Origin of the sequence: Kitasatospora sp. NPDC127060, assembly GCF_042724935.1 — a bacterium.
Lineage (GTDB): Bacteria > Actinomycetota > Actinomycetes > Streptomycetales > Streptomycetaceae > Kitasatospora.
This window is the reverse complement of record NZ_JBHXEG010000003.1, coordinates 128315-185985: the sequence shown is the minus strand read 5'-3', so window position 1 is coordinate 185985 and position 57671 is coordinate 128315. Positions and strand designations below refer to the sequence as shown.

Sequence of the window (57671 nt, the reverse complement as noted above, 5' to 3'; positions counted from 1 at the left end):
ACCCCGCCGCCGAGCGCCGTGACCTCGGCCAGGACGCAGATCCCGAAGATGTCCATGTTCTTGCGGACGGCGAGCAGCGCTCCGGAGAGCGCGAAGACGAAGATGCCGACGAGGTCCAGCGACTGCTGCACGTCGGAGGGGAAGATCTGCGAGGTCACCACACAACTATGACCTGCGCGGAACCTCCCCTCCGCCCACCGTCCGCTCAGTCCTTGTTCTCCGGGATCTCCAGGTTCTCCGGGCTGTGCCTAACCGTTCCCCTCGCTCCGCTCCGGGCTGTGCCTAACCGTTCCCCTCGCTCCGCTCCGGGCTGTGCCTAACCGTTCCCCTCGCTCCGCTCCGGGAAGTGACAAGCCACCTGGTGCCCGGTCTTCAGCGCCGCCAGCGGCGGCTCCTGCGAGGCGCAGACGTCCTGCGCCTTCCAGCACCTGGTCCGGAACCGGCAACCGCTGGGCGGGTTGATCGGCGAGGGCACGTCGCCCTTGAGCAGGATCCGCTCGCGCCCGCCCTGCTGGCGCCGGCGCGGGTCGGGCACCGGGACGGCCGACATCAGGGCGTTGGTGTACGGGTGCATCGGGCTGCGGTAGAGCGAGTCGCGGTCGGCGATCTCGACGATCTTGCCGAGGTACATCACCGCCACCCGGTCGGAGACGTGCCGGACCACCGAGAGGTCGTGCGCGATGATCAGGTAGGTCAGGCCCAGCTCCTGCTGGAGGTCGTCCAGCAGGTTGACCACCTGCGCCTGGATCGACACGTCCAGGGCCGAGACCGGCTCGTCCGCGATGATCATCTTCGGCTTGAGCGCGAGCGCCCGGGCGATGCCGATGCGCTGGCGCTGGCCGCCGGAGAACTCGTGCGGGTAGCGGTTGTAGTGCTCGGGGCTGAGCCCGCACAGCTCCAGCAGTTCCTGGACGGCCTTCTTGACGCCGCCCTCCGGCTGGACGCCCTGGAGCTTGAACGGCGCGCTGACGATGGTGCCGACGGTGTGCCGGGGGTTCAGCGAGGAGTACGGGTCCTGGAAGATCATCTGGATGTCGCGGCGCAGCGGCCGCATCGCGCCGGCCCCCAGGTGGCTGATGTCGATGCCCTCGAACTCGATCGTCCCGCCGGTGGGTTCGTCGAGCCGGGTGACCAGCCGCCCCATGGTGGACTTGCCGCAGCCGGACTCGCCGACGACACCCAGCGTCTCGCCGGCGTTGACGGTGAAGTCGATGCCGTCGACGGCCCGCACCGCGCCGGTCTGGCGCCGCAGCAGTCCGCCGCGGATCGGGAAGTGCCGGGTCAGGCCGGTCACCTTCAGCAGCGGCTCGCGGTCGGGGGCGGGCGCCGGCGAAGGGATCGTGGCCCCCTGAGTGTCCGTCATCGGTTCTCTCCAGAAAGGTGGTACGAGGCCGGGCTCACAGCCTGGGCGCGATCTCTTCGGCGAAGATGCGGTGCCGTTCGCCGACCGGCAGGTGGCAGGCCGCGACGTGCCCGGGCACGGCCTCGGTCAGCACCGGGACCTCGCTCGCGGAGCGCCCTCCGGTGAGGGCGGCGTACGGGCAGCGCGGGTGGAAGGCGCAGCCGGACGGCACGTTGATCAGGCTGGGCGGGGTGCCCTTGACCGGCACGAGCCGTTCCTGCAGTTCCCGGTCCAGGCGCGGCATCGAGCCCAACAGGCCCCAGGTGTAGGGGTGTTCCGGCGCGTCGAAGAGGCTCTCGGCGGGACCGCGCTCGATGCACTTGCCGCCGTACATGACCAGGATGTCGTCGGCGAGCTCGGCGACCACCCCGAGGTCGTGGGTGATGATGATGACGGCGGAGCCGAACTCCTGCTGGAGGTCACGGATGAGGTCCAGGATCTGCGCCTGGACGGTGACGTCCAGGGCGGTGGTGGGCTCGTCGGCGATCAGCAGCGAGGGGTCGTTGACCAGGGCCATGGCGATCATCGCGCGCTGGCGCATGCCGCCGGAGAACTGGTGCGGGTAGTCGTCCAGCCGGCGGTCGGGCTGCGGGATGCCGACCCGGTCGAGCATCTCGATCGCGCGGGTCCTGGCCTGCTTCTTGGTGGCCCGCGGGTGGTGCACCCGGTACGCCTCGACGATCTGCGCGCCGACGGTGTAGTAGGGGTGCATCGCGGTCAACGGGTCCTGGAAGATCATCGCCAGTTCGCGGCCGCGCAGTTGGCGCACCCGGTCCGGTCCGGCCGCGATCAGGTCCTCGCCGTCCAGCCGGATCTCGCCGCTGATCCGGGCCCGCTTCGAGCGGTGCAGGCCCATGATGCCGAGTGAGGTGACGGACTTGCCGGAGCCGGACTCGCCGACGATGCCCAGGGTGCGGCCCTTGTGCAGGTCGAAGCTGACCCCGTCCACCGAGCGGACCAGGCCGTCGTCGGTGTCGAAGTGGATCCGCAGGTCGCGGACGGACAGGAAGGGGTCTCCCAGAGGAGCGGGAGCTGCGTCCGCCGGGGTCTTCTGGAGGTCGGTCACGAGAGCCTCACGCGGGGGTCGACGAGCGCGTACAGGAGGTCGACCACGAGGTTGCAGACGACGATGAAGAAGGCGGCGAGCAGGGTGACGCCGAGGATCTTGGGCAGGTCGTTGTCGGAGATCGCCTGGACGGCGAACTGGCCGATGCCCTTGAGCGAGAAGACCTGCTCGGTGATCAGCGCACCGCCGAGCAGCAGGCCGAGGTCCATGCCGAAGATGGTGACGATCGGGGTGAGCGCGGAGCGCAGCCCGTGCTTGACCACCACCTTGCGCTCGACCAGGCCCTTAGCCCGGGCGGTGCGGATGTAGTCCTCGCTCATCGTCTCCAGCATCCCGGCGCGGGTGAGCCGGGCGTAGAGCGCGGAGTAGAGGAAGGCCAGCGAGATCCACGGGAGGATCAGGTTGCGGGCCCACATCAGCGGGTCGGCGGTGAAGTCGACGTACTCCAGGTTGTCCAGGATCGGCCACTCGTAGCTGAACAGGGTCAGCAGCAGGGCGCCGGTGAAGAAGACCGGCAGCGAGACGCCGGCCAGGGCGATGCCCATGGACAGCCGGTCGAAGATCGACCGCGGCTTGAGGGCGGAGATCACGCCGGTGGTGACGCCGGAGATCAGCCAGAGCACGGCCGCGCCGATGGCGAGCGAGATGGTGACCGGGATCCGGCTGGTCATCTCCGGCCAGACCTCCAGGTGGTTCTTGAAGGAGTAGCCGAAGCAGGGCACGTGGCAGGTGGCCGGTTCCGGGCCGAACTTGTACTCGGCGCCGCTGACCAGCGCCTTCAGGAAGTTCCAGTACTGGGTGTACAGCGGCTGGTCGAAGCCGAGGTTCTGCTTGACCGCCTGGATCGCCTCGGGCGAGGGGTTCTTCCCGATGTACTGCGCGGCCAGCTGGTCGGTGGTCTCGCCGGCGATGCGCGGGAGCAGGAAGAAGATCGCGAAGGTGACCGCGCTGACGACGACCAGCAGCGCCGCGGCCGCGAGGATCCTGCGGATGATGTAGGCAAACACAGTTGGGCGGCTCCGGCGGCCCGCCGCCGTCCGGGATCTGCCGGACGGCGGCGGGCGCCGCTGCCTTCACCTGCCTTCAGGGATGCGGAGCCAGGCTCTTTACTTGGTGGTGCCGATGTTCAGGTAGTCGTACTCACCCGAGAAGGCCGGGGTGGAGGCGATGTTGGTCGCGCTGTCCGGGCGGTACAGGAAGACCTTGAAGTCGGTCAGCGGGACGTACACCGCGGACTCCATGACCTTCTTGTCGATGTCGCCGTAGAGCTTCTCGCGGCCGGCCCGGTCCGGGTTGACCGCGGCGTCGTCGATCATCTTGTTGACGGCCGGGTCGTTCAGCTGGGCCAGGTTGCTGTTGCCGGAGGCCTTGATCGCGCGGCCGTCGACGATCTGCTGCAGGAAGCCGTAGCCGGTCGGCCAGTCGGCGCCCCACTGCATCATCATCAGACCGATGTTGTGGTCCTCGGTGTACTGCGGGGCACCGGCCGAGTCCGTCAGGTACTTGCCCTGCGGGAACTGCTGGATCTCCGCGTCGATGCCGATGTTCTTCAGCTGCGCCTGGATCGCGGTGGCCGCGGCGACCTCGGTCGCGCGCTCGGTGCGGGCGGACAGCACGGTCTTGAAGCCGCCGTCCTTGCCGCAGGCCTTCAGGGCGTCCTTGGCCTTGGCCTGGTCACCCTTGTTGCCCGGGGTCTCGTACAGGTTGAAGTCCTGGTGGCCCGGGATGTCCGGCGGGAGCACGGTGCTGGCCACCTGGCCGCGGATCGGGCCGCCGAGCGCGGTCTGCACCGCGACCTTGTCGATCGCGAACTGGACGGCCTTGCGGCAGTCGATGTTGTCGAACGGCGCGACCTTGCTGTTGATCGCCATGTAGACCAGGCGGCCGCCGTAGGCGTTGTCGGTCTTGGCCTTGAGCTTCGGGTCGCGCAGGATCTGCGCCTGGGTCTGCGGGTCGACGCCGCCGCCCACCAGGTCGACCTGGGCGTTGCCGGCGATCAGGTCCTTGTCGATGGTGGCCTGGTCGATGTTCATCTTGAGCACGATCTTGTCCGCGAGCTGCTTGCGGATCGGGTCGGTGCTCGGGTCCCAGTTGGGGTTCGGGACCAGCACGGCCCCCTTGCCGTCGTCGTAGGACTCGAACTTGTAGCTGCCCGAGGCCGCGATGTGCTTCACGTAGTCGGCACCGGTGTCCTTGGCCTGCGGGACCGGCACGGTCTGCGGGGCGCTGACCAGGTAGTCGAAGTCGGCGAAGGGGTGCTGCAGGTGGAAGACGATCGTGGTGTCGTCCGGCGTCTCGATCGACTTGAGGTCGCCGGTCTTGTCCTTGTACGGGCCCTGGTACTTGTCCGGGTTGTCGACCAGGTTGTCGTGGAAGTACGTCGGGCCGTTGGAGTTCACCTCGGGCGCGTAGTTCGAGCGCTCCACGGCGTACTTGACGTCCTTGGAGGAGATCGGGGTGCCGTCGTCGTACTTGAGGCCCTTGCGCAGCTTGTACGTCCAGGTCAGGCCGTCCGGGCTGACCTGGCCCAGCGACTCGGCGAGGTCCGGGACCAGCTTGTTGCCGTCGGCGCCGGCCGCCGGGTTGAAGGTGGTCAGCGGACGGCCGTACAGGCGCGAGAAGTTGTAGATGTACGCGTAGTACGTGTTGCCCGGGTCGAGGGAGTCCGGGGTGCCCTTCATCTCGTAGGTGACCGTCCCGCCCTTCTTGTCCGAGGCGTTGACGATCTGCTTGGTGGCCGCGTCGGCGCCGCCGCCGCTGCTGTCGTTGGAGCCGGCCGAGGAGGAACTGCCACCGCTGCTCTTCGAGCTGGAGGAGCAGCCGGTGACGACCAGGACCGCGGCGGCAGCCACGGCGGTCAGCACGGCGGTACGGGACCTACGCATGGGTGAGATCAACCCCTTGAGGATGTGGAGGAGGGAGGGCCTGACGCTCGGGTCAGTTGCTCTCGGGTCAGTTGCTCTTGGGATCGAGGGCGTCACGCAGCCCGTCGCCGAGCAGGTTGAACGCGAGCACGGTGATGAAGATCGCGACACCGGGGACCACCATGTACTGGGGGTCCACCTGGTAGTAGTTCTTCGCGTCGGCGAGCATGCCGCCCCAGGAGGACTGCGGGGGCTGGATACCGACGCCGAGGAAGCTCAGCCCGGCCTCGAAGAGGATGTTGGTCGGGATCAGCAGGGTCGAGTAGACCAGGATCGGGCCGACCAGGTTGGGCAGCAGCTCCTTGAACAGGATGAAGGGGCCGCGGGCACCGAGGCTGCGGGCCGCGTGCACGAACTCCCGCTCGCGCAGCGAGAGGGTCTGTCCGCGCACGATCCGGCCCATGTAGGGCCAGTTGAAGAAGCCGATCACGAAGATCAGCACCAGGATGTGCAGCGGGAGGCCGTGCAGGCCGAACGCGCCGCCCTGGAGCGAGGCCGAGATCGCGATGGCGAACAGCAGCAGCGGGAACGCCAGGAAGACGTCCATCAGCCGGCTGATCAGGGTGTCCACCCAGCCGCCGTAGTAACCGGCCATCACGCCGAGCACGGTGCCGATGGTGTTGGACAGCAGGGTCGCGCCGAAGGCGACCAGCAGGGAGACCCAGGAGCCGTCGACCACGCGGGCGAGAAGGTCACGGCCCTGCAGGGGGTCGACGCCGAGCAGGTGGTCCCCGCTCATCCCTCCCCAGTCCCCGAGCGGGAGTCCGCCGAGGTTGGCGTCCAGCAGGTCCGGGTTGGGCTGGTCCGGGTCGAGCCCGAACAGCGACTTCAACGGCCCGGACAGGACGGCCAGGAGGATCAGCAGGATCACCACGATGCCGCCGGCGACAGCGGCCTTGTCCCGCTTGAAGCGGGTCCAGGCGATCCGACCGAGGGAGCGGCCCTCGATCGTCTTGGCCGGGCTCGGGGAGGCGGGTGCCTCGGGTTCGTTCCCGGCGGTAGTGATGGGTGCGGTCATGGTCAGTTGGTCCCCTCGCCGACGGTGGCCGGCCCACGGGTGCCGGGCGCCGGTTCGGCGGTACGGCTGCGGACGTGCGGAGGTGCTAGGAGCAGGTGGTCGCGGCAGTGCGTCGTGCACGGGCACTGCCTCCATGCGGGATGGGCTTCGCATGGATCGAGCGGTCGGCTTGCGCGTTCACCTTCGTGGGGTTCCCAGTACGCGCGTTGCGTTGCGCAGAACTCTCTGCCATCCGAACTGGCTTGCGCCAGCCCTGACAACCGACAGATGCCCAAATGTGATCTGCCCGCATGCACCTCCCCGGCCTTCGGCATATACCTCTTCACACGGGTGCGCGAGCCATGTCAAGATGCGTCATCGGCGACGGTGGAAGATTCGTCCGGAAAGCACCGAAGCCGACCTGATTGCTAATCAAGTCGGCTTTGTGTCGGAGATTTCGGCAACCGGTTCGGCAACCGGTCGGCAATCGGTTTCGGCGATCAGCGGCCCGGGTAGCCGGGCCACTGCCGCTGGGACTGGTGACCCCAACCCGGCGCGGACTGTTGGGCGCCGTGCGCCCACCCCGGGGTCGGCTGCCCCGGCATCGACTGCCCCGGGTACGGCGGCGGAACCGGCGGGTACGGGCCGGTCGGCGGCCGGCCCGCCTCCCGGTCGAAGAACGGCCGGGCGTTCGCGCGCATCCACAGCGCCACCGGGTCGTACTCGTCCGCCATCGCCACCGTGGACACCGCGAGCCCCTCCGGAGCCACCGCGATCGCCCGCTGCATCAGCGCCCGCACCGCCTCCACGGCCGGCGGCGAACTCTCGTACAGGTCCAGGCCGATCGCCAGGTACGGCTCCCCCACGGCCGGCTGCACCCAGGCCCGGCGCAGCGCCCGCACCGCGCGCACCTCGCCGGCCTGGCGCTCCAGCAGCGCGAAGAACTGCTGGGCGTTCACCTGCGGCTCGCTCAGCTTCAACGGCCCGGCCGGCAGCCGGTCCAGTCCCGCGGCGACCCGCCGCAGGTCCGCCCACGGCACCCCCACCCCGCCGCCCGGCGCGTGCGGGTTGAGCCACAGGCCCCAGCGGGTGCGGTACAGCGAGGCGGCGATCTCCCGCCCGGAGACGACCTCGTGGGCCCGCGCCCAGCCGGAGGCCGTCAGCTGCTCGGGCGAGGTGACGGCCGGCGCGTAACCGTGGCCGCTGATCTCCATGTTCCCGTACTGCGCGTCCGGGCTGCCCGGCGTGCCGTGCCAGAGCAGCATCCAGACCCGGCCCTCGGCCAGCGCGTGCAGCAGCCGCTCGTACGCGTCGTAGCGCTCCGGCGCGACCTCGCGCAGAGCCTGCTCCAACACGCCCGGATCCGCTGCCGGGTGCCCGGCCGGTGCCTGGCCCCAGGGCCCCGGCACCCCGCCCGCTCCCGTTCCCGCACTCATGCGCCCACCTCGCCGCGCCTCTTTCCTGAACCCGCCGGCCCGTCAGCCGCCTGCACGCACCCTATGGCGCCGCACCGGCCGCCGCCACGGCGACGTGCCTGTGAACGGTCCCCGCTCACACCCGCGAGTAGAAGGGCATGACCCGGGTCAGCAGCCACTCGACCACCGGGTCGTCGGCGAGGTCGAGCAGCACGAGGTGGACGCCCCCCGGCAGCGGCGCGGTTCCCAGCGCCCGCCCGAGCGCCTCGTTCACCGCTCCCGGGTCGGCCGGGGCCGCCGGATCCAGCTGGATCCCCACGAACATCACCGTCGGCTCGCCCTCGATGCTGGCCAGTGCCCGGCGCGCGGTCAACACTCCGGGCAGGGCCGACAGTTCGGCCCGGCACGCGGCCAGGAAGTACTCCGGGTCCTCGCCCGGCACCGGCTCGCGCAGCGCCACCCGGCCGCCGGTCGGCCCCTCCGGCGCGTTCTCGGCGTGCTCCCAGCGGTCCCCGCGCGGGCCGCGGCGCAGCTCGGCCACCCCCTGCGGCGGCACCGGGATGCCCACCGCCGCCTCCGGGTTGACAGCGATGCCCACGCCCAGCGGCAGCCCGCGGGCGAACTCCCAGGCCGGCGCGACCGCGAAGGCCATCCCCGGCGCCTGCTGCAGGAACACCTCCTGGGAGGAGAACACCGGCACGTACGGTGCCCCGGCCAGCTCGATGGTCGGCAGGTCCAGCCCCTGCCCGGTCGGGTCGCCCCCGGCCGGCAGCGGGATCCACACCTGGCTGCGGGCCAGCACCTCGACCACCCGCGGGGTCGCCCCCGGGTCGCCCAGCGCGGCCGTCAGCACCTGCTCCAGCTCGTTCGCCGGCCACGCGCCGCCCGACGGCGCCGCCTCCGGCCCGCCCCACCCCTGCTGCTGCTCCACCGGGTACTCCATGCGCCGCCGATCCGGCCTGCCGCCGGGTCGGCCGCCCACTGCTGCGCCGACGCGCAAGAGTTTAGGGCCCGTGTCCGCCCTGGCGTCGTGTGACCGGGTCCCCTCTCCCCTCCTCCGCGAGGACGTGCCATGATGTGCGCGTCCGACGGCATGCGCCGCGGGCCCCCACAACTCCACACCGGCCGCTCGAACCCGCGCGGGAGAGCCCGGAGTGCCCCTCATCGGGGCACGGCCGGCGCCGAAGGAGCAAGTCCTCCCCGGAATCTCTCAGGCCCCCCTACCGCGCGGGTTAGGCACATCTGGAAAGCGGCGTACGGCCCCGCCGTACGCCCACCCACGGTGCAAGCCGCCGCCCTGTCCCCGATGCTGGAACCAGCCGATGCTGGCACCGGCTGAGGGCAGGCGGGCGGTGAAGCTCTCAGGTTCGACGACAGATGGGGAGACCCACGCCGCCGCATGCCCGCGCGCGGGGTCGGTCCCGAGCGGGTCCGGTCCGGCGCGCGCCCCTGAGTGCCCCGACCGAGGAGTTCCTGGCCATGTCGTCCCTCCGCCTGACCGCGCTCGACGCGCTGCACCGCGCCCTCGGCGCGACCATGACCGACTTCGCCGGCTGGGACATGCCGCTGCGCTACGGCAGCGAGCGCGAGGAGCACCTCGCCGTCCGCACCAAGGCCGGCCTGTTCGACCTCTCGCACATGGGCGAGATCACCGTCACCGGCCCGCAGGCCGGCGAGATGCTGGACCACGCGCTGGTCGGCTTCGTCTCCGCGCTCGGCGAGCTGCGCGCCCGCTACACCATGATCTGCGCCGAGGACGGCGGCATCCTGGACGACCTGATCGTCTACCGCCTGCGCGCGGACGCCTTCCTGGTCGTCGCCAACGCCTCCAACGCCCAGCTGGTGCTGGACGAGCTGATCGCCCGCGCCAAGGGCTTCGACGCCGTCGTCACCGACGACCGCGACACCTACGCGCTGATCGCCGTCCAGGGCCCGGAGGCCACCGCCATCCTGGCGGAGACCACCGACGCCGACCTGCCCGGCCTGAAGTACTACGCGATCCTCCCGGCCCAGGTGGCCGGCAAGGAGGTGCTGCTGGCCCGCACCGGCTACACCGGCGAGGACGGCTTCGAGATCTTCTGCCGGCCGGTCGACGCCGAGCCGGTCTGGCAGGCGCTGACCGCCGCCGGCGAGGGCCGCGGCCTGGTCCCGTGCGGCCTGTCCTGCCGCGACACGCTGCGCCTGGAGGCGGGCATGCCGCTGTACGGGCACGAGCTGTCCACCGATCTGACCCCGTTCGACGCCGGCCTGGGCCGGGTCGTCCGCTTCGACAAGACCACCAACGAGGGCGCGTTCGTCGGCCGCAAGGCGCTGGAGCAGGCCGCCGCCGCGGCCGAGTCCAACCCGCCGAAGGTGCTGGTCGGCCTGGTCTCCGAGGGCAAGCGGGTCCCGCGCGCCGAGTACACCGTGGTCTCCGCCGACGGCGCCCCGATCGGCCGGATCACCTCGGGCGCGCCGTCCCCGACCCTGGGCAAGCCGATCGCGATGGCCTACGTCGACGCGGCCCACGCCGCCCCCGGCACCGCCGTCGCGGTGGACGTGCGCGGCAAGCACGAGCCGGTCGAGGTCGTGGCGCTGCCGTTCTACAAGCGCGCCCGCTGAGGCCCCCGCCACCCCCGGTTTTCCCATAGGCGCACGTCGGAGCCGTCCGCGCGGCGGCCCGCTGCGTCGTACCCGCTTCCCATCCTGGAGAATGACGCCATGAGCAACCCCCAGCACCTGCAGTACACCAAGGAGCACGAGTGGCTGACGGCCGCCGAGGACGGTGTCTCGACGGTCGGCATCACCAAGCACGCCGCCGACGCCCTCGGTGACATCGTCTACGTGCAGCTCCCCGAGGTCGGCGACGCCGTGACCGCCGGCGAGACCTGTGGCGAGCTGGAGTCGACCAAGTCGGTCAGCGACCTGTACTCCCCGGTGACCGGCGAGGTCACCGAGGTCAACCAGGACGTCCTGGACGACAACAGCCTGGTCAACAGCGCCCCGTTCGAGGGCGGCTGGCTGTTCAAGGTCCGCGTGGAGGCCACCGACACGCTGCTCAGCGCCGCCGAGTACGACGCGCTCACCCACGCCGAGGGCTGAGCCCCCGCCGGGACGGGCCGCAGCACGGCGGTCCGTCCCGCACCCCCCACCGTCCCTCCGCTCTCCTCCCCGGGAAGACCACACCATGACGGTTCTCAACCAGTCCCTGCACGCCCTCGACCCGGAGATCGCCGCCGCGGTCGACGCCGAGCTGCACCGCCAGCAGACCACGCTGGAGATGATCGCCTCCGAGAACTTCGCCCCGGTGGCGGTCATGGAGGCCCAGGGTTCGGTGCTCACCAACAAGTACGCCGAGGGTTACCCCGGCCGCCGCTACTACGGCGGTTGCGAGCACGTCGACGTGGTCGAGCAGATCGCGATCGACCGGATCAAGGCCCTGTTCGGCGCCGAGCACGCCAACGTCCAGCCGCACTCAGGCGCCCAGGCCAACGCCGCCGCGATGTTCGCGCTGATCCAGCCGGGCGACACCATCCTGGGCCTGAGCCTGGCCCACGGCGGTCACCTGACCCACGGCATGAAGATCAACTTCTCCGGCAAGCTCTACAACGTGGCCGCGTACCACGTCGACGAGAAGACCGGTCAGGTCGACATGGCCGAGGTCGAGCGCCTGGCCAAGGAGCACCAGCCGAAGCTGATCATCGCCGGCTGGTCCGCCTACCCGCGCCAGCTCGACTTCGCCGCGTTCCGCCGGGTCGCCGACGAGGTCGGCGCGCTGCTCATGGTCGACATGGCGCACTTCGCGGGCCTGGTCGCCGCGGGCCTGCACCCGAACCCGGTGCCGTACGCGGACGTGGTCACCACCACCACCCACAAGACCCTGGGCGGCCCGCGCGGCGGCGTCATCCTGTCCAAGGCCGAGTACGCCAAGAAGATCAACTCCGCGGTCTTCCCCGGCCAGCAGGGCGGTCCGCTGGAGCACGTCATCGCGGGCAAGGCCGTCGCCTTCAAGGTCGCCGCCTCCGAGGAGTTCAAGGAGCGCCAGCAGCGCACCCTGGACGGCGCCAAGATCCTCGCCGAGCGCCTGCTGCAGGCCGACGTCGCCGAGGCCGGCGCGTCCGTGCTGTCCGGCGGCACCGACGTCCACCTGGTCCTGGTCGACCTGCGCAACAGCCAGCTCGACGGCCAGCAGGCCGAGGACCGGCTGCACGAGGTCGGCATCACCGTCAACCGCAACGCCGTCCCGAACGACCCCCGCCCGCCGATGGTCACCTCGGGCCTGCGGATCGGCACCCCGGCCCTGGCCACCCGCAGCTTCCAGGCCGAGGACTTCCGCGAGGTCGCCGACATCATCGCCGAGGCGCTCAAGCCCGCCTTCGACGAGACCGTCGCCGCCGCGCTGAAGGCCCGGGTCACCGCCCTGGCCGAGAAGTACCCGCTCTACCCCAACCTCTGATCGTCTGATCCTCCGACCGTCTGATCTCTTGATCTCTTGATCGCCTGATCGTCGGAGGAGGGTGACCGGCCTCACGGCGGCCGGCCACCTGCCGCTTCCGGGGCACCGCGCACACTGGACAGTACGCGCGCGGTGCCCCGTCCCATGCACCCGCTTTGTCCTTCCACGAGACCCAGACAAGGACGTCCCCGTGGCCATCAGCGTCTTCGACCTCTTCTCCATCGGCATCGGCCCGTCGAGCTCCCACACCGTCGGCCCGATGCGCGCCGCCCGGATGTTCGCCCGCCGCCTGCGCTCCGAAGGCCTGCTGGACCGGGTGACCGGGGTGCGCGCCGAGCTGTACGGCTCGCTGGGCGCCACCGGCCACGGCCACGGCACCCCGAAGGCCGTCCTCCTCGGCCTGGAGGGCAACTCGCCCCGCACCGTCGACGTCGACCAGGCGGACAAGGACGTCGAGCGGATCACCGCCGAGAAGCGCCTCAACCTGCTCGGCGAGCACCCGATCGACTTCGACACCGACAACCAGCTCGTCCTGCACCGGCGCCGCTCGCTGCCGTACCACGCCAACGGGATGACCCTGTGGGCGTACGCGGCGGACGGCTCGACGCTGCTGGAGAAGACCTACTACTCGGTCGGCGGCGGCTTCGTCGTGGACGAGGACGCGATCGGCGCGGACCGGGTCAAGCCCGACGACACCGTGCTGAAGTACCCCTTCCGCACCGGCGACGAACTGCTGCGGCTCAGCCGGGAGACCGGGCTGTCGATCTCCGGCCTGATGCTGGAGAACGAGAAGGCCTGGCGCAGCGAGGAGGAGATCCGCACCGGGCTGCTGGAGATCTGGTCCGTGATGCAGGAGTGCGTGCGGGCCGGCATGAGCCGCGAGGGCATCCTGCCGGGCGGGCTGAAGGTCCGCCGCCGGGCCGCCGCGGGCGCCCGGGCGCTGCGCGCCGAGGGGATCGGACCGGCCAACGCGATGGAGTGGGTCACCCTCTACGCGATGGCGGTCAACGAGGAGAACGCCTCCGGGCGCCGGGTGGTCACCGCCCCGACCAACGGTGCGGCCGGGATCATCCCCGCCACCTTGCACTACTACCTGAACTTCATCCCGGGCGCCGACGACGACGGCATCGTCCGCTTCCTGCTCGCGGCCGGCGCCATCGGCATGCTCTTCAAGGAGAACGCCTCCATCTCCGGCGCCGAGGTCGGCTGCCAGGGCGAGGTCGGCTCCGCCTGCTCGATGGCCGCGGGCGGCCTCGCCGAGGTCCTCGGCGGCACCCCCGAGCAGGTCGAGAACGCCGCCGAGATCGGCATCGAGCACAACCTCGGCCTCACCTGCGACCCGGTCGGCGGCCTGGTCCAGATCCCCTGCATCGAGCGCAACGGCATGGCGTCGGTCAAGGCCGTCACCGCGGCCCGGATGGCGCTGCGCGGCGACGGGCGCCACCACGTCTCGCTGGACAAGGCGATCAAGACGATGAAGGAGACCGGGGCCGACATGAAGATCAAGTACAAGGAGACCTCGCGCGGCGGCCTCGCCGTGAACGTCATCGAGTGCTGATCACCGTGCCCTGATCACCGTGCCCTGATCAGCGTGTGCTGATCAGGGCACGTGACGAGTGGCCCCCGGGCGGAACCCCGTACCGTCCGGGGGCCACTCGTGTCTCTTGGCGCTCCCTGGGGACTCCCCGGGTGCTCCCCGGCCGCCCTCTGGTCGTGGCGGGGCCGGCGGCGCGATAATCGCGGCGGGTCGGTCCACGCCGGAGGGGAGACGGATGTCGTTCCAGCCGCCGGAGCCGCACCGACCGCCGCCACCCTTGGCAGCGCCGCCCTTGGCACCGCCGCCACCCTTGGCACCGCCGCCGCCCTTGGCACCGCCGCTGGTCGGGCCGCTGCGGCGCCGGTCGGTGCGGGTGCTGATCGCCGCCGGCACCGGGGTGCTGGCCGGGGTGCTCGCGGGCGGTGGCTGGTACCTGCTGGACCGTCCCGACGACGTCGACCGGCCGGCCGCCGCGGCCACGCCGCCGTTCCCCGCCGGGGGCGCCCGCACCGTCGCCCCGGGGCCCGCCTCCGGCGTCGGTCCGACCGACTCGACCGACCCGGCCCCGCCCGCCCGTCCCTCCGCGCCGACCGGCCCCGTCGGGCCGCACCTGACGCCGGTGCCGGACCCGGCCGGGTTCACCCTCCTCGTCCCCGACGGCTGGCAGCGGCGTGTCGACGGCGCCTCGGTGTTCTACGACTCCCCCGACCACCGCAGCCTGATCCAGGTGTTCGTGATGGACGGCAACCCCCCGTACCAGCAGGCCGTGGAAACCGACGACGACCTGGCCCGCAACCCGGCCCGGTTCCCCGGCTACCACCGGATCCGGCTGGAACGGACCGCGGGCGGCAGCGCCGAGCTGGAGTACGCCTACGAGCTGGCCGGCTCCGGCGTCCGCCGGGCCGTCGAACACGTGCTGGTCGGGCCGGACGGCACCGCCTGGTCCGTCCTGGTGGCGGGCCCGGAGGACGGCTGGCCCACCCCGCTGCGCGAGCTGCTGCAGTCGGAGGTCGCCTCCTTCTGCTTCGCCGGCCGGTGCCCGTGAGGCCTCAGGGCCGTGAGGCCGTCTGCAGCTCCGGGCTCGGCTCCGGACTCGGGCCCGGGTTCGGGTTCAGGCCCGGCTTCGGGCCCGGGTTCGGCCGGGCCAGGCAGGCCACCGCGGTGGCCACCGCCGCCAGGGCGACGCCGCCCGCCACCGTGCCGTGCAGCCCGCTGGTGACCGCCGTGCCGACGGCGTCCCGGACGGCCTGCGGCAGCCCGGTCAGCGCGGCCGGGGTGAGCCCTCCGCCGCCGGTCAGGTGGGCGGCCTCGGCCGGGCTCAGCCGGGCCTCCAGGCCGGCGGTCAGCCGCGCGGTGTAGACCGCGCCGAGGGCGGCCATGCCGAGCGAGCCGCCGATGCTGCGCAGCAGGGTCACCACGCCCATCGCCGCGCCCATGGACTCCCGCGGCACCGCGCCCATCGAGGTCAGCATGGTGCTCTGCATCAGCAGTCCGACGCCGACCCCGGCGACCGCCGTGAGCCCGGAGGCCAGTGCCACCGGGGTGTCCGTGCCCAGGAGCAGCAGGAGCGCGGCCCCGGCCAGGGCGAGTGCCCCGCCCAGCAGCGGGTAGCGCCGTTCGCCGCCGGGCCGGCTCATCAGCCGGGCGGTGACCAGCTGGGTGCCCATCATGCCGAGCATCAGCGGCAGCAGGAGCAGTCCGCCGGTGGTCGGTGAGGCGCCCTGGACGAACTGCAGGTACTGCGGCAGGTAGCCGATCAGGGCGAGCATGACGGCGCCGGTGAGGAAGCCCAGCACCTGGGCCACCGTGAAGTTGCGGTTGCGGAACAGCGCGGGCGGGATCAGCGGCCCGGGGGCGCGCAGTTCGGCGCGGGCGAAGCCGACCAGCGCGACCGCCGCGACCGCGCCCGTCCCGAGGATCACCGGCGAGGTCCAGGGGTACGTCGTCCCGCCCCAGCTGCTGACCAGGGTGAGCCCGACGATGCCGGTGGTCAGCAGGGCGACCCCGGCCCAGTCGAAGGGGGCGCGGACCCGCTCGGCCTTCGGCAGCCGTACCGCGGCGCCGACCGCGAGCACGGCGAACACCCCGACCGGCAGGTTGACGTAGAAGGCCCAGCGCCAGCTGAGCCGGTCGGTGAGGAAGCCGCCGAGCAGCGGCCCGCCGACGAAGGCGATCGGCATCAGCACCCCGATCACCGACTGCACCCGGCCCCGGTCGGAGGCGGGCACCAGCACCCCGATGACCGACAGCGCGCCGACCATCAGGCCGCCCGCGCCGACCCCCTGGAGGGCCCGGAAGGCGATCAACTGGCCCATGTCCTGCGAGAGTCCGGACAGCACCGAGCCGATCAGGAAGACCGCCACCGCCCACTGGTAGGCGCCCTTGCGCCCGTACAGGTCGCCGAGCCGGCCCCACAGCGGGGTGGCGGCGGCCGAGGTCAGCAGGTAGGCGGTGACCGCCCAGGAGAGGTGCTCCAACCCGCCGAGGTCGCCGACGATGGTCGGCAGCGCGGTGCCGATGATCTGCCCGTCGAGGGCCGACAGGAAGATGCCGAGCATCAGCCCGATCACGCCGAGCAGCGGCGGCTTGGGGCGTTCGTCCGCCGGTTCCGTGGTCATGGCCGTGTCCCCCTTCTCCGGGCTCAGGCGGCGAACGGACGGGCCTGCCGGGCGTCCCGCAACGCCCGCGCCCACCAGTCCAGTTGGTCGAGCATGGTCTTGGCCGCGGCGTCCGCGGCCGGGTCCTTCGCCTTGCCGTCGGCGTCGAAGCACTGGGCGGCCCCGTGGAAGCTGACCGTGTTGCGGATCGTCACGCTGTTCAACTCGGCCATCACCACGCGCAGTTGCTCGACGGCCCGGAGGCCGCCGGAGAGTCCGCCGTACGAGACGAAGGCGATCGGCTTGCCGTGCCACTGCTGGTTGTGCCAGTCGATGGCGTTCTTCAGCGCGGCCGGGAAGCTGTGGTTGTACTCGGGCGTGACGAACACGAAGGCATCGGCCGCGGCCAGCCGGGGCGACACGGCCTCCAGCAACTCGACGTCACCGGGCGAAAGTTCGCCGCCCCAGGAGGGCATGACGGTGGGCAGCGGGGTGGCCGCCGGGTCGATCAGGTCGGCGGTCATGTCACCGCGGGCGTCGAGGTGGCCGATCAGCCAGTCGGCGACGACCGGGCCGAAACGACCGGCCCGGGTGCTGCCGAGGACGACCGCGACCTTCAGGTTCTGCTCCGTGGACATGGGGATCCCCTCCAAGACGTTGTGTACGCCGTATCGGCGATGGATACAACGTACACACTGGCGCGTACGCCGTCCACTCCCCAGATACGACGTACACGCGAGTGGTACGGTGGACCCTCCCAGCCGGAAGGAGCCCGCCCCCATGCCCGCTCAGCAGGCCCCCGCCGGGGACGACGACCGCGACCAGCCCCAGGCCTCACTCTGGGAGCGGCTCGACCGCCCGGCCCCCGCACCGCGCACCACCCTGACCCCGCACCGGATCGCCGAGGCCGCCGTCGCCCTGGCCGACGCCGAGGGCCTGGACGCCGTCACCATGCGCCGCCTGGCCACCGCCCTCGGCGTCGCCCCGATGGCCGCCTACCGGTACGTCTCCGGCAAGGACGAACTCATCGAGCTGATGGTCGACTTCGTCTACGGCCGGCTCCCGCTGGACACCCCCGCCGACGGCTGGCGCGAAGCCATGCGCTCACTCGCGGTCCACCTGCGCGCGATGAACCTCGCCCACCCCTGGATGGTCCGGGCGGCCACCCCGTTCTCCCTCACCCCCAACCAACTCGCCGTCCCCGAGCGGTCCTTCGCCGCCCTCGCCGAGCACGGCCTGGACGCCGACACCACCATGGCGATCTTCCGTACGGTCGCCGGCTACGTCCACGGCTCGGTCGCCTCCGAAGTCGCCCTGGCCGCCCTGCGCCGCGACCACAACTGGTCCGACGGCGACGAGACCCGCGCCGGCCTGGCCCCCCGGATGACCTACCTGATGGGCACCGGCCGCTACCCCGCCTACCAGCAGTACCTCCACCAGGCCACCCGCAAGGACGACCCCGCCTGGCACTTCGAGACCGGCCTCGACTGCGTCCTCGACGGCATCGCCACCCACTTCGGCATCTGACTCCCGGCCCCGCTTGGATCACGGTGCCCGGTCGGCCAGCGCCCGCTGCACGGGAAGTCGGCCGGTCCGACTTCCCGTGCGGCAGGCGGGGCCGATCAGAGGAGCTGGAAGGTCCACTCCTGCTGCCAGCCCGACTTGCAGGTCCACACGCCGAGCTGCTTGAAGTCGGAGTCGTGGGCCAGGCAGTCGTCGTCGTCGATCTGGACCCGGTACTTTCCGTCGCCGAGGCTCTTGAACTGCCACTTCTGGTTGGAGGTGTCACCCCACGCCTGCTGCTCGGCGACGTAGGTGTCGGGGTTCTCGGTGAGGTTGTACCCGAGGTCGTTGACGATCCGATAGCGGTCGCCACCCAGCGGCTTGATCGTCCACCTGGAACCCTTGGCCCCCAGGATCCCGGCCACGATCGGCGAACCCCAGCTGGAGGTCTCGGTGGGGGCCGTCGCGCCCAGCCCGTTCGCGAGCTTCAGGAACAGCTGCCGCTCGGTCGGAACACTGGCACCGCCACCGCCACCGCCGGTGCCACCACCGCCGCCGCCACCACCGGTTCCGGGATCGGGCTTGGTCGGCGTGGTCCCGCCGCCGGAGTAGCCCTCCAGCACCCACTCCTGCTGCCAGCCCGACTTGCAGGTCCACACGCCGAGCTGCTTGAAGTCGGCGTCGTGGGCCAGGCAGTCGTCCTCGGAGATCCGGATCCGGTACTTGCCGTTGCCGACCGCGACGAGCTGCCACTTCTGCCGGTCGGAGTTGCTCCACGGCTGGAGCTCGGCCATGTAGTTGCTGTTCTCGGTGAGTTCCAGCCCGTACGAGCTGGTGATCCGGTAGCGACCGCCGCCCACCGAGGTGATCTTCCACTTGGACTCGTTGCCGCCCCGGATGCCGGGAACGACCGACGCGCCGGCGGAACCGCCGACCGGAACGGCGCCCAGCCCGTTGTCGAGCTTGAGGGTCACGTCGGCGCCGTTGGCGGGCGTGGTCGGGGTGGTGGTCGGCGGGGTGCCGCCCCAAGCCCAGTTCTGGTTGGGCGCGTCCCGCTTGTCCTCGGAGCCGCAGCCCCAGGCCACCACCGGGCTGCCGTTGCCGGTCTGACCGCTGTAGTCGTCGATGCAGACGTCCTTGGAGCGGTCCTCCTGGTCCACCAGGTGCCGGAAGCCGCCGCCGGCCGACATGTTCCAGCGCTGCCCGGGGTTGTCCAGACAGTCCCAGACCTGGAGCTTGTTCCCGTTCGAGGTGTTGTTGCCGGGCAGGTCCAGGCACTTGCCGTTGGCCGCCTGGAGCCGGTACCCGTTGTAGGTCCACTTCTGCGCATCGCCGCCGTTGCACTCCCACATCTGCACGGGGGTGCCGTTCGCGGTGCCGTTCCCGCTGACGTCCAGGCAGGCGTGGTAGCCGGGGCGGGCGGAGTCGGGGGTCAGGCTGCCGGTCCTGGTGCCGTAGCCCGAGCGCCCGGGGAAGTGGATGCTGCGCACGTCGCCGTCGCACTTGTAGGGCCGCGCGGTGCCCGACCGGCAGGTCCACGACTCCTTCTTGACGCTGTCGCCGTCGTTGCCGACGAACGCCCAGTTCATGAAGCCGCCGTCAGTGCGGTTGCGGAAGGTCGAGTCCCCCTGGAAGACCCAGATCCGGAACACGTCGTACCCGGAGGGATCCTTCTTGTCCTTGTCCAGGAAATGGTTGAGCTTGTAGGTGGTGTCGAGCAGCACCCCCTTCATGTCGGACTTGTACTCACCCTTGAACCACTCGGTGTCGTACATGTCGGTGCCCACCGTCTTGTACACCATGACGTTGAACCCGGGGAACTTCTGGCTCAGCCTCGTCGCCGCGCTCTGGGTGAACTCCGCATTGTCCAGCTTGTTGTTGTTGGCGGCGGCACGCATGCCCCGGATCATGTCGAAGGCCGAATTGATCAGCGCCGTCATGCAGTTGCCGCCGCCCACGGAGGCTGGGGTTCCGCAGGTGGTGTCCACGGGGGGCGCCGCCGACGCCGTCGGGGCCTGCACGGTCAGGCCTCCGGCGAGCACGGCGACTGCGGTGACCCCGCAGGCGACGGCGCGTTTGAGGCGGGAGAGGGGTGCCACGTAAAAACCATCCTTCTTCTCGGTAAAGCTGGATGGTAGGGCCGGGAATCCCGCCGGATCGCGACTGTTGACGATATTCATATGGCCCGGGCGACAGCACCCGACGATTCTTTGCGCGGTTCCCCCGAAGCGCCCCACGGTTATCACGAATTGATATCTCCCGAGGTCGACCCAGGACATGGGGAGGGCCGTTTCGAACCATCCGATCGGGCTGCGCAGGAAGTCAGTCCTGCCGACCCCCTGCGAGGGCCACCCGACGGGCAGGCCGAAGGCAGCAGGCGTTCAGCCGGACAAACCGAGGGCGATCACCTGGACGTCGGCGCCGGGAAGCCGCTCGGCGGGCCGCTCGGCCACCTTGCCGCCGAGCAGGACGCGGGCGGACGCCACGTCCGTCGCGTAACCCTCGTCCGGCCCGAACCGGCGCAGCACGTCACCGAGCGTGGCGCCGTTGCCCGAGGGCGCCGGGCCGATCACCGCGATGCGGCTCATGGGACCAGGCTGCCCGAAACCGGCTTCGCGGGCGAGGGGAGGGCGAGCGTGAACCAGACGGTCTTGCCGATATAGCCCTCGCCGCGCGGGTGGGCGCCCCAGGAGGTGGCGAGGGCCGCGACGAGTTCGAGGCCCCGGCCGGACTCGTCGTCGGGGGTCGCGTGGCGGAGGGTGGGGAGTTCGGGGTTCGCGTCGGAGACCTCGATGCGGAGCACGGAGGAGGTGGGGAGGAGAACCCGGACTCCGATCATCCGGTCACGCGGCGAGCGGGCATGACGGCAGGCGTTGGAGACGAGTTCGCTGAGGAGGATCAGCGCGGTCTCGGCGGAGTCGACGGGCACCTCCCACTCGAAGGCCAGCCGGAGGAAGCGGATCCGGGCACGGCCGGCGCTGCGGGGCAGCCGGGGGAACATCCACTCGACGGCATCCATGGGCTGAGTGAGCATCAGAGTCCTTGAGGGGGGCGTACGGAGGGCCTCACTCGGGAGGGGTGAGTTCGGCCATTTCACCCTTCAAGGGTCGGCAGGCGGGCATAGCCTCAGCAGTTACACCGCTGGTACAGCGAGAGCTTGAACCGTCCTGTGACCAGGACAGGGAGGGGTGCGGGGCCGTGAGCACGCCGAAGCAGAACCCGATGGCGTGGAAGTACTGCGGTGACCAGATCAAGCGATGGCGTGAACAGGCCGGCGTGAGCCGGGAGCAGTTGAGCCAGGCGGCCTGCTACGACATCGAGAGCGTGCGGTCGATGGAGGCTGGGCGGCGGAAGCCCTCGCTCAAGCTACTCACAGTGGCGGACGAGTTGTGCGGCGCCAAAGGGATGCTATTGGGGGCAGTGGAGTTCCTGAAGCCCGAGAAATTCCCTTCGTTTTCGCAGGACTTCATGCGGTACGAGCCTGAAGCAACCGTGTTGAGCTCCTACGAGAATCAGCTCATCCCTGGCCTGCTTCAGACAGAGGCCACAGCTCGCGCACTACTCAATGCGCACTGGCCACCACTGGACGACGACACCGTGGAGGAACGAGTCGCGGCCCGACTCAGTCGCCAGGAGATCCTGTGCAAGCAGACCAAGTCGTTCAGCTTCGTTATCGACGAGTTCGCGCTCATCCGCCAGGTCGGCACCAGCTCGGACTACAAGAAGCAGTTGGAACATCTCGCTGAGGCCGGCAAGCCCAGGCACATCGATATCCAAGTGGTACCCGCGAAGACTGTTCACCCGGGAGTCAATGGCCCATTCGTCCTGTTGGAGACTGCCGATCACGAGCGACTCGCATACGAGGAAGGCCAGTCGATGGGCTTCCTGTACGCCGACCCCGAGAAGGTCAATTTGCTCTGGCAGCGCCATGCGAGGATCCTCCAGCAGGCCCTCAACCCCGAGGAGTCGGCTCGTTTCATCAACAAGTTGACGGAGGAGCTATGAGCACCAACCTGACCTGGACGAAGTCCACCTACAGCGGGACCGAAGGTGGCAACTGCGTCGAGGTGGCCGCCTCCCCCTCCGCCGTCCACGTCCGCGACTCCAAGGACAAGACCGGCCCCGTCCTCACGTTCTCCCCCGAGGCGTGGGCCGCCTTCATCGCCGAAGCTCAAGTCGCCGAGCCCGAGTGACCCTTAGTGGAATGGGTGGTTAACCACCTTCCAACCACCCTTGTGCACAGCAGATATGACTTATCGTCACGACTACGCCACAGTCGATTCCTCCGTGTAGCGTGCCCACTGACGAATCAACCCCCGGCCGGTGCGGCAACACCGAACGGGGGTCTGACCACCACGATCGACTGAAATAGGAAACCGATCCTGTGGCTACCCACGACTCTACCGCCATGGCCGCGCCCGGATACGGCAAGCAGTCCGCCCCGGAGCAACTCCCCCGCTCCGCCGCCGACTTCTCCCACCTCCCGGCGCGCGAGGCGTACCTCGCCTCGCTCATCGACCACCTCCCCGACGGCGCCGCGATGGACGTCAAGACCCTCGCCGTCCTCCAGCCCCACTACGGGCAGATGGCCTGCCGCACGGTGCTCAACAACCTCTCCGCCGCAGGTCATCTGCGTCGCGTCCGCGAGCGGATCAGCTCCAAGGACTGCCGCTGGGTGTTCCGCACCTACTTCTCCCGCACCCCTCGCCCCGACGCGTGGTGGACGCGCTTCATCACCACCGGCGACACCGGCGACACCGGCGAGGCGTCAACGTCCGGAGCACCCGATCCCCCCGAGGAGCGAAAGCTCAACCGCACTTCGCCCGCCTCGGCGGCCTACGCGGCCCTGGCCGGCCTCGGCCTCGCCGACGCCCGGCTCGCCCTCTCCGCCGCCGACTGCGCGGCCCTCGAACCGCTCGCCGCCGAGTGGCTGGCCCGGGGCACCACTCCGGCCCTCTTCACCGCCGCCCTCACCGCCGGCCTCCCGCCGGACGGCGTCCACAGCCCGGCGGCCTTCACCCGCCGCCGCCTGCTCGACCGGATGCCCCCGGAGCGGCTCCGCCCGGAGGCCCCCGCCACCCGCGTCACCGAGTGCACGGACTGCCGCGTCCCCTGCCGTCCGCACGCCCTCCTCGGCGGCCTCTGCCGCGCCTGCCGTGGCACTCCGACGCCTCCGCCGCTCCACCCCCGGCGCCTCTCCCCCGCCGCCGTCCGCGCCCACGCCGCCCGGACCCGGCAAGCGATGATCACATCGCCGAGATCGTGAATATTCACAGGCCACGACGTGAACCTATGCAAAATCCAAAGGTGAACTAGGTTACAAACCTTGCAATCCAAGCCGCCTGGTTTGCCCACATGCTGAGATCCATGCGATAGTCGAGACATCGAGAACTTCGGCGGGCCCGACCTGGCACTGCCGACGCCCATCGCGCGACACGCACCCCCTTGGCCGCGCGATGACTTGCATGGGCCCCCACCGCCGACCACGGCGATTCCGGGGGCCCTGCGCGTATCCGGGCCCGGGGCCCGGCCCCTCAGTGCCGCTCGCGCACCTTCAGCTCGAACCAGACGCCCTTGCCCCGCGGCAGCAGGTCCGCCCCCCAGCGGTCGGCGAGGTCGTCGACGATCCTCAGCCCGCGCCCGCGCTCGTTCACCGGCCGGGGCTCGGCCAGGATCATGCAGGGCAGCGCCCGGGAGGAGTCCCGGACCTCGACCCGCAGCCAGCCGGGCTTGCGGCTGACGTGCAGTCCGATGGTGCGCCCGGCCGCGTGCCGCACGGCGTTGGAGACCAGCTCGCTGGTGAGCAACTCACCGGCCTCCAGGTGCTGGTGCAGCTCCCAGGACTCCAGGACGTTGAGCACCAGCCGGCGGGCCACCGGCCCGGACTCCGGGCGGGACGGCAGCCGCACCTCGTTGGGCGCGGACTGGTCGCACAGTCTGCCGGAGTACATCGCCTGCAACTCCTCGGAGCTGAGCCCTTCCAGCGCCGAGAGCGCACCCTGGACGTCGATCCACGACGCCTGCGCGACCACGCCGGCCGCGGGAACCGATGTCTGATCTGCTTCGCCCCAACCCGCCATGCGGTCCATCATTGCGGAACGCAAGCGGGCGCGTACGGACAATGAGCAAACGATCTCGCCCGCGTCGGCATATGCCGCATGCAAGAAGGGGCCGACCCGGGCCGACCGAAGTCAAGCCCGGGTTGACCCCAAGCAGCCCCTACCAGGCGGTTACCACGTGCTCCACGGCAGGTTCCAGCCGCTCAGCCCGTTCGCCGGGTCGAGCGTCTCCTTCTTGGTGGAGTTCTTCACGGTGACGACGTCGCCGACCAGGGTGCCCGCGTAGAACTTGCCCATCGAGGTGGACTCCCCGCCGCCCTTGACGTCGCGCAGGCCCACGCAGCCGTGGCTGACGTTGTCCTCGCCGAAGGCGGAGCCGCTCCAGTAGTTGCCGTGCACGTACGTCCCGCTGGTGGTCAGCCGGATCGAGTGCGGCACCTGGAGGTCGTACGGCGCGCCGGTCATGCCGGGCAGGGTGCTGGACTGCATCCGCACCGTGTCCTCCTTGGCCATGACCACCATCGTGCCGTTCCAGGTGGGGTGTTGGTCCGACCCGGAGGTGATGTCGATGTCGTTCGACTGCCCGTCCCGGACCACCGTCATCCTGTGCGCGGCGGCGTCAACCGTCGAGATCTGGGATCGCCCGATCGTGAAGGGCTCGTCCCGGTCGGCGCCGTACACCCCGGGGGCGATCTCCACGCTCTTGAGGCGGTACTGCACCGTCACCTTGGTGCCCGGCTTCCAGTACTGCTCCGGACGGAAGTCCAGCCGGCGGTCGTCGAACCAGTGGCCCTTGACCACGGTGCCGTTGTCGGTCTGGAAGGTGATGCCCTTGAGGACGGCGTCCTTGTTCTTGACGTCCTTGCTGAAGTCCACCGAGACGATCATGCCGACGCCGTAGGTGGCGTCGTTGTCGACGTTGTCGGAGGCCTTGGCCAGCGCCGCCGGGGTCAGGGTGGTGAAGCTGCTGTCCGCCGTGGCGACCGCGCCGTCGGCGTCCGCGGCCATCGCGCTGACCTGGTAGGCGGTGCCCACCGCGAGCCCGGTGGACGGGGTCCAGCTGGTGCCGTCCGCGGCGATCGTGCCGGGGACCTCCTTGCCGGTCTTGTCACTCACCTTGACGGTGGTCAGCTTGCCGCCCGTCGCACCGATCTTGAGCGCGCCCGGCGCCACGTCCACCGCGCCGTTCTTCGGCTCGATGCTCACCGCGGCCGTGGACACCTTCGACGGGTTCGGCGCCTTCGACGCGGAACCCGCGGGCGCCGACGCGGTGGCGCCCGCACCGGCCCCCAGATCGGCCTTGGCGGCACCGCTCCCGCTGCCGCCGCCGCTGCCACCGCACGCGGCGGTCAACGCCATCGCCCCGCCGACCAGACCGACGGCCACCACCCTGCGTATCGACCTCACGCCGATTCCCTCCCTTGCTCCCCGCGGTCACGACGGACCCGACCCATAGATGTGTCGAACCATGGGAAAGGTTGCGCCGTCCGAGGGACTTTCCGCCCCGAAAACCGGGCGGCCCGACCCCAACGAGTGAGGTGCGGGCCGCGCGGTGACAAGCCTGCCGGGCCTACCAGTTGGCCCAGGACACGTTCCAGCCGCCCAGCCCGTTGGAGGGCGAGACGGTCTTCTCCTTGGTGTTCACGATCTTCACGACGTCGCCGACCATCGAGTCGTTGTAGAACTTGCCGGCGACCGAGGAGTCGCTGCCGCCCTTCACGTCCTGCATCGAGATGCACCCGTGGCTGCCGTTGGACTTGCCGAACGGGCTGGACCAGTAGTTGCCGTGCAGGAAGGTGCCGGAGGTGGTCAGCCGCATCGCGTGCGGCACGTCCTGGATGTCGTACTCGCCGCCGAGACCGACGGTCTGCGAGTTCATCCGGGTGACCTTCTCCTTGTCCATGATCACCATCGTCCCGCCCCAGGACGGCGTCGCGTCCGCGCCCAGGGTGACCGGCAGGGTGGTGCTCTTGCCGTCCCGCTCGACCGTCATCTGGTGCGACTTGGCGTCCGCGGTGGAGATCATCGAGCGGCCGATGGTGAACGGCTCGTCCTTGTCCACGTCGCCGTAGACGCCCGGTGCGACCTCGACGCTCTTCAGCCGGTACTTGATGGTCACCTTGGTGCCCGGCTTCCAGTACTCCTCCGGACGGAAGTCCACCCGGCGGTTGTCGAACCAGTGGCCCTTGACCACGGTGCCGTTGTCGGTCTCGAAGGTGATGCCCTTGAGCACCGCGTCCTTGTTCTTGACGTCCTTGTTGAAGCCCACCGAGACGATCATGCCGACGCCGTAGGTGGAACCGTCGGCGATGTTGTCGTTGGTGGAGACCTTCTTGTCCGGCGTCAGCGTGGTGAACGAGGTGGTGGACGCGGCCACCAGGCCGGCGTCGTCCTTCGCCTGGGCGTTCACCTTGTACGCCATGCCGACGGCGAGCGCCGCCGCCGGCTTCCAGCCGGTGCCGTCCGCGGTGATCGCGCCCTCGACCGGCTTGCCGTTCTTGTCGGTCACGTCGACCGTGGTCAGCTTGCCGTTCGACACCGACACCTGCAGCCCGCTCGGCGCGACGTCCTGGGCACCGTCCTTCGGCTCGACCGCGAGCACGGCCGCCGAGGCCTTCGGCGTGGCCGAGCCGCCGCCCGCGGCCGTCCCGTTCGCGTCCGCCGGCGCCGTCGCGGCGGCGTCGCCCGACGTCCCGCCCTTGTCGTCGTTGCAGGCCGCGGTGAGCAGCAGCACCCCACCCATGACCAGTGCCGTCGCACCGCGGCGTATCGCGGCGCCAGCCGTCTTCCCCGTCTTCACGGAATCTCCCCTCCCGGTATTCACTCACTTGACGCGCCGAGCGCCCCCGTGAGTTGCACCGGGCGCCGAACTTTCGCGCCGGGCCCCGACGCGTCGGAGCAGGATAGCTGGGCCGTCTGAGTGAATTCCGGGGGGAGTGGGGTGGAGCCCGCGTGAACCGGGCGTGAAGGCGGCTACCGCAGGGCGCTCCCGGCCACCCACTGGTCCCACGGGACGTTCCAGCCGTTCAGCCCGTTCGACGGCGGCACGAAGTCCCCCGCCGAGGCCCGTACCTCCAGCACGTCCCCCGGGACGGTGTGCTCGAACAACCAGCCCGCCGGGGTGTCCTTGCCGGTGCCGCCCTTGGTGTCGGCCAGCCCGATGCAGCCGTGGCTGGTGTTGGCGGTGCCGAACACCCCGGGGTCGGCCCAGTAGTTGCCGTGCAGGAAGGTGCCGGAGGTGGTCAGCCGCATCGCGTGCGGGACGTCCTTGATGTCGTACTCGTCGCCCATGCCGACGGTCTGCGAGTTCATCCGGGTCAGCTTGTACTTCTCCGACACCACCATCACCCCCCGGTAGGTGGAGTGGTCGGGGCTGCCGCCGGACACCTTGAGCACCCGCAGCACCTTGCCGCCCTGCCCGGCCCGGACGGTCAGGGTGTGCGCGTCGAGGTCCACGGTGGACACCTGCGCCCGGCCCACCGTGAAGTGCAGGTCCCGGCTCTGGCTGCCGAACTCCCCGGGCGCGCCCTGGACGTCCTTCAGCCGCAGCGCCACCGTCACCCTGGTACCGGCCGCCCAGTACTGCTGCGGACGGAAGTCCAGCCGCTGGTTGCCGAACCAGTGCGCCGCCACCGGCACCGGCGGGTCCGCGCCGACCTGGACCGCCCGCTCCACCGCAGCCCGGTCGGTGATCGGTCGGCTGAACCGCAGCGAGACCGGCATCCCGACCCCGACCGTGGAACCGTCCTCCGGGGTGAAGAACGCCACGAAGGTGTGCGCCCGGGCCACCGTGGAGAACGCCGAGTGCTGGGCCGCCCGCTGCCCCTGGTCGTCCTCGGCGACCGCGTCCACCGTGAAGGCCGTCCCGAGCGGCAGCGGCCCGTCCGGCGACCAGCCGGTACCGTCCGCGCTGATCGCCCCCGGCAGCTCCGCCCCCTTCGCGTCCGCCAGCCGCACGGACACCAGCCGCCCCTGGGCCACGGTCACCCGCACCGGCCCCTCCGGCGGCTCGTCCTGCGCCCCGTCCGCGGGCACCGCGGTCAGCACCGCCCGGGACGGCGGCGCGGGCGCGGTGCGCGGACCACCCGGCACGGCGTCCCCCGCCGCCCCGCCCGGGGCCCCGCCCCCGCACCCGCTGAGCACGGCCAGACAGCACACCGCCGCCGCCACCCGCCGCGCCCACGTCCCCACTCGGCGCCGCATCCCGGGGCCTCCCACTGTTCACGTCCGATGCGCCCGGCACAACGAGACGCGGCCCGACGGGGACACGCCGAACGCCTCGGAATCCACCCCGCCACCCTCCGGCAAGCCCCCGTTCAGCCGCTTCCCCCCGCCACAATCCGGGAAAGAGAAGGTGAACGGGGTCCGGGACACCCCGTCCAGGGAGGACACGACCATGGCGTCAGGGCAGGAGCTGGAAGCCGGGGCACGGCCGAACGGCGGCCCGCACACCGCCGAACCACCGTGGCCCGGCAGCTGGCAGCCACTCGGCGCCCGCTTCCGGACGGACCAGCGCGGCGGCCCCGGCACCAACTTCGCACTCTGGGCGGCCGGCGCCGAGGCCGTCGACCTGTGCCTGTTCGACGAGGACGGCCGGGAGCAGCGGCACCACCTCACCGAGCAGGACTTCCAGATCTGGCACGGCTTCCTGCCCGGCGTGCGCCCCGGCACCCGCTACGGCTTCCGGGTGCACGGCCGCTGGGACCCGTGGACGGGCGCCCGCTGGAACCCGGCGAAGCTGCTGCTCGACCCGTACGCCCGCGCCGTCGACGGCTCTTACACCTCCCACGACGCGGCCTGCTCGGCCGTTCGCAACTGGCCCGAGGCCGACGTCGCCGACACCGTCCGGGACAACCGGGACTCCGCCCCCTACGTGCCCAGATCCGTGGTCGTCCACGACGACGACGACTGGTACGACGACCACCGCCCGAAGACCCCGTGGGCCGAGACGGTGCTCTACGAACTCCACGTGCGCGGCTTCACCATGCGCCACCCCGACATCCCGCCGCGGCTGCGCGGCACCTACGCGGGCCTGGCCCACCCCGCCGCGATCGCCCACCTCACCCGCCTCGGGGTGACGGCCGTCGAGCTGCTGCCGGTGCACCAGTACGCCAGCGAGGACCACCTCCAGGCCCGCGGCCTGGTCAACTACTGGGGCTACAACACCATCGGCTACTTCGCCCCGCACGCCGGCTACTCCGCCTCGGGCTCACGCGGCGGCCAGGTCGGCGAGTTCAAGCGGATGGTCCGCGCCCTGCACGCCGCCGGGATCGAGGTGATCCTCGACGTCGTGTTCAACCACACCGCCGAGGGCGCCGAGCTGGGCCCGGCGCTGTCGCTGCGCGGCATCGACAACGCCGCCTACTACCGCCTCGCCCCGCACCGCCCGCGGAGCTACGCCGACTACACCGGCTGCGGCAACACCCTGGACACCCGCCGCCCGCAGGTGGTCCGGCTGATCACCGACTCACTGCGCTACTGGGTCACCGAGATGGGCGTGGACGGCTTCCGCTTCGACCTGGCGACCGCCCTGGCCCGCGGCTCGGACGGCGTCGACATGGACCACCCGTTCCTCGCCGCGGTCTCCCAGGACCCCCTGTTGAGCCGGGTGAAGCTGATCGCCGAGCCCTGGGACGTCGGCCCGGGCGGCTACCGGGTCGGCGGCTTCCCGCCGCTGTGGGCCGAGTGGAACGACCGCTACCGCGACACCGTACGGGACTTCTGGCGCGGCGCCCGCCCGGACGTCCGCGAGCTCGGCTACCGGCTGTCCGGCTCCTCCGACCTCTACCAGGGCGCCGGCCGCCGCCCGTACGCCTCCGTCAACTACGTGACCGCGCACGACGGTTTCACCCTGCGCGACCTGGTCTCCTACGACCGCAAGCACAACGAGGCCAACGGCGAGGCCAACCGGGACGGCACCGACGACAACCGCTCCTGGAACCACGGCACCGAGGGCGAGACCACCGACCCGGAGGTCAACGCCCTGCGGCTGCGCCAACTGCGCAACCTGATGGCCACGTTGCTGCTCTCCGCGGGCGTCCCGATGATCACCGCCGGGGACGAGCTGGGCCGCACCCAGGGCGGCAACAACAACGCCTACTGCCAGGACGGCGAGCTGAGCTGGCTGGACTGGTCGCTGCTGGAGCAGCCCGGCTGGCGGGAGCTGTGCGAGCTGACCGGCCGGCTGGTCCGGCTGCGCCGGGCCCACCCGGTGCTGCGCCGGCGGGCGTTCTTCTCCGGCCGGGCCGCCGTCCCCGGCGGACAGCCGGACCTCGCCTGGTTCACCCCGCTCGGCAAGGAGATGACCGAGGCGGACTGGTACGCCCCGACGGCCTGCCTGGGCATGCTGCTGTCCGGCACCGCGATGTCGGAACGGGACGACACCGGGCGCCCGTTGGCCGACGACAGCTTCCTGCTACTGCTCAACGCGGGCCACGAACCGGCCGTGTTCACCCTGCCCGGGGAGCCCTGGGCCGAGCCGGAGGCCGCCTGGGAGACGGTGCTGGACACGGCCGCCGCGGGCACGGGCGAGCCGTACCCGCGGGGCGCGGTGGTGCTGGGCGGGCGCTCGCTGCAGCTGCTGCGCGCCCCCGCCCACACCTAGCGGGCCGGCCGCCCGCGCCTGGGCCCTGCCCCCGGGACCTCAGCCGCGGGCGTGCCCGACCTCGACGTTCTCCAGGACACCGATCGCGTCCGGCACCAGCACCGCCGCCGAGTAGTAGGTGCTGACCAGGTAGGAGGCGATCGCCTTCTCGTCGATGCCCATGAAACGGACGTTCAGGCCCGGCTCGACCTCGTCCGGGATGCCGACCTGGGTCAGGCCGACCACGCCCTGGTTCTCCTCGCCGACGCGCATCGCGATGAACGAGGTGGTCTGGTCGGCCGCCACCGGGATCTTGCCGCAGGTGAAGATCGGCACCCCGCGCCAGACCGGCCGCTGCTTGCCGAGGACGTCGACCGTGCCCGGGTAGATGCCGCGCTTGTTGCACTCCCGCTCGAAGGCGGCGACGGCCCGCGGGTGGGCGAACAGGTAGTCGGTGTCACGGCGCATGGCGAGCAGCTCGTCCAGGTCGTCCGGGGTGGGCGCGCCGGAGTGGGTCTGGATCCGCTGGTCGAAGTCGGCGTTGGCGAGCAGGCCGAACTCCGGGTTGTTGACGAGCTCGTGCTCCTGCCGCTCGCGCAGCGCCTCGATGGTCAGCCGCAGCTGCTCCTCGGTCTGGTTCATCGGCTTGTTGTAGAGGTCGGCGACCCGGGTGTGGACCCTGAGGACGGTCTGGGCGACGCTCAACTCGTACTCGCGCGGCTCCGGTTCGTAGTCCACGAAGGCGCCGGGCAGCTCGAACTCGCCCTCGTGGCCGGCCGAGAGGTCGATCTCCGCCTCGCCGTGGGCGTTCTGCGCCTGGGCCGCGTCGGCGGCGAAGCCCAGCAGCTGCTCGCGCAGCGTCGCGGAGCGGTCGATCAGGTCCTGCAGCCGCGAGGCGTTCAGCGTCAGCGCGACGCCGGCGGTGGCGGCCTTCACGGTGTACGACCAGGTGCCGCCGGGCTCGGTGATCACCTCGTCGCCGACGTGGTCGCCGTCCGCGAGGGTGCCGAGCACCGTCTGCTCGCCGTACTTGCCGGTGCCGATCCGGTCGACCTTGCCGTGCGCGACCAGGAGCACCTCCTCGATCGGCGCCCCCTCCTGCACCAGGACCTCGCCCGCGGCGAAGTCCCGCTGCACGAACCGGCCGGCCAGTTCGGTGAGCACCTCCTGGTCCTGGTAACCGCGCAGCGCCGGCACCTCCGCCAGCGAGGGGGCGATCACCGTCACGGTGGACCCGGTCTTCGCGAAGCCCACCCGGCCGCGCCCGGCCGCGTAGCTCAACCGCCGGTTGACCCGGTACGTACCGGCGCCGACCTGCACCCACGGCAGCGTCTTGAGCAGCCAGCGGGAGGTGATCTCCTGCATCTGCGGCTTCGACTTGGTCGTCGTCGCCAGATTGCGCGCGGCGGTCGTGCTGAGGCTGAGCTGGGCCCGCACCTGCACTCTCGCGGCCCCGGCACCGGGGCCGGGGGTGGGGCCGGTGTCGACCGTCATGTCCGCACTCCTGTCACTCGCATCTCCATGGACATCCGTCAGGAGATGTAATCGGCCGTTCGGCAGGCGCTCGCAAGAGGCGCCCGGCGCACTCCTTCCTGCACGAACGGATCCGCGCGCCCCCTTCGACTCGGGGCTGCTGTTCGCCCGCTCGCCTCCGGGGCGCCTGTGGCCCGGTGCCGACGGTCGGCGGGCGCCGCGCCCGGCCGGGTGGCCGGTTCTCGCCGGACGCCGCCGACAGGGGCGAAAAACCGGATGAGAAGTGACGGTCTCTCTGCCTACCCTCACCGCGATGGCCGAGAACAGACAAGACGCCGACCGCCCGACCGGAAGCCACCGCTCCACGGTCCGCTCACTGCTGCGCCTGTGGCCGTACGCCCGGGCCGTGCGCGGTCGGCTGGTCGTCTCGGTGACGGCCGCCTCGCTCGCCATGATGAGCACCCTCGCCGTCCCGGTGGTGCTCGGCCGGATCGTCGACGGCCCGCTCGCCCGGCACGACCTCGACGCGCTCTGGCCGCCGGTCGGCCTGCTGCTGCTCCTCGGTCTGGTCGAGGCCGCACTGTTCTACACCCGCCGGGTGGTCCTGTCCCGCCCCCTGGGCCGGCTGGAGGCGGCCATGCGCGCCGACCTCTACGCCAAGCTCCAGCGGCTGCCGGTCGCCTTCCACGACCGCTGGGGCTCCGGCCAGATGCTCTCCCGGGCCACCACCGACATGAACGCCATGCGGCTCTTCCTGGCCTTCCCGCTGGTGTTCCTGGTCGTCAACTCGGTGACGTTCCTGGCCGGCACCCTGCTGATGTTCGCCCAGGACTGGCGACTCGCCCTGATCGTGCTGCTGCCGGCCGCGCCGCTACTGGTGCTCACCCGGCGCTTCGAGGCCGGCTACTCGGTCACCGCCCGGCTCGCCCAGGACCAGAACGGCGACCTCGCCACCGTGGTCGAGGAGTCCGTCCTCGGCATCCGCATCCTCAAGGCCTTCGGCCGGCACCGCTCGATGGCCGAGCACTTCCGCGAACAGTCCCACCGGCTGCGCCGCACCGAACTGCGCAAGGCCCACCAGCTCGCCAACCTGTGGGCGGTCATCGTCGGCCTGCCGGAGATCGCCCTCGGCTGCGCCCTGGCCGTCGGCGCCTACCTGGTCGCCCACGACGAGCTGAGCGCCGGCACCCTGGTGGCCTTCCTGTCCACCGCGCTCGCCCTGCGCTGGCCGGTCGAGTCGCTCGGCTGGCTGCTGGCCTACGCCAACGAGGCCGCCACCGCCACCGACCGGTTCTTCGAGGTCATCGACGAACCCGAGCCCGAGGACGCGCCCGCCGCGCCCACCGCGCCCCCTGCGGGCACCCCGGACGGCATCCGCTTCACCGGCGTCCGGTTCCGCTACCCCGACGCCCCCGACGGCACCCCCGACCTGCTGGCCGGCATCGACCTGCACATCCGCAGCGGCGAGACGATGGCCCTGGTCGGCGCCACCGGCAGCGGCAAGACGACGCTCACCGCGCTGCTCCCCCGGCTGTACGAGACCACCGGCGGCCGGATCACCCTGGACGGCCGGGACATCGCCGGACTGCCCCGGGAGGAGCTGCGCCGGCTGGTCTCGGTCGCCTTCGAGGAACCCACCCTGTTCTCCGCCACCGTCCGGGAGAACGTCCTGATGGGCGCCCCCGGCGCGGACGACCGGCAGCTGACCGCCGCCCTCGCCACCGCCCAGGCCGACTTCGTCGAGCGGCTCCCGGCCGGGGTGGGGACCGAGGTCGGCGAGCAGGGCCTGAGCCTGTCCGGCGGGCAGCGCCAGCGCCTCGCCCTGGCCCGCGCGGTGGTCGGCGACCCGCCCTTCCTGGTGCTGGACGACCCGCTGTCCGCCCTGGACGTGCACACCGAGGCGCTGGTCGAGCGGGCGCTGCGCGAGGTGCTGGGCAGCACCACCGCGCTGGTGGTCGCCCACCGCCCCAGCACCGTGCTGCTCGCCGACCGGGTCGCGGTGCTCGCGGACGGCCGGATCGCGGCCGTCGGCACCCACCAGGAACTGCTGCGGGACTGCCCGCACTACCGCGAACTGATGTCGGGCGAGGCCGCCCTCGTACCCGAGGGCCCCTTCGTCGCCGAGAAGGAGCCCACCCGATGACCACCACCGTCGAGTCCGCCGGAGCGGAGTCGCTCGGCGCGGGGCCCGCCGGGGCGGAGCCCGCCGAGGAGGAGCTGCCCCCGCCCCCCGCCGACGAGGAGGACATCCCCGTCCCGCCCGGCGCGCCGCGGGCGCTGCTGCGCTCGCTGCTCGGCGCGCACCGGGCCCGGATCGCCGTCGCGATGGTGGTGATCCTGGTCCAGCAGGCCGCCCTGCAGTCCGGCCCGCTGCTGGTCGCGGTGGCGATGGACCGCGGCATCCCGGCGCTGCGCTCGCACGACTCCGGTCCGCTGGTCGCGGTGGTGGCCGGCTACCTGTTCTGCGCGCTGCTCAGCCCGGTGCTGCAGTGGACGTTCATCAAGATCAGCGCCCGGGTGAACCAGGACGTCCTGCTGGACCTGCGCGGCCGGATCTTCCGGCACGCCCAGCGGCTCAGCCTGGACTTCCACGAGCGCTACACCTCGGGCCGGATCATCTCCCGGGCCACCAGTGACATCGACGCGCTGCGCGAGCTGCTCTCCGAGGGCCTCCAGGAACTGCTGACCGTCTTCCTGTCGGTCTGCTACATCTCGGTGCTGCTGGTGGTGCTGGACTGGCGGCTCGGCCTGGCCTCGCTGGTGGCCTTCCTGCCGCTGGCCCTGATCGCCCACTCGTTCCGCACCCGCTCCCGGCGGGTCTACCGCCGCTCGCGGACGGCCGCCGCCTCGATGATCGTGCGCTTCACCGAGACCATGAACGGCATCCGCCCGGTGCAGGCCTTCCGCCGCGAGCAGGCCAACGACGCCGCCTTCGGGGTGGTCAACCGGCAGTCCTCCACCGCCAACGCGGAGGGCTTCCTGGAACTCGCCCGGTACGTCGGGCTGTCCCGGGCCACCGCCAACGTCTGGTTCACCGGCATCGTGCTGCTGGGCGCCTGGCTGGTCGCCGACGACGCGCTGGAACTGGGCGTGCTGACCGCCTTCGCGCTCTACCTGCGCCGCCTGTTCGACCCGCTCGACCAGCTGGCGATGTTCCTGAACAGCTACCAGGCCGCCGCCGCGGCCCTGGAGAAGATCGCCGGCCTGCTCGCCCACGAGCCGACCGTCGCCGAGCCGGCCGAGCCGGTGGAGCTGCCGCAGGCCGCGGGGAAGGGCCGCGAGGTCTCCTTCGAAGCGACGCGCTTCGCCTACCGCACCGGCAAGGAGGTGCTGCCGCCCTTCGACCTGCTGATCCCGGCCGGGCAGACGGTCGCGGTGGTCGGGGCGACCGGCGCCGGCAAGTCGACGGTCGCCAAGCTGCTGGCCCGTTTCTACGACCCGACCGAGGGCCGGATCCGGCTGGACGGCGTGGACCTGCGCGACCTCGCCACCCCGGACCTGCGGCGCGGGGTGGTGATGGTGACCCAGGAGTCCTTCCTGTTCTCCGGCACCGTCGCCGAGAACATCGCGATCGGCCGCCCGGGCGCCACCCGCGCCGAGGTCGAGCAGGCCACCCGGGACATCGGCGCGTACGAGTTCATCGCCGCGCTCCCGGACGGCTTCGACACCGACGTGCGCAAGCGCGGCGGCCGGATCTCGGCCGGTCAGCGCCAGCTGGTCGCCTTCGCCCGCGCCCTGCTGGCCGACCCGGCCGTGCTGATCCTGGACGAGGCGACCAGCTCGCTGGACGTGCCCGGCGAGCAGGCCGTGCAGCGGGCGATGCGCACGGTGCTGGCCGGCCGCACCGCGATGATCATCGCCCACCGGCTCTCCACCGTGGAGATCGCCGACCGGGTGCTGGTGATGGACCAGGGCCGGATCGTCGAGGACGGCTCCCCGCAGCAGCTGATCGACGGCGCGGGGCGTTTCGCCACCCTGCATCGTGCCTGGCGGGACAGCCTGGTGTAGAACTCCCCCAGTGGTGCCCGTCCAGGAAGCCCCACAGTTGTGCCCGTCCGGGTGCGCCGTCACGCACCCGGGCGGGCATCCTCTTTTCCGGACCGGTCAGTCCACGGTCACCACGTAGTCGGTGTGCCAGTCGGGCGACGGGCAGTCCTCCTGCGCGGCCACCACGTCCAGCGTCCCGCCCGGCAGCACCTGCCCGGCGACGACCGAGGAGTCGATCACCACGGCCGGGTCGATGAAGACCGCGTTCTCGAACCGCGGCCCGACCCCGTAGTGACAGGCCAGCGTGCGCGGCCCGGTGGCGGTGCAGTTGTACGGCGGCGTGCCGGTGAGGGTGGTGTGCTCGGGCACGGTGATCGCCACGTCGATCGGGTGGGTCGAGTACGAGGGGCCCGCGTTGTACACCCACAGCGGCAGGTTGACGGTCGCCCCGGGCTTGCCGGTGAGGTCGCCCGGCTGCGGGACCGGGTGCCCGGCCTGCCAGGCCGAGGAGGCCCCCACCATGAAGTGGGCCCTGGTGTCGGCGGTGGTGAAGCTGTACGGGGTGGTGTGGCCGGACTGGTCCGGGTCACCGGGGTAGAAGACCTGGACGTCGCCGCTGACGGTGGTGAACGGCGAGGTGATCGGCGCGACGTGCAGCGCCAGCCGCTCGACCGAGGTCGCTCCCGGCGCCAGCCCGGCCGGGACGGTGTACGAGCTGCCGGTGCCGAAGTACGTCAGGGTGACGGCCGGGTCGGCCGACTGCACCACGCCCGGCGACGGGAGGTGCACCACCACCAGGGTGTCGTCGGTGGTGGTGGCCGGCCCCCGGTTGGTGACCTTGACCTCCAGGGTGCCGTTCTCGCCCGGGACGACCGGGTCCTGCGGCGGGCAGATCTCCAGGGACAGCCGCGCGGTCGCCGGTGGCGCCGCGAGGGGGGCGGTGGCGGCCTGGGCCGGCCACGCCAGGAGGAGCACGGAGAGCGCGGCCAGGGCGGCCGAGCGCACGGTTCGCATCATGACCATCACGCTCCCCCCGGCCGACACGCGGGGCAACCGGATGACTGCCGTCCGTAGCACGCCCGGACGGCAGTCGTCCCGTTCGGGGGCTCAGCGCAGCAGCCCGGCGTCCATCCCGTTGGACTCGGCCGGGAGGGCGACCAGCCCGAGTTCGGCCGGCGAGGCCAGCCGGGGGTGCGCCGGCAGCACCCGCACGGTGTAGCCGAACGGGCCGGTGCGGGAGAGCTCCAGCGAGCCCTCGTAGCGGGTGCGGCCGTCCAGGTCCGGGCCGCCGACCGGCTTGAGGGCGAGCACCGCGGCGTCCGAGATGCCGTCCGTCTCGTCCACCCGGCCGGAGACCACCTGCACTTCGACGTCGCCCGGCTCCAGCGGGCCGAGCGCGACCTGCACCCGCAGCGCCAGCGAGCTGCCCAGCTCCTGGGCCTCGGCCGGGCAGTCGGCCTCGACGTGCTCGACCCGCACGGCCGACCAGCCCTCCCGGACCTTGGCCTTCCACACCGCCAGGTCCCGGGCGCCGGTCGCTCGGCCGCTCGCCTCCGCTCGGGGCGGGACCGCGACCGCCAGCTCGCGCTGGGCCAGCGCCGCCGGGGCGTACAGCCGTTCGACGTACTCGCGGACCATCCGCCCGGCCAGCACCTTGGGCCCGAGGGTGACCAGGGTGTGCCGGACCATGGCGATCCAGCGGTGCGGCAGCCCGTCGTCGCCCCGGTCGTAGAACCGGCCGGCCACCTGCTCCTCGATCAGGTCGTACAGTGCGGCGGCCTCGATGTCGTCGCGCCGCTCGGCCTCGCTGCTCTCCGGGTCCAGCACGCCGGCGCCCTCGTCGGCGGTGGGGATCGCCCAGCCGTTCTGGCCGTCGTACCACTCGTCCCACCAGCCGTCCAGGACGGACAGGTTGAGGCAGCCGTTGAGCGCGGCCTTCATCCCGGAGGTGCCGCAGGCCTCCAGCGGGCGCAGCGGGTTGTTCAGCCAGACGTCGCAGCCCGGGTAGAGGTGCCGGGCCATCGCCATGTCGTAGTCCGGCAGGAAGACGATCCGGTGGCGCACCGTCGGGTCGTCGGCGAAGGCGACCATCTGCTGGATCAGCCGCTTGCCGCCGTCGTCGGCCGGGTGGGCCTTGCCGGCGACCACGATCTGCACCGGCCGGGTGGGGTGCAGCAGCAGGGCGCGCAGCCGGGCCGGGTCGCGCAGCATCAGGGTGAGCCGCTTGTACGAGGGCACCCGGCGGGCGAAGCCGATGGTGAGCACGTCGGGGTCGAGCACCGAGGAGACCCAGCCGAGTTCGGCCTCGCCGGCCCCGCGCTGGCGCCAGGAGGCGCGCAGCCGGCGGCGGGCCTCGTCCACCAGCTGGGCCCGCAGGCTGCGGCGCAGGTCCCAGATCTCGGTGTTGCCGATCCGCTCCAGGCCGGTCCAGCGCTGGGTCTCGCCGGTGGTCATCGCCTCCTCGGCGCGTTCGACGCCGATCTCGGCGGCGCCCAGGCGCACCACGGCCGGGTCGATCCAGGTGGCGGCGTGCACCCCGTTGGTGACCGAGGTGATCGGCACCTCGGCGGGGTCGAAGCCGGGCCACAGGCCGTTGAACATCGAGCGGCTGACCTCGCCGTGCAGGGTGGAGACCCCGTTGGCGCGCTGGGCCAGCCGCAGGCCCATGGCGGCCATGTTGAAGAGCTTCGGGTCCCCGCCGCGCCAGGTCTCGGCGCCGAGCGCGAGCACCGGCTCGACCGGGACGCCGGGCAGCGCGGCGTCGCCGCCGAAGTGCCGGGCGACCAGCTCGCGGTCGAAGCGGTCGATGCCGGCCGGGACGGGTGTGTGGGTGGTGAACACGGTGCCGGCCCGGACGGACTCCAGGGCGGCGGCGAAGTCCAGCCCTGCCGCCCGGTCGGCGACGAGTTCGCGGATCCGCTCGACGCCGAGGAAGCCGGCGTGGCCCTCGTTGGTGTGGAAGACCTCCGGGGCGGGGTGCCCGGTGAGCCGGCAGTAGGCGCGCACGGCCCGGACGCCGCCGATGCCCAGCAGCATCTCCTGGAGCAGCCGGTGCTCGCTGCCGCCGCCGTAGAGCCGGTCGGTGACGTCGCGCTCGGCGGGCGAGTTGGCCTCGATGTCGGAGTCGAGCAGCAGCAGCGGGACCCGCCCGACCTGGGCCTTCCAGATGTGCGCGGCCAGGGTGCGGCCGCCGGGCAGTGCGAGGTCGACCCGGCTGGGCGTTCCGTCGGCCTCCCGGAGCAGGCTGACGGCCAGTTCGTCCGGGTCCAGCAGGGGGTAGCGCTCCTGCTGCCAGCCGTCCCGGTCCAGGGACTGCCGGAAGTAGCCGTGCCGGTAGAAGAGTCCGACGCCGATGACCGGCACGCCGAGGTCGCTGGCGGCCTTGAGGTGGTCGCCCGCCAGGATGCCGAGGCCGCCGGAGTACTGGGGCAGCGCGGCGGCGATGCCGTACTCGGGCGAGAAGTAGGCGATGGCGGCGGGCGGCGGGGCGGCTCCGGCGCCGTCCTGCTGGGCCTGGTACCAGCGCGGGCCGGTGAGGTACTCGCGCAGGTCGTCGGCGAGGTCGCCGAGTCTGCGCAGGAACCGCCGGTCGGCGGCGAGGGCTGCGAGCCGGGCGGCCGGGACCTCCCCGAGCAGCCGCACCGGGTCCTCCCCGGTCGCGGCCCAGACCTCCGGGTCCACGGACCGGAAGAGGTCCCTGGTCTCGGGGTGCCAGGACCAGCGCAGGTTGAGGGCCAGCTCGTGCAACGGCTGGAGTTGTTCGGGCAGGACGGTGCGGACGGTGAATCTGCGGATTGCCTTCACAGCGGTGAAGCGTAGCCTCGCCGATCCTCCTGACTACGGGTCAAGCGGACTATTGGGCATCCGTTCGGCCTATTGATGAGATCGCATTCGGCGCATTGGTCTGCACGGGGGGCGCGCGAGGCGCACATTCCGGGGCGCCGCGCTACCAATGCGTGAACTCCGCGGAACAGATCGATTTCCGGCGGCTCATCCCCTCCGACAAAACCCGAAACTACTGTCGTACCGCTGCGAAAACCTTGTCCCCGGTGCGAGGATGACCGAAGGTCGTTGATGCCGCGGGGACCACGACGGCGGGTGGCGTCCCCCCGTGGAGCAGCACGTCCGGATCCTTTTCGCGTTGGTCCTTCCCCTTCTCCTTAGCCCGTTCGGCGCTCACCGCGCACCGACGCGTGTCCTCGCGCCCGGTCGGCTCGTTCACGGGTCGACCGGGCCGCCCAGGGGCGTGCCCCCGGAGGCGTGCGCCGGGACGCGCACGGGTTCCGGGGCGCCCCGCCACCGGTTCGGCGGGCGCCGGGCAGGTTGCCGGGGACAGCGACGCGGGCAGGCTCCGGTCGCACGTCCACCCCACCCAGCAGTCCTCCCGGTACTCCCCCGGCCCGACCCCCCTCCGGCCCGCGGGGAGCTGCCGCTGATCTCGGGCAGGAGTTTGGCATGCACGGCGACACGCGGGACCAGTCCACACCGGTGGCCGACACCGTCGACCCAGCGGTCGCGGAATCCGCCGGACGGATGGATTCTGACACTCGGACAGACCCGGCGATGCCGTCGCCCCGGGTGTCCGGGGCGGTCCGTACCGAATCCTCCGAACCCCAGGCCTCCACCGCACAGGCCGCCCACGCGCAGGTCGCCACCGCGCAGGTCGCCACCGAACCGCCCACCACCGCGGCCCGGAAACCCGGGGCCGAGGAGGGCCCGGCGGCACCGCGCCGGCGCACCACCACCACGCGCCGCAGCACCGCGAAGGCCACCGCCGAGACCGCCCCCGCGGACACCGCCGCGAAGCCCGCCCGCCGGGCCCCCGCGCGCACGACCGCCGCCAAGACCGCCGCCAAGCCCTCCGCCCGCAAGACGACAGAGAGCGACACCGTGATCGGCCGCATCCCCGTCCTGGACGTCAGCCCCCAGATCGACGCCGGCCGCCGCCCGGCCAAGGCCGTCGTCGGCGAGACCTTCCTGGTCACCGCGACGGTCTTCCGCGAGGGCCACGACGCCGTCAACGCCAACGTGGTGCTGCGCGACCCGCGCGGCCGCAGCGGCCCCTGGACGCCGATGCGCGAGCTGGCCGAGGGCACCGACCGCTGGGGGGCGCGCATCACCCCGACCGCGCCCGGCCGCTGGTCGTACCTGGTGGAGGCGTGGAGCGACCCGATCGCCACCTGGCGGAAGACCGCCGCGGTGAAGCTGCCGGCCGGAATCGACACCGCGCTGGTGCTGGAGGAGGGCGCCCGGCTGCTGGAGCAGGCCGCCGCCGGGGTGCCGAAGAAGGACGGCCGGGCGCACGTGCTGGCCGCCGCCGACGCGCTGCGCGACCCGGGGCTGCCGCCGCTGTCCCGGCTGGCCGCCGCGCTCGCCCCCGAGGTGCTGGAGCTGTTGGCCCGCCACCCGCTGCGCGAGCTGCTCAGCGCCTCCCGCCCGCTGCCGCTGCAGGTGGACCGCGAGCGCGCGCTGTTCGGGTCCTGGTACGAGTTCTTCCCCCGTTCGGAGGGGGCGGTGCTGGACCCGAACGGGGTCGAGCCCCCGCGTTCGGGCACCCTGCGCACCGCTGCCGAGCGGCTGCCGGCGATCGCCGCGATGGACTTCGACGTGGTCTACCTGCCGCCGGTGCACCCGATCGGCCGAGCCTTCCGCAAGGGCCCGGACAACACCCTGACGGCCGGTCCGCACGACGTCGGCTCGCCCTGGGCGATCGGCTCGCCCGAGGGCGGCCACGACGCCGTCCACCCGGACCTCGGCACCATCGAGGACTTCGACCACTTCGTCGCCGAGGCCAAGGCGCTGCACCTGGAGGTGGCGCTGGACTTCGCCCTCCAGTGCTCCCCCGACCACCCGTGGGTGAACAAGCACCCGGAATGGTTCAGCCACCGCGCCGACGGCACCATCGCGTACGCCGAGAACCCGCCGAAGAAGTACCAGGACATCTATCCGGTCAACTTCGATCAGGACATGGACGGAATCGTCAAGGAAACCGTCCGGATCCTCCGGTTCTGGATGTCGCACGGCGTGCGGATCTTCCGGGTCGACAATCCCCACACCAAACCGGTGGTGTTCTGGGACAAGGTGCTCGGCGACATCGCCCGCACCGACCCCGACGTGGTGTTCCTGGCGGAGGCGTTCACCCGCCCGGCGATGATGCACACCCTGGCGAAGATCGGTTTCCACCAGTCGTACACGTACTTCACCTGGCGCAACACCAAGAACGAACTCACCGAGTACCTCACCGAACTCACCGGCGACGCGGCCGCCTACATGCGCCCCAACTTCTTCGCCAACACACCGGACATCCTGCACGCCTTCCTCCAGAACGGCGGCCGCGCCGCCTTCGCGATCCGCGCCGTGCTCGCCGCCACCCTCTCCCCCAGCTACGGCGTCTACGCCGGCTACGAGCTGGCCGAGAACGAGCCGGCCCACCCGGGCTCCGAGGAGTACCTCCACTCCGAGAAGTACGAGCTGCGCCCCCGCGACTGGAACCGCACCGACACCCTCGCCCCGCTGCTCACCGTGCTGAACCGGCTGCGCCGGCGCCACCCCGCCCTGCAGCAGCTGCGCGACCTGCGCTTCCACCCCACCGACAACGAGCAGGTGCTCGCCTACTCCAAGACCGCGACCACCCCCGAGGGCCTGACCGACCGCGTGATCACGGTGGTCAACCTCGACCCGCACCACGTCCAGGAGGCCACCGTCACGCTCGACGACGACGGGCCCCACGCGGTGCACGACGAGCTCACCGGCGCCGTCTACACCTGGGGCCGGCACAACTACGTCCGGCTCGATCCCTCAGCCGAGCCGGCTCACCTCCTCACGGTTCGGAGGAACCCCACGTGACAGTGAACGAGCCCGTCCCCGACACCTTCCCGGAGACCTCGAAGAAGAACCTGGACCCGGAGTGGTTCAAACGTGCGGTCTTCTACGAGGTGCTGGTGCGGTCCTTCCAGGACAGCAACGGCGACGGGGTCGGGGACCTCAAGGGGCTCACGGCCAAGCTCGACTACCTGCAGTGGCTCGGCGTCGACTGCCTCTGGCTCCCGCCCTTCTTCGCCTCGCCGCTGCGCGACGGCGGCTACGACGTCGCCGACTACAAGTCGGTGCTGCCGGAGTTCGGCGACATCGCCGACTTCATGGAGTTCACCGACGCCGCCCACGCCCGCGGCATGCGCGTGATCATCGACTTCGTCATGAACCACACCAGCGACCAGCACCCGTGGTTCCAGGCGTCCCGGGCCGACCCGGACGGGCCGTACGGCGACTTCTACATGTGGGCCGACGACGACAAGCAGTACCCGGACGCCCGGATCATCTTCGTCGACACCGAGACCTCCAACTGGACCTACGACCCGGTCCGCAAGCAGTACTACTGGCACCGGTTCTTCTCCCACCAGCCGGACCTCAACTACGACAACCCCCGCGTCCAGGACGAGATGATCGCCGGGCTGCGGTTCTGGCTCGACCTCGGCATCGACGGCTTCCGGCTGGACGCGGTGCCGTACCTGTTCGCCCGCGAGGGCACCAACTGCGAGAACCTCCCGGAGACCCACGAGTTCCTCAAGCGGCTCCGCAAGGAGATCGACGCCGACTACCCGGACACCGTGCTGCTCGCCGAGGCCAACCAGTGGCCGGAGGACGTGGTCGACTACTTCGGCGACTTCACCGCGGGCGGCGACGAGTGCCACATGGCGTTCCACTTCCCGGTGATGCCGCGGATCTTCATGGCCGTGCGCCGGGAGTCCCGGTACCCGGTGTCGGAGATCCTCGCCAAGACCCCGCGGATCCCCGGCGGCTGCCAGTGGGGCATCTTCCTGCGCAACCACGACGAGCTGACCCTGGAGATGGTCACCGACGAGGAGCGCGACTACATGTACGCGGAGTACGCCAAGGACCCCCGGATGCGCGCCAACGTGGGCATCCGCCGCCGGCTCGCCCCGCTGCTGGAGAACGACCGCAACCAGATCGAGCTGTTCACCGCCCTGCTGCTCTCCCTGCCCGGCTCGCCGGTGCTCTACTACGGGGACGAGATCGGCATGGGCGACAACATCTGGCTGGGCGACCGGGACGGCGTGCGCACGCCGATGCAGTGGACCCCGGACCGCAACGCGGGTTTCTCCTCCGCCGACCCGGGCAGGCTCAGTCTGCCGCCCATCATGGACCCGGTGTACGGCTACCAGGTGACCAACGTCGAAGCGCAGCAGAGCAGTTCGAGTTCACTGCTGCACTGGACGCGTCGCATGATCGAGATCCGCAAGCTCAACCCGGCGTTCGGCCTGGGCACCTACACCGAACTGCCGTCCAGCAACCCCGCCGTGCTGGCCTTCGTGCGCGAGTACGAGGGGGACCTGGTCATGTGCGTGAACAACTTCTCTCGGTTCGCACAGCCGACCGAGCTGGACCTGCGGCAGTACGGCGGGCGGTACCCGGTCGAGCTGATCGGCGGGGTGCGCTTCCCGTCGATCGGCGAGTGGCCCTACCTGCTCACGCTCGCCGGGCACGGCTTCTACTGGTTCCAGCTCCGGCAGCCCCCGCGCCTGAGCGGGACCAGGCGATCGAAGTAACGATCCGCCGCACCCTGCCACCCGCGGCCCGCACAGCACCACCAGACCCTCCGGGGGCGCGAGTTGACCCCCGCGCCCCCGGAGTTCTCTGCACCACCGCGTACGGAGAACAGCCCAACGGCTACCCACACGAAGGCGTGACACCCGAGCCGTGCTCGCGTGCCGCGACCGCCGCGCCGCCGAAATCCGGAAGACTGACGGACCCCGGCCACGACCCGTCGGGCCGTCCGTGTGCTTCCGGGGAAAGGGAGTCATGTCCGAAACCTCCCGTTCTCAAGCCCATGTGCAGCACGACGCCCCGGCCGGCTCAGCCGCGCACCCGGGCGCGCGGGGCACCGGGGCCCGGAGAACCGCCCTGGGGGTCAGCGAACTCATCCAGGCGGCCCTGCCGCTGATCGCCGAGTGGCTCCCCACCCAGCGCTGGTACGCCGGGAAGGGGCGCCCCATCACCGGACTCGTCCCGGCGGTCTGCACCCCGCTGCAGGTCGGCGACCCGGCCCTGCTGCACCTGCTGCTGCGCGTCGAGCACGCCACCACGGCCGGCCTCCCGCACGGCGACACCTACCAACTCCTGCTCGGCGTCCGCTCCCAGGGCCCCGCGGACATCGAACCCGGTGCCGTCCTCGGCCGGCTCAGCCAGGGCCCGTACGACGGCGCCACCCTCTACGACGCGGTGCACGACCCCGAACTCACCGGGCGGCTGCTGGAACACCTGGCCACCGGCGACCGGTTCGGCTCGCTGTCCTTCCGCCGCACCCCCGGCTCCGGACTGCCCGCCAACCTCCCCGGCCGCGCCTCCACCGCCGAGCAGTCCAACAGCTCCGTCATCTACGGCACCTCGTACATCCTCAAGCTGTTCCGGCGCATCCACCCCGGCACCAACCCCGACCTGGAACTCTCGCTCGCCCTCTCCAGGGCCGGCTCCACCCGCATCCCCCGGGTCGCCGCCTGGTTCGAGAGCCGGATGGAACGCGCCGAACCCGCCACCCTCGGACTGCTCCAGCGCTACCTGCCGGACGCCGAGGACGGCTGGGAACTCGCCCTCGACCAGGTCGGCCGGCTCAAGGGCGACCGCTCCCCCGGGAACTTCGCCATCGAGGCCCACCGGCTCGGCCGGGCCACCGCCGAGGTCCACCGGGTGCTCGCCCGCTCCATGCCCGTCGCCCGGCTCGACCGCACCCAGACCGGTCGGCTCGCCACCGCCATGGCCGACCGGCTGGACAGCGCCGTCGCCGCCGTCCCCGGACTGCTGCGCTTCCGGGCCGCCCTGCGCACCGCGTTCCAGCAGCTCGCCGACGCCCACCCGGACGGCCTGCCCGTCCAGCGCATCCACGGCGACCTCCACCTCGGCCAGGCCATGCGCACCCCGCACGGCTGGGTGCTGCTCGACTTCGAGGGCGAACCCGCCAAGTCCGTCAACGAACGGCGCGAACCCCAGCCCGCCCTGCGCGACGTCGCCGCCATGCTGCGCTCCTTCGACTACGCGGCCGCCCACCTGCTGGCCGGCGGCCCGGTCGACCCGGAACTCGCCCACCTCGCCGCCGCCTGGGCCCAGCGCAACCGCACCGCCTTCTGCGCCGGCTACACCGCCGGGGGCGGCGCCGACCCGGCGGCCTCACCCGAGCTGATGCGGGCGCTGGAGATCGACAAGGCGGTGTACGAGGTGGTCTACGAGGCCCGGCACCGGCCCAGCTGGCTGCCGATCCCGCTGGCCGCGATCAACCGGCTCGCCCTGTCCGTCTGACCACCCCGCCGAACCCCCGCCCGCCACGAGTTCGCCCACCCCGCCGCTGGAGGACCACGCCGTGACGCCGCCCGACCCGACCGGCCGCCCCACCCGCCCCGTTCCGGCCACCTTCCTGGCCGGGACCCCCGAACGGGGCGAGCCCCGGAAGGCCGCCGAGCCCGCTCCGCCGGGCGGCGTCCCGGCGGACACCCCCGTCGGGGCCCTGCGCCTCCCCGAGGCGCCGCTGCCCCCGGCCGAGGTGGACCGGCTGGTGAACGGCCAGCACCACGACCCGCACGCCCTACTCGGCGCCCACCCGGTGCACGGCGGCACGGCGATCCGGGTGCTGCGCCCGTTCGCCGAGCGGGTGGTGGTCGAGACCGCCCACGGGCCCGCCGAACTCACCCACCAGCAGGGCGGGTTGTTCACCGGACTGCTGGCGGGCGGCGAACTCCCCGACTACACCCTGCTGGTGGGCTACCCCGACGGCGAGCCCCTGCGCCAGCACGACGGCTACCGCGCCCGGCCCACCCTCGGCGAACTCGACCTCCACCTGATCTCCGAAGGCCGGCACGAGCAGCTGTGGCAGGCGCTCGGCTCCCACCTGCGCACCGTCGACGGCGTCGCCGGCACCGCCTTCGCGGTCTGGGCGCCGAACGCCGTCGGGGTCCGGCTCATCGGCGACTTCAACCACTGGAACGGCACCGGGCACCCGATGCGCTCGCTCGGCTCCTCCGGCATCTGGGAGCTGTTCGTCCCCGGCCTCGCCGAGGGCGCCACCTACAAGTACGAGATCCACACCCGGCAGGGCTGGGTGCTCGACAAGGCCGACCCGCTGGCCCGGGCCGCCCAGTGCCCGCCCGGCACCGCCTCCGTCGTCACCTCCTCCACGCACCGCTGGCAGGACGACGAGTGGATGGCCCGCCGGGCCCGCACCGCGCACCACCGCGCACCGATGTCGGTGTACGAGCTGCACCTGGCCTCCTGGCGGCCCGACCTCACCGACTACCGCGCCATCGCCGAGGAGCTCCCCCGCTACCTCAAGGAGTTGAACTTCACCCACGTGGAGTTCATGCCGGTGATGGAACACCCCTTCGGCGGCTCCTGGGGCTACCAGGTCTCCGGCTACTACGCCCCCACCGCCCGGCTCGGCAGCCCCGACGACTTCCGCCACCTGGTCGACACCCTGCACCAGCACGGCATCGGCGTGATCGTCGACTGGGTGCCCGCGCACTTCCCCAAGGACGACTTCGCGCTCGCCCGCTTCGACGGCGAACCGCTGTACGAGCCCGCCGATCCGCTGCGCGCCGAACACCCCGACTGGGGGACGCTGGAGTTCGACTACGGCCGCACCGAAGTCCGCAACTTCCTCGTCGCCAACGCCGTCTACTGGTGCGAGGAGTTCCACATCGACGGCCTGCGGGTCGACGCCGTCGCCTCGATGCTCTACCTCGACTACTCCCGCGAGGGCGGCGCCTGGACCCCCAACCAGCACGGCGGCCGGGAGAACCTGGACGCGGCCGCGTTCCTCCAGGAGATGAACGCCACCGTCTACCGGCGCTGCCCCGGCGTGATCACCATCGCCGAGGAGTCCACCGCCTGGGACGGCGTCACCCGCCCCACCGACGCCGGCGGCCTCGGCTTCGGCCTGAAGTGGAACATGGGCTGGATGCACGACTCGCTGGTCTACATGTCCAAGGAGCCGGTGCACCGCAAGTACCACCACAACGAGATCACCTTCTCGATGGTGTACGCCTACTCCGAGAACTACGTCCTGCCGATCTCCCACGACGAGGTCGTCCACGGCAAGCAGGCCCTGGTCTCCAAGATGCCCGGCGACTGGTGGCAGCAGCGCGCCAACCACCGCGCCTACCTGGGCTTCATGTGGTCCCACCCCGGCAAGCAACTGCTGTTCATGGGGCAGGAGTTCGCCCAGGGCGCCGAATGGGACCACGAGCAGGGCCCGCAGTGGTGGGTGCTCGACGAGCAGTGGCCCGCACATCGGGACCACCTCGGCGTGCGCCGCCTGGTCCGCGACCTCAACCGGATCTACCGGGACACCCCCGCCCTCTGGGAGCTCGACACCACCCCCGACGGCTTCCGCTGGCTCGACGGCGGCGCCGCCGAGGACAACCTGCTCTCCTTCGTCCGGTACGCCGCCGACGGCACCCCGCTGGTCGCCGTCTGCAACTTCTCCCCCGTCGTCCGCCACGGCCACCGGGTCGGCCTGCCCGCCCTGGACGGCCACGAACAGCTGTGGGAGGAACTGCTGAACACCGACGCCGAGACCTACGGGGGCAGCGGCACCGGCAACTCCCACCCGGTCAAGGCCGAAGCCGTCGAGTGGAACGGCCAGCCCCGCTCCGCCGAACTCGTCCTCCCCCCGCTCGCCACCCTCTGGCTCCGCCCGGCCTGAGCCCGCTCCTCCCGGGTGCCCGAACGGACGCCCGGGAGGACCTTCGTCCCTTGCCTCCCCGGCCGCCCTCTGCTCGCGGACGCCCGTTCGGGGTGCGAAGGTATGGTCGACATGACGACCTTCCGAGACGACGGGACGGAGACACCCACGTGGCGCGCAGCGTGTACGTGACCGGAATCGACCGGGGGGACGGCCGACAGGCGGTCGAGCTCGGGGTCATGGAACTGCTCACCCGCCAGGTGGACCGGGTCGGGGTGTTCCGTCCGCTGGTGCACGCGGCGGCGCCCGGGGGGCCGGGGTCGGACCACGTGGTGGAGCTGCTGCGCGGACGCTACCGGATCGAGCTGCCGAGCCAGGAGCTGTACGGGCTCACCTACGAGGAAGCCGCCGCGTTGCAGGCCGCCCAGGGGCAGGACGAGCTGGTCTCCGCGCTGGTGGACCGGTTCCGCGCACTGGAGCGGCGCTGCCAGGCGGTGCTGGTGCTCGGCACCGACTTCGCGGACACCAACATCCCGGACGAGCTGGCCTTCAACGCCCGGCTCGCCAACGAGTTCGGTGCCGCGGTACTGCCCGTGGTCGGCGGGCAGGGCAAGGAGGCGGAGGCGGTGATCGCCGAGGTGCGCAACGCCCACCGGGCGTACACCGACCTCGGCTGCGCGACCCTGGCGATGATCGCCAACCGGACCGCCCCGGCCGCCAAGCAGCGGATCCAGCGCACGCTCACCGAGAAGCTGCCGATCCCCGCCTACGTCATCCCGGAGGAGCCGGCGCTGGCCGCCCCGACCGTCGCCCAACTGGTCGAGTCGACCGGCGCCGAGGTGCTGCTCGGCGACGCGGCCGGCCTGGGCCGGGACGTCCGGGGCTTCGTCTTCGGCGGCGCCATGCTGCCCACCTTCCTGGACGCGCTGACCGAGGGCGCCCTCGTCGTCACCCCCGGGGACCGCGCCGACCTGGTGATCGGCTCGCTGGCCGCGCACGCGGCCGGTGCCCCGCCGATCGCCGGCGTGCTGCTGACCCTCGGCCAGCACCCCGGCCCCAACGTGATGGCGCTGGCCGCCCGGCTCGCCCCCGGCACCCCGGTCGCGGTCGTCCCCGAGGGCAGCTGGCCCACCGCCGCCACCCTGACCCACCTGGAGGGCAAGCTCACCGCGGCCAGCCCCCGGAAGGCCGAGATCGCCCTCGGCCTGTTCGAACTGCACGTGGACACCGTCGAGTTGACCAACCGGATCGAGGTCGGCCGGTCGGAGCGGGTGACCCCGATGATGTTCGAGCACGAGCTGCTGGAGCGGGCCCGGGCGGGCCGCCGGCACGTGGTGCTGCCGGAGGGCACCGAGGAGCGGGTGCTGCGCGCGGCCGAGATCCTGCTGCGCCGCAACATCTGCGACCTCACCCTGCTCGGCGAGGTCGACGCGGTGCGCCGCAAGGCCGCCGCCCTGGGCATCGTCCTCCCGCAGGACGGGCCGGGCGCCGACCGGGCCCAGGCGCGGATCGTCGACCCGGCCACCAGCCCGCTGCGGCGCCAGTTCGCCGAGCTGTACGCCCGGCTGCGGGCCCACAAGGGGATGACCGTCGAACTGGCCCTGGACGTGGTCACCGACGTCTCCTACTTCGGCACCCTGATGGTCCAGGAGGGCATCGCCGACGGCATGGTCTCCGGGGCGGTGCACTCCACCGCGGCGACCATCCGGCCCGCCTTCGAGGTGATCAAGACCTCGCCGGGCGCCTCGATCGTCTCCTCGGTCTTCTTCATGTGCCTGGCCGACAAGGTGCTGGTGTACGGCGACTGCGCGGTCAACCCGGACCCGGACGCCCAGCAGCTGGCCGACATCGCGATCCAGTCCGCCGCCACCGCCGCCCAGTTCGGGGTGGAGCCGCGGGTCGCGATGCTCTCGTACTCGACCGGCACCTCCGGCTCGGGCGCGGACGTCGACAAGGTCCGCAAGGCCACCGAGCTGGTCCGCGCGCTGCGGCCGGACATCCTGGTCGAGGGCCCGATCCAGTACGACGCGGCGGTGGACGCCCACGTCGCGGCGACCAAGCTGCCGGGCTCGCCGGTGGCCGGGCGGGCGACCGTGCTGATCTTCCCGGACCTCAACACCGGCAACAACACCTACAAGGCCGTCCAGCGCTCGGCCGGGGCGATCGCGGTCGGCCCGGTGCTGCAGGGGCTGCGCAAGCCCGTCAACGACCTCTCGCGCGGGGCGCTGGTGGAGGACATCGTCAACACCGTGGCGATCACCGCCATCCAGGCCCAGGACGACAGGAACGACAGGAACGACAGGAACGACAACGGCAAGGAGCCGCAGGCATGACCGCAGGGACCCGCGTCCTCGTTCTGAACGCCGGCTCCTCGTCGGTGAAGTACCAGCTGATCGACATGCTGGACGGCGCCCGGCTGGCCTCCGGCCTGGTCGAACGGATCGGCGAGGCCGGCGGCCGGCTGGTGCACACCCCGCGCGCCGGTGAGCGGCGCGAGCTGGTGCAGGCCTTCCCGGACCACTCGGCCGCGCTGAAGGCCGTCGCCGAGGAACTGTCCGCGGACGGCCTCGGGCTGGACTCCCCGGAGCTGGCCGCGATCGGCCACCGGGTGGTGCACGGCGGCAAGCGGTTCACCGAGCCGACCGTGATCACCGACGAGGTGCTGAAGGAGATCCGCCGACTGATCCCGGTCGCGCCGCTGCACAACCCGGCCAACATCACCGGCATCGAGGTGGCCCGCGCGCTGCGGCCGGACCTGCCGCAGGTGGCCGTGTTCGACACCGCCTTCCACGCCTCGATGCCCGAGTACTCGGCCCGCTACGCGATCGACAAGGCCGTCGCGGACGAGCACCGGGTGCGCCGCTACGGCTTCCACGGCACCTCGCACCAGTACGTCTCGCGGGCCACCGCCCGGCTGCTCGGCAAGGACCCGGCCGAGGTCAACGTGATCGTGCTGCACCTGGGCAACGGCGCCTCCGCCTCGGCGGTCAGCGGCGGCCGCTGCGTGGACACCTCGATGGGCCTGACCCCGCTGGAGGGCCTGGTCATGGGCACCCGTTCGGGTGACATCGACGCCGGCGTGGTGTTCCACCTGCACCGGGTCGGCGGCCTGTCCGTGGACGAGATCGACGACCTGCTCAACCGCCGCAGCGGCCTGCGCGGCCTGTGCGGCGAGAACGACATGCGTGAGATCATGCGCCGCGCCGACGAGGGGGACGCGGACGCGAAGCTCGCCTTCGACACGTACGTCCACCGGCTGCGCAAGTACATCGGTGGCTACTACGCGGTGCTCGGCCGGGTGGACGCGATCGCTTTCACCGCTGGCGTCGGCGAGAACGCGGCGCCGGTGCGCGCGGCGGCCACCGCGGGGCTGGAGGAGCTGGGCATCGCCGTGGACCCGGAGCTGAACTCGGTGCGCTCGGGCGGGGCCCGGATCATCTCGCCCGCGTTCTCCCGGGTGGCGGTCGCGGTGGTGCCCACCGACGAGGAGCTGGAGATCGCCCGGCAGGCCTTCGCCCTGGTGCACCGGGAGGGCGAGCTGTCCGAGGACTGACACGGAAATGTCTCGCCCCTCGGGATCCTTCGTCGGCGATTCCTCCCGGTCCGTGCCGAATGCACCTATAACACGAACGGATAGACTGATCCATATGCGCCGAGCGAAAATTGTCTGCACCCTGGGTCCGGCCACGGACTCCTACGAACAGCTGAAGGCCATCGTCGAGGCGGGCATGAACGTCGCCCGACTGAACATGAGCCACGGCAACCACGCGGACCACGAGGAGCGGTACCGCAAGGTCCGCCAGGTCTCGGAGGACACCGGCAAGGCCATCGGCGTCCTGGCCGACCTCCAGGGTCCCAAGATCCGTCTGGCGACCTTCGCCAACGGCCCGGTGACCGTCGACAACGGCGACGAGTTCACCATCACCACCGAAGACGTCCCCGGTGACCAGCACATCTGCGGCACCACCTACAAGGGCCTGCCCGGCGACGTGAAGCCCGGCGACCCGATCCTGATCAACGACGGCGTCATCGCCCTGGAGGTCGTCAGCGTCGACGGCCCGCGGGTGAAGACCGTGGTGGTCGAGGGCGGCGTGCTCTCGAACAACAAGGGCATCAACCTGCCCGGCGCGGCCGTGAACGTGCCCGCCCTGTCCGAGAAGGACAAGGACGACCTGCGCTTCGCGCTGCGCCTGGGCGTCGACATGGTCGCCCTGTCCTTCGTCCGCAACGCGGACGACATCAAGGACGTCCACGAGGTCATGGACGAGGTCGGCATCCGGGTGCCGGTCATCGCCAAGATCGAGAAGCCGCAGGCCGTCGAGGCCATGGAGGAGATCGTCCTCGCCTTCGACGCCATCATGGTCGCCCGCGGCGACCTGGCCGTCGAGTACCCGCTGGAGCGGGTGCCGCTGGTCCAGAAGCAGCTGATCACCCTGGCCCGCCGCAACGCCAAGCCGGTCATCGTCGCCACCCAGATGATGGAGTCGATGATCCACGCCTCGCGGCCGACCCGCGCCGAGGTCTCCGACGTCGCCAACGCCATCCTGGACGGCACCGACGCGGTGATGCTCTCCGCCGAGTCCAGCGTCGGCAAGTACCCGGTCGAGACCGTCCGCACCATGAGCCGGATCTGCGAGAAGGCCGAGGAGGAGCTGGTCTCCCAGGGCCTCCAGCCGCTCAACCCGGGCCGCAAGCCGCGCACCCAGGGCGGCTCCGTCGCCCGCGCCGCGTGCGAGCTGGGCGACTTCCTCAACGGCAAGGCGCTGATCGCGTTCACCAAGTCCGGTGACACCGCTCGCCGGCTGTCCCGCTACCGCTCGCCGATCCCGGTGATCGCGTTCACCCCGGACGCGGCCACCCGCAACCAGCTCACGCTGAGCTGGGGCGTCGAGTCGTACGTCACCGAGCAGGTGGCCACCACCGACGCGATGGTCGCGCAGGTCGACCGCGAGCTGCTGAAGCTGGGCCAGCTGGCCGAGGGCGACACCGTGATCGTCACCGCCGGCGTCCCGGTGGGCGTCCCCGGCACCACCAACCTGGTGCAGGTGCACCGCCTGGGCTCGCACGGCGAGTAACCGGCCTCCGGCACGACGCCCGTGGGGCGGCTCCTCCTCGACGGAGGGCCGCCCCACGGGCGTCGTGGCACCTGCTACTCGTCGCCTACTTGTCGCTGTAGGGCGCGTTGTCGTTGAACATGTGCATCCCCGGGATGTGCAGGGTGCCGCCGAACTGGCCGGCCTGCTTGGCGGTGACGCCGGTCAGCTCCAGGTCCAGCGGGATCGGGATGGCGCCGATCAGGTCGTACAGCCAGCGCGGCAGGGTGTCCGGAGTGAGGGTGATCTCGCCCAGGTCGATCGGGATCGGCAGGCCGAGCAGCTTGGAGAGGTGGCCGGACAGCCGCTCCACGTACATGGTGACCGAACCGTTGCGCATGGTCGAGGTCGAGCCCGGGGCGCCCTGCACGTGGAAGGTGACGCCGTTGCCCTCCAGGGTCGACATGTCGAGGTTCTCGATGTCCACGCTGTCGACCACGAACTTCAGCACCCGCTTGGTGCCGGTCGGGGTCTTCACGTCGTAGACGCCGTGGAAGACCGCGCCGTGCAGACCGAGCCTGCTGGTCTGCAGCGTCCAGTTCTGCTCCGGGACGACCTGCTCCGACGAGGCCGCGCCGGCGGTCAGATTGCGGGCGTCCACGTCGCAGTTGGGGTTCGCGGTGGGCGAGGCGGACGGAGTGGCGGTGGCCGACCGGCCCGCCGACGGGGTCGCGGACGGCGCCGCCTTGGCGCCCGGCTTGCCGCCGGTGGCGGTGGCGGCCGGCGAGGGCTGCCCGCCCGAGGGCTGGGCGGCGGACGACTGGGCGGTGGAGGGCTGGGCGGCGGGCGGCGCGGCCTGCTGGGTGCCGGCGGCCGGGGCCTGCGGCTGGGCGGGCTGCGCCGGGGTACCGACCCGCGGGGCCGGGGCGGCTGGCCCCTGGGGGGTGGCACTGGGTGTCGCGCTGGGCGCCGGAGTGGCCGAACTCCCCGGGTTCAGCAGGTGGTTGATGCCGCCGACGAGGTCATCGATCAGCCCGGCCTGGCTCGCGGTGGCCGTCCCGTCACCGGTGCCCCGGTAGACCGCGCTCACCGCGCCCGAGCCACCGGTGGTGGCGGTACGGGCGGCGGGCGGCGCGGTCGTGGTGGCCGACGGCTTCGCCGGAGCGGTGGTCGGCGCCTGGGTCGGGGCTGTCGTCGGCACCTGGGTCGGCGCGGTGGTCGGCACCGAGCTCGGGCCGGTCGAGGGCGTGCCGGACGACGCGGGCGGCGGCTCGGGCAGCTCGCTCTTGGGGACGGGCGTCTCGATCGGCGTCACGTCCGGGACGGCCACCGGCGCGTTGCCGCAGGGCTTGCCCGCCGCGGACTCGGCGACCGCCGGGTTGGGCGTGTAGGCGGCGGCCATCAGCAGCGCGGTCGGTACCGCGGCCATCGCCAGGGCGCGGCCTCTCAGCCGGACCCGGACCGGCGTCCGCGGCGCGGCGTGCCGGCCGGAGCGCTGCGCGGGGACGGCCGTGCCCTCTGCTTGCTCGGCCGGCCCGCTCACCGTGCCTCCTCCTGCGACCCGGCTGCGGGCTGCTGCGGGACGGCGGCCTCGGCGGCCGGCTCGGCGGCGGGTTCCTTCGGCGCGGCCTGGGCGGGCAGCTTGGCGGTGGGGGCCTCGGTGGCTTCAGCAGCCGTCGGCTCGGCGGCCGTCGGCTGGGTGGCGACGCTCTCGGCCACCGCGTTGTCCGCCTGCTTGCCACGACGGGCGCGCCGTCCCCTGGCCGGGGCGGTGGACGGCTCGGGCATCGGCGCCCAGGAGACCATCAGCCCGCCGCCGATCAGGCCCGGCAGCAGCGACAGGCCGAAGCCCGCGAGGTTGGAGACCGGGATCGAGACCAGCGTCAGCAGGATGGTCGCGATGCCGGCGAAGACCCGTACGGCGGGCTGGAACCAGGCGGTCAGCCCGAGGATGATCATCAGCACCCCGATGATCAGCGACCCGGCGCCCGCCGTGGTGGACATCGCGATGGTCAGCCCGCCGAACGTGAGGTGCGCGTACGGGAAGTAGAGGATCGGGACGCCGGCGATCATGGCCAGCAGGCCGCCCCAGAAGGGCCTGGTGCGGCGGAATTCACGGAAGTGCCGCCAGAGCCACCCGACGGGGTTCTGCTGACGGGGCCGCGTTTCGACCGTTGCGCTGGACATGGTGCAGCTCCTCGACGTCGCTACGAGGGAAGAACAAGGGGGATGGGGCCTGTCGCTCGGCCCCCGCAAGGACCCGAGCGACAGGCCCCAGAGCCGGAAGGCGGCGGTGTGCCCGCCGCCCCCGGCCCGAAGTGGCCTCACCCGGGCACGCCGGTCGGCGTGCCGTCAGACGGGGCTCAGAAGCACTCGTTGCCCGGGCCGTCGCCGCTCTTCAGCGCGAGGTTCAGGCCGTTCAGCTTGAAGGTGCCGGCCGAGGTGGCCCGCGCGGTCTGCTGAACGCCACTCAGGTCGGCGGTCTTGGCGGACTGGGCGAAGCCGGTCGCGCCGGACGGCAGGCCGGCGCCGCCGCCCGCCTTGGTGACACCCGCGTGCGGGGCCCAGCCCTGGGTGGCCGTGCCCGAGAGGGTGGAGGCGTCCTGGCCGATGTTCATCTGGCTGAAGGTCGCGTCCGCCTTCAGCTGCTCCAGGTCGATCAGCAGGTTGTCGGCCTGAACCGGCTTGCCCGCCTCGGTGCCGGCGTGCAGCTGGAGGGTGATCTTGCCCAGGCCGAACGCGGACAGGTCGGTCACCACCGACTGGCACAGGTTGGTGATGTCGGCGTGGTCGAAGGCCGAGACCGCGACCGGGTGCGGCTTGCCGCTGGCCTCGATGTCGACCGAGCCGAACTGGGCGAAGTTGGTGCCGTGCAGCTGGTCGGTGCTGACCTTGAACTGCTGGCCGGAAATGCTGAACGAGGCGGCGAGCGCGCTGTTGGCGATCGAGACGCCGACCATCGCGGTGGCCGCGACGCTCGGCACCATCACCAGGGCGAAGCGCTTCCAGCGGGTCTTGCCGTAGGTCTTGGACATGCGAGTCCTCCTTCTAGGACGTACATCTCCGGCTCCCCGGCGGCGCGTCCCGCGCCGGTGGGGGCCTGGGATGGGAGAGAGCTACGTCCTCGGTAGCGGAGAGCGCCTCGGGCGTCGGCGGAGGCGGGAGCGGCCTGCGTACTGCGGCACTCCCGTCCAGGAACCGGCCGTCCCAGCGGGACGACGGGTCGGACCGACGACATCGGCGATCACCCCCGAGCGACAACCAGCGACCGCGCAGGGCCGCGCGGCCGGTCGAGGACAGGAACCGCCGTGGGACCGCGGATACCCCCCTGCCCTCCCTACCGCCGGCCTGGGGCCGACGGATCACCCGGTGGGGATCCCGCGCTCCGCTTGGCCGACCGGCTGTCGGAGGGTGTGGAGTCTGGGACCGGGCGTGGCCGATCGTGCTTGAATCCCGGGCGAAGCACAAGGGGTGCCTTACTGACGGGTAATGCAACAGCAGGTGGCATTGATCATGAAATTGACCCGAGTTGCACCGTGCGTGACGTGTTGAAGGAAGCGTGACGAGGAAATCCGCCGGAAACACCAATGAAACACCCGTGGGCAGTCACGGAACGTGACCACCCACGGGTGAAATCAAGATTTGGTAAACCTCTGTCCGGTTGACCGGATTGTCGCCAAATCACCGGGCGACACCGCAGGTCATCCAACGTGCCAGGCACTCGGTGCCAGGCCCTGGCCGGAGCCGACGCGAACCCGGATCAGAACAGCACGCGGGCCAGCGCCGTACGGGCCGCGACGACCCGCGGGTCGTCCGGGCCGATCACCTCGAACAGCTCCAGCAGGCGCAGCCGGGCGGTGTCCCGGTCCTCGCCGAAGGTCCGGCCGACGGTGTCCACCAGGCGCCCGAAGGCGTCCTCGACGTGACCGCCCACCAGGTCCAGGTCGGCGGCCTGCAGCTGGATCGCGACGT

43 protein-coding genes and 1 riboswitch (2 of these 44 running past the window's edge) are annotated in these 57671 nt (G+C 71.7%); of the genes, 19 read left to right on the top strand and 24 right to left on the bottom strand.

The genetic code is table 11. The annotated features are described in order from the left end of the window. The 8 genes from ACFWIS_RS03835 to ACFWIS_RS03800 all read right to left on the bottom strand — a co-directional run. Nucleotides 1-158, bottom strand: the start of a protein-coding gene (locus ACFWIS_RS03835; RefSeq protein WP_380460550.1) for a trimeric intracellular cation channel family protein. The gene continues 502 nt to the left of window position 1, outside the view; only the first 158 of its 660 coding nucleotides appear in the window; its start codon is at nucleotides 156-158; its stop codon lies beyond the left edge, outside the window. 158 nt (nucleotides 159-316) lie between these two features. Beyond that, nucleotides 317-1363, bottom strand: coding sequence for an ABC transporter ATP-binding protein (locus tag ACFWIS_RS03830; protein WP_380460552.1), 1047 nt, complete (start codon nucleotides 1361-1363; stop codon nucleotides 317-319). Nucleotides 1364-1397: 34 nt separating this feature from the next. After that, the gene (locus tag ACFWIS_RS03825) at nucleotides 1398-2468 is read right to left on the bottom strand and encodes an ABC transporter ATP-binding protein (RefSeq protein WP_380460554.1); all 1071 of its coding nucleotides are present in this window, start codon (nucleotides 2466-2468) and stop codon (nucleotides 1398-1400) included. Next, nucleotides 2465-3475 carry an ABC transporter permease gene (locus tag ACFWIS_RS03820; RefSeq protein WP_380460556.1) on the bottom strand — a complete coding sequence of 337 codons (1011 nt, stop codon included), beginning with the start codon at nucleotides 3473-3475 and terminating at the stop codon, nucleotides 2465-2467. The genes ACFWIS_RS03825 and ACFWIS_RS03820 overlap by 4 nt, the downstream gene beginning before the upstream one ends. 99 nt (nucleotides 3476-3574) lie before the next feature. Then, nucleotides 3575-5353: an ABC transporter substrate-binding protein gene (locus tag ACFWIS_RS03815; protein WP_380459161.1), complete on the bottom strand. Its 1779-nt coding sequence runs from the start codon at nucleotides 5351-5353 to the stop codon at nucleotides 3575-3577. Nucleotides 5354-5420: 67 nt separating this feature from the next. Continuing rightward, nucleotides 5421-6410, bottom strand: a complete 990-nt coding sequence (locus ACFWIS_RS03810; protein ID WP_380459163.1) for an ABC transporter permease — start codon at nucleotides 6408-6410, stop codon at nucleotides 5421-5423. Nucleotides 6411-6889: 479 nt separating this feature from the next. Beyond that, entirely contained in the window at nucleotides 6890-7825 is a 936-nt protein-coding gene (locus ACFWIS_RS03805; protein ID WP_380459166.1) for an enhanced serine sensitivity protein SseB C-terminal domain-containing protein, read from the bottom strand. A 115-nt stretch (nucleotides 7826-7940) separates the two neighbouring features. After that, nucleotides 7941-8747 carry an enhanced serine sensitivity protein SseB C-terminal domain-containing protein gene (locus ACFWIS_RS03800; RefSeq protein ID WP_380459169.1) on the bottom strand — a complete coding sequence of 269 codons (807 nt, stop codon included), beginning with the start codon at nucleotides 8745-8747 and terminating at the stop codon, nucleotides 7941-7943. Between the two features lie 187 nt (nucleotides 8748-8934). Beyond that, nucleotides 8935-9040, top strand: a riboswitch (glycine riboswitch). Nucleotides 9041-9283: 243 nt separating this feature from the next. Here ACFWIS_RS03800 and gcvT point away from each other — a divergent pair. From gcvT to ACFWIS_RS03775, 5 genes are all read left to right on the top strand, one after another. Then, on the top strand, nucleotides 9284-10405 hold the full coding sequence (gcvT, locus tag ACFWIS_RS03795) for a glycine cleavage system aminomethyltransferase GcvT (protein WP_380459172.1): 1122 nt from the start codon (nucleotides 9284-9286) through the stop codon (nucleotides 10403-10405). A gap of 99 nt (nucleotides 10406-10504) precedes the next feature. After that, nucleotides 10505-10885 carry a glycine cleavage system protein GcvH gene (gcvH, locus tag ACFWIS_RS03790; RefSeq protein WP_380459175.1) on the top strand — a complete coding sequence of 127 codons (381 nt, stop codon included), beginning with the start codon at nucleotides 10505-10507 and terminating at the stop codon, nucleotides 10883-10885. Between the two features lie 85 nt (nucleotides 10886-10970). After that, complete coding sequence (gene glyA / locus ACFWIS_RS03785) at nucleotides 10971-12239, top strand: serine hydroxymethyltransferase (RefSeq protein ID WP_380459177.1); 1269 nt, start codon at nucleotides 10971-10973, stop codon at nucleotides 12237-12239. Between the two features lie 190 nt (nucleotides 12240-12429). Then, nucleotides 12430-13797, top strand: a complete 1368-nt coding sequence (locus ACFWIS_RS03780) for an L-serine ammonia-lyase (protein ID WP_380459180.1) — start codon at nucleotides 12430-12432, stop codon at nucleotides 13795-13797. 307 nt (nucleotides 13798-14104) lie between these two features. Next, nucleotides 14105-14821, top strand: coding sequence for a hypothetical protein (locus tag ACFWIS_RS03775; RefSeq protein WP_380459182.1), 717 nt, complete (start codon nucleotides 14105-14107; stop codon nucleotides 14819-14821). Between the two features lie 4 nt (nucleotides 14822-14825). Here the strand turns inward: ACFWIS_RS03775 and ACFWIS_RS03770 are convergent, their stop codons facing one another. Then, nucleotides 14826-16394: an MDR family MFS transporter gene (locus ACFWIS_RS03770; RefSeq protein WP_380459185.1), complete on the bottom strand. Its 1569-nt coding sequence runs from the start codon at nucleotides 16392-16394 to the stop codon at nucleotides 14826-14828. Between the two features lie 23 nt (nucleotides 16395-16417). Further along, nucleotides 16418-17011 (bottom strand): NADPH-dependent FMN reductase, encoded by a 594-nt coding sequence (locus ACFWIS_RS03765; protein WP_380459187.1) that lies wholly within the window; start codon nucleotides 17009-17011, stop codon nucleotides 16418-16420. Nucleotides 17012-17153: 142 nt separating this feature from the next. Here ACFWIS_RS03765 and ACFWIS_RS03760 point away from each other — a divergent pair, with 142 nt between their 5' ends. Continuing rightward, nucleotides 17154-17900 carry a TetR/AcrR family transcriptional regulator gene (locus ACFWIS_RS03760; RefSeq protein ID WP_380459190.1) on the top strand — a complete coding sequence of 249 codons (747 nt, stop codon included), beginning with the start codon at nucleotides 17154-17156 and terminating at the stop codon, nucleotides 17898-17900. A gap of 95 nt (nucleotides 17901-17995) precedes the next feature. Here ACFWIS_RS03760 and ACFWIS_RS03755 read toward each other — a convergent pair whose 3' ends face one another. The 3 genes from ACFWIS_RS03755 to ACFWIS_RS03745 all read right to left on the bottom strand — a co-directional run bounded on the left by ACFWIS_RS03755 (nucleotide 17996) and on the right by ACFWIS_RS03745 (nucleotide 20910). Next, nucleotides 17996-19975, bottom strand: a complete 1980-nt coding sequence (locus tag ACFWIS_RS03755; protein WP_380459192.1) for a ricin-type beta-trefoil lectin domain protein — start codon at nucleotides 19973-19975, stop codon at nucleotides 17996-17998. A gap of 282 nt (nucleotides 19976-20257) precedes the next feature. Next, nucleotides 20258-20464, bottom strand: coding sequence for a hypothetical protein (locus ACFWIS_RS03750; protein WP_380459195.1), 207 nt, complete (start codon nucleotides 20462-20464; stop codon nucleotides 20258-20260). Further along, nucleotides 20461-20910: an ATP-binding protein gene (locus ACFWIS_RS03745; RefSeq protein WP_380459196.1), complete on the bottom strand. Its 450-nt coding sequence runs from the start codon at nucleotides 20908-20910 to the stop codon at nucleotides 20461-20463. Before ACFWIS_RS03745 ends, ACFWIS_RS03750 begins: the two co-directional genes overlap by 4 nt. 164 nt (nucleotides 20911-21074) lie before the next feature. On the opposite strand from ACFWIS_RS03745, the gene ACFWIS_RS03740 reads away from it, so the two are divergent. From ACFWIS_RS03740 to ACFWIS_RS03730, 3 genes are all read left to right on the top strand, one after another. Further along, nucleotides 21075-21881 (top strand): Scr1 family TA system antitoxin-like transcriptional regulator, encoded by an 807-nt coding sequence (locus ACFWIS_RS03740; RefSeq protein ID WP_380459199.1) that lies wholly within the window; start codon nucleotides 21075-21077, stop codon nucleotides 21879-21881. Then, nucleotides 21878-22069: a DUF397 domain-containing protein gene (locus tag ACFWIS_RS03735; RefSeq protein WP_380459202.1), complete on the top strand. Its 192-nt coding sequence runs from the start codon at nucleotides 21878-21880 to the stop codon at nucleotides 22067-22069. Before ACFWIS_RS03740 ends, ACFWIS_RS03735 begins: the two co-directional genes overlap by 4 nt. Nucleotides 22070-22284: 215 nt before the next feature. Further along, nucleotides 22285-23142, top strand: a complete 858-nt coding sequence (locus tag ACFWIS_RS03730; protein ID WP_380459204.1) for a hypothetical protein — start codon at nucleotides 22285-22287, stop codon at nucleotides 23140-23142. 268 nt (nucleotides 23143-23410) lie between these two features. Here the strand turns inward: ACFWIS_RS03730 and ACFWIS_RS03725 are convergent, their stop codons facing one another. The 4 genes from ACFWIS_RS03725 to ACFWIS_RS03710 form a co-directional block, all read right to left on the bottom strand. Further along, nucleotides 23411-23908, bottom strand: coding sequence for an ATP-binding protein (locus tag ACFWIS_RS03725; RefSeq protein WP_380523468.1), 498 nt, complete (start codon nucleotides 23906-23908; stop codon nucleotides 23411-23413). 198 nt (nucleotides 23909-24106) lie between these two features. After that, complete coding sequence (locus ACFWIS_RS03720) at nucleotides 24107-25342, bottom strand: Ig-like domain-containing protein (RefSeq protein WP_380459209.1); 1236 nt, start codon at nucleotides 25340-25342, stop codon at nucleotides 24107-24109. Between the two features lie 163 nt (nucleotides 25343-25505). After that, complete coding sequence (locus tag ACFWIS_RS03715) at nucleotides 25506-26735, bottom strand: Ig-like domain-containing protein (protein WP_380459211.1); 1230 nt, start codon at nucleotides 26733-26735, stop codon at nucleotides 25506-25508. Between the two features lie 173 nt (nucleotides 26736-26908). Continuing rightward, complete coding sequence (locus ACFWIS_RS03710) at nucleotides 26909-28138, bottom strand: Ig-like domain-containing protein (protein ID WP_380523467.1); 1230 nt, start codon at nucleotides 28136-28138, stop codon at nucleotides 26909-26911. Nucleotides 28139-28331: 193 nt separating this feature from the next. Here ACFWIS_RS03710 and glgX point away from each other — a divergent pair, with 193 nt between their 5' ends. Next, nucleotides 28332-30539, top strand: coding sequence for a glycogen debranching protein GlgX (gene glgX / locus ACFWIS_RS03705; protein ID WP_380459217.1), 2208 nt, complete (start codon nucleotides 28332-28334; stop codon nucleotides 30537-30539). Between the two features lie 39 nt (nucleotides 30540-30578). On the opposite strand, the gene ACFWIS_RS03700 is transcribed toward glgX, so the two are convergent. Then, complete coding sequence (locus ACFWIS_RS03700; RefSeq protein WP_380459219.1) at nucleotides 30579-32012, bottom strand: family 2B encapsulin nanocompartment shell protein; 1434 nt, start codon at nucleotides 32010-32012, stop codon at nucleotides 30579-30581. Between the two features lie 292 nt (nucleotides 32013-32304). Between ACFWIS_RS03700 and ACFWIS_RS03695 the strand changes: the two genes are divergently transcribed. Both ACFWIS_RS03695 and ACFWIS_RS03690 read left to right on the top strand, forming a co-directional pair. Beyond that, the gene (locus ACFWIS_RS03695; RefSeq protein ID WP_380459222.1) at nucleotides 32305-34134 is read left to right on the top strand and encodes an ABC transporter ATP-binding protein; all 1830 of its coding nucleotides are present in this window, start codon (nucleotides 32305-32307) and stop codon (nucleotides 34132-34134) included. Beyond that, entirely contained in the window at nucleotides 34131-35999 is a 1869-nt protein-coding gene (locus ACFWIS_RS03690) for an ABC transporter ATP-binding protein (protein ID WP_380459224.1), read from the top strand. Before ACFWIS_RS03695 ends, ACFWIS_RS03690 begins: the two co-directional genes overlap by 4 nt. Nucleotides 36000-36095: 96 nt before the next feature. Here ACFWIS_RS03690 and ACFWIS_RS03685 read toward each other — a convergent pair whose 3' ends face one another. Together ACFWIS_RS03685 and glgP are read right to left on the bottom strand one after the other, a co-directional pair. After that, nucleotides 36096-36995, bottom strand: coding sequence for a hypothetical protein (locus ACFWIS_RS03685; RefSeq protein ID WP_380459227.1), 900 nt, complete (start codon nucleotides 36993-36995; stop codon nucleotides 36096-36098). A gap of 90 nt (nucleotides 36996-37085) precedes the next feature. Beyond that, nucleotides 37086-39782 carry an alpha-glucan family phosphorylase gene (gene glgP, locus ACFWIS_RS03680; RefSeq protein ID WP_380459230.1) on the bottom strand — a complete coding sequence of 899 codons (2697 nt, stop codon included), beginning with the start codon at nucleotides 39780-39782 and terminating at the stop codon, nucleotides 37086-37088. 1086 nt (nucleotides 39783-40868) lie between these two features. Between glgP and ACFWIS_RS03675 the strand changes: the two genes are divergently transcribed. From ACFWIS_RS03675 to pyk, 7 genes are all read left to right on the top strand, one after another. Continuing rightward, nucleotides 40869-42824 (top strand): alpha-1,4-glucan--maltose-1-phosphate maltosyltransferase, encoded by a 1956-nt coding sequence (locus tag ACFWIS_RS03675; RefSeq protein ID WP_380459248.1) that lies wholly within the window; start codon nucleotides 40869-40871, stop codon nucleotides 42822-42824. Continuing rightward, nucleotides 42821-44545 (top strand): maltose alpha-D-glucosyltransferase, encoded by a 1725-nt coding sequence (gene treS, locus ACFWIS_RS03670; protein ID WP_380459232.1) that lies wholly within the window; start codon nucleotides 42821-42823, stop codon nucleotides 44543-44545. The genes ACFWIS_RS03675 and treS overlap by 4 nt, the downstream gene beginning before the upstream one ends. Before the next feature lie 253 nt (nucleotides 44546-44798). Beyond that, the gene (locus tag ACFWIS_RS03665; protein WP_380459235.1) at nucleotides 44799-46289 is read left to right on the top strand and encodes a phosphotransferase; all 1491 of its coding nucleotides are present in this window, start codon (nucleotides 44799-44801) and stop codon (nucleotides 46287-46289) included. 61 nt (nucleotides 46290-46350) lie between these two features. Beyond that, entirely contained in the window at nucleotides 46351-48687 is a 2337-nt protein-coding gene (gene glgB, locus ACFWIS_RS03660) for a 1,4-alpha-glucan branching protein GlgB (RefSeq protein WP_380459238.1), read from the top strand. Nucleotides 48688-48836: 149 nt separating this feature from the next. Beyond that, the gene (pta, locus tag ACFWIS_RS03655) at nucleotides 48837-50999 is read left to right on the top strand and encodes a phosphate acetyltransferase (protein WP_380459241.1); all 2163 of its coding nucleotides are present in this window, start codon (nucleotides 48837-48839) and stop codon (nucleotides 50997-50999) included. Further along, entirely contained in the window at nucleotides 50996-52219 is a 1224-nt protein-coding gene (locus tag ACFWIS_RS03650; protein WP_380459244.1) for an acetate kinase, read from the top strand. Before pta ends, ACFWIS_RS03650 begins: the two co-directional genes overlap by 4 nt. 94 nt (nucleotides 52220-52313) lie before the next feature. Beyond that, nucleotides 52314-53741, top strand: a complete 1428-nt coding sequence (gene pyk / locus ACFWIS_RS03645) for a pyruvate kinase (RefSeq protein ID WP_380459246.1) — start codon at nucleotides 52314-52316, stop codon at nucleotides 53739-53741. Nucleotides 53742-53826: 85 nt separating this feature from the next. Here the strand turns inward: pyk and ACFWIS_RS03640 are convergent, their stop codons facing one another. The 4 genes from ACFWIS_RS03640 to ACFWIS_RS03625 form a co-directional block, all read right to left on the bottom strand. Next, complete coding sequence (locus ACFWIS_RS03640) at nucleotides 53827-55242, bottom strand: hypothetical protein (protein WP_380452979.1); 1416 nt, start codon at nucleotides 55240-55242, stop codon at nucleotides 53827-53829. Beyond that, nucleotides 55239-55886 (bottom strand): DUF6114 domain-containing protein, encoded by a 648-nt coding sequence (locus tag ACFWIS_RS03635; RefSeq protein ID WP_380452977.1) that lies wholly within the window; start codon nucleotides 55884-55886, stop codon nucleotides 55239-55241. Before ACFWIS_RS03635 ends, ACFWIS_RS03640 begins: the two co-directional genes overlap by 4 nt. Nucleotides 55887-56062: 176 nt before the next feature. Then, nucleotides 56063-56734 (bottom strand): DUF6230 family protein, encoded by a 672-nt coding sequence (locus ACFWIS_RS03630; protein WP_380452975.1) that lies wholly within the window; start codon nucleotides 56732-56734, stop codon nucleotides 56063-56065. 725 nt (nucleotides 56735-57459) lie between these two features. Further along, nucleotides 57460-57671 carry the 3' end of a tetratricopeptide repeat protein gene (locus ACFWIS_RS03625; RefSeq protein ID WP_380452973.1) on the bottom strand. It continues 775 nt past the right edge of the window, so only the last 212 of its 987 coding nucleotides appear in the window; the start codon falls outside the window, past its right edge — the gene reads right to left on this strand; the stop codon is at nucleotides 57460-57462.

Bases quoted from the DNA above. Each gene is read 5' to 3' on its own strand.
- ACFWIS_RS03830 (WP_380460552.1), bottom strand. From the start codon at position 1,363: ATGACGGACACTCAGGGGGCCACGATCCCTTCGCCGGCGCCCGCCCCC.
- ACFWIS_RS03815 (WP_380459161.1), bottom strand. From the start codon at position 5,353: ATGCGTAGGTCCCGTACCGCCGTGCTGACCGCCGTGGCTGCCGCCGCG.
- ACFWIS_RS03810 (WP_380459163.1), bottom strand. From the start codon at position 6,410: ATGACCGCACCCATCACTACCGCCGGGAACGAACCCGAGGCACCCGCC.
- ACFWIS_RS03805 (WP_380459166.1), bottom strand. From the start codon at position 7,825: ATGAGTGCGGGAACGGGAGCGGGCGGGGTGCCGGGGCCCTGGGGCCAG.
- ACFWIS_RS03800 (WP_380459169.1), bottom strand. From the start codon at position 8,747: ATGGAGTACCCGGTGGAGCAGCAGCAGGGGTGGGGCGGGCCGGAGGCG.
- gcvT (WP_380459172.1), top strand. From the start codon at position 9,284: ATGTCGTCCCTCCGCCTGACCGCGCTCGACGCGCTGCACCGCGCCCTC.
- gcvH (WP_380459175.1), top strand. From the start codon at position 10,505: ATGAGCAACCCCCAGCACCTGCAGTACACCAAGGAGCACGAGTGGCTG.
- glyA (WP_380459177.1), top strand. From the start codon at position 10,971: ATGACGGTTCTCAACCAGTCCCTGCACGCCCTCGACCCGGAGATCGCC.
- ACFWIS_RS03770 (WP_380459185.1), bottom strand. From the start codon at position 16,394: ATGACCACGGAACCGGCGGACGAACGCCCCAAGCCGCCGCTGCTCGGC.
- ACFWIS_RS03765 (WP_380459187.1), bottom strand. From the start codon at position 17,011: ATGTCCACGGAGCAGAACCTGAAGGTCGCGGTCGTCCTCGGCAGCACC.
- ACFWIS_RS03760 (WP_380459190.1), top strand. From the start codon at position 17,154: ATGCCCGCTCAGCAGGCCCCCGCCGGGGACGACGACCGCGACCAGCCC.
- ACFWIS_RS03750 (WP_380459195.1), bottom strand. From the start codon at position 20,464: ATGAGCCGCATCGCGGTGATCGGCCCGGCGCCCTCGGGCAACGGCGCC.
- ACFWIS_RS03745 (WP_380459196.1), bottom strand. From the start codon at position 20,910: ATGCTCACTCAGCCCATGGATGCCGTCGAGTGGATGTTCCCCCGGCTG.
- ACFWIS_RS03735 (WP_380459202.1), top strand. From the start codon at position 21,878: ATGAGCACCAACCTGACCTGGACGAAGTCCACCTACAGCGGGACCGAA.
- ACFWIS_RS03730 (WP_380459204.1), top strand. From the start codon at position 22,285: ATGGCCGCGCCCGGATACGGCAAGCAGTCCGCCCCGGAGCAACTCCCC.
- ACFWIS_RS03710 (WP_380523467.1), bottom strand. From the start codon at position 28,138: ATGCGGCGCCGAGTGGGGACGTGGGCGCGGCGGGTGGCGGCGGCGGTG.
- glgX (WP_380459217.1), top strand. From the start codon at position 28,332: ATGGCGTCAGGGCAGGAGCTGGAAGCCGGGGCACGGCCGAACGGCGGC.
- ACFWIS_RS03700 (WP_380459219.1), bottom strand. From the start codon at position 32,012: ATGACGGTCGACACCGGCCCCACCCCCGGCCCCGGTGCCGGGGCCGCG.
- ACFWIS_RS03695 (WP_380459222.1), top strand. From the start codon at position 32,305: ATGGCCGAGAACAGACAAGACGCCGACCGCCCGACCGGAAGCCACCGC.
- ACFWIS_RS03690 (WP_380459224.1), top strand. From the start codon at position 34,131: ATGACCACCACCGTCGAGTCCGCCGGAGCGGAGTCGCTCGGCGCGGGG.
- ACFWIS_RS03685 (WP_380459227.1), bottom strand. From the start codon at position 36,995: ATGATGCGAACCGTGCGCTCGGCCGCCCTGGCCGCGCTCTCCGTGCTC.
- ACFWIS_RS03665 (WP_380459235.1), top strand. From the start codon at position 44,799: ATGTCCGAAACCTCCCGTTCTCAAGCCCATGTGCAGCACGACGCCCCG.
- ACFWIS_RS03650 (WP_380459244.1), top strand. From the start codon at position 50,996: ATGACCGCAGGGACCCGCGTCCTCGTTCTGAACGCCGGCTCCTCGTCG.
- pyk (WP_380459246.1), top strand. From the start codon at position 52,314: ATGCGCCGAGCGAAAATTGTCTGCACCCTGGGTCCGGCCACGGACTCC.
- ACFWIS_RS03635 (WP_380452977.1), bottom strand. From the start codon at position 55,886: ATGTCCAGCGCAACGGTCGAAACGCGGCCCCGTCAGCAGAACCCCGTC.
- ACFWIS_RS03630 (WP_380452975.1), bottom strand. From the start codon at position 56,734: ATGTCCAAGACCTACGGCAAGACCCGCTGGAAGCGCTTCGCCCTGGTG.